This window comes from Streptomyces sp. NPDC048383, assembly GCF_040651775.1.
Taxonomy (GTDB): domain Bacteria; phylum Actinomycetota; class Actinomycetes; order Streptomycetales; family Streptomycetaceae; genus Streptomyces.
Genome location: NZ_JBEZKS010000037.1, coordinates 1 through 56668, shown reverse-complemented (window position 1 = coordinate 56668; position 56668 = coordinate 1). Strand labels below are relative to the sequence as shown.

The window sequence follows — 56668 nt, the reverse complement described above, 5'->3', positions numbered from 1 at the left end:
CTCAGGTGACGGGTCGGCGCTTTCGGTGGGTTTCATGCCCGTCCCTCTCACAGCCGGCGATGCCGATGTCACGCGATGGCCCCGATGTCATGCCATCACGGCCGCGATCGCTTCCGGGCAGCCGTGCACGACAGGCGCACCCCACAACAGTAGGACGCGAGGGGCACCCAGGGGCAGCGGTCGGCAGCGGTTGCCCGAATGCGACCCAGCCATCCTCATCAGTACGGTATCCGCCGAACGGGTGAGTTTGGACCAGGCCCCCCGTCGCCATACCGATGATCCGACAGCGCACCCCGCCACGACCAGGCCTGTACCGGCCGTTTACCACCGGGTGCCGCGCCGGGCGTGCGCCCGCCCGCACGGCCGCACGCCATGCATCCGTTCGCCCCCGACGCGCCCTTCTCGGCGGCTCCCGTGGGGGTTACTACTCCGCCGCGGCCCCGTCGTCCAGGGGGAGCGCGGCTTCGCGTGCCGCGTCGGGCCCCTGTTCGAGCAGCACCTCGAACCCGGCGTCGTCCAGGATGGCCAGTTTCAGCTGCACGGCCTTGTCGTACTTCGAGCCGGGGTTGTCGCCGACCACCACGAACGAGGTCTTCTTGGACACCGATCCGGTGACCTTCGCGCCCCGGCTCTGCAGGGCCTCCTTGGCGCCGTCGCGGGTGTGGCCCACGAGGGTGCCGGTGACGACGACGGTCAGCCCTTCGAGCGGACGCGGACCCTGCTCCTCGGCGGAGCCCTCCTCCTCCATCCGGACGCCGGCCTCCCGCCACTTGCGGAGGATCTCCTGGTGCCAGTCGACGGCGAACCACTCCTTGAGGGAGGCCGCGATGATCGCGCCGACGCCCTCCGTGGCGGTCAGCTCCTCCTCGGAGGCCTGCTCGATGCGCTCGATGGAACGGAACTCGCGGGCGAGGGCCTCCGCCGCGACCGGGCCGACGTGACGGATCGACAGGCCGTTGATGATGCGGGCGAGCGGACGGTCCTTGGCGGCGGCGATGTTCTCCAACATCGCCAGGGCGTTCTTCTTCGGCTCGCCCTTCTGGTTGGCGAAGACCGTGACGATCTTCTCCTCGCCGGTCTTCGGGTCCCTCTTGGGCAGTCCGCTGTCCGCGTCGAGGACGTACGCCTTGATGGGCAGCAGCTGCTCGATGGTCAGGCCGAACAGGTCGCCCTCGTCCAGCAGCGGGGGCGTGGCCGGCTCCAGCGGGCCGGTCAGCGCGGCCGCCGCGACCATGCCGAAGTTCTCGATGTCCAGGCTCTGCCGGCCGCCGAGGTAGAAGAGCCGCTCGCGCAACTGGGCCGGGCAGGTCTGCCCGTTGGGGCAGCGGACGTCGATGTCCCCTTCCTTCATCGGCCGCAGCGGCGTCCCGCACTCGGGGCACTCGGCCGGCATGACGAACTCCCGCTCGCCGCCGTCGCGCAGGTCCACCACCGGGCCGAGGATCTCGGGGATGACGTCGCCCGCCTTGCGCAGTACGACGGTGTCGCCGATGAGGACGCCCTTGGCCTTGACGACCTCCTGGTTGTGCAGGGTCGCGAACTCGACCTCGGAGCCCGCCACCGTGACCGGCTCGACCTGCGCGTACGGGGTCACCCGCCCGGTGCGCCCGACCCCGACCTTGATGTCGATCAGCTTGGTGTTGACCTCTTCGGGGGCGTACTTCCAGGCGATGGCCCAGCGCGGGGCGCGGGCGGTGGAGCCGAGCCGGCCCTGGAGGGCGATCTCGTCGAGCTTGACGACGACCCCGTCGATCTCGTGCTCCACCGAGTGCCGGTTCTCGCCGAAGCGGGTGATGAACTCCCGCACCTCGGCGAGCGTGGAGACCACCGCGTTGTGCTGGGCGGTGGGCAGGCCCCATTCGCGCAGCAGCTCGTACGCCTGCGACTGCCGCTCGATGTCGAAGCCCTCGCGGGCGCCGATGCCGTGCACGACCATGTGCAGCGGCCGGCCGGCGGTGACCTTGGGGTCCTTCTGCCGCAGCGATCCGGCCGCCGCGTTGCGCGGGTTGGCGAAGGGCTTGCCCTCCGCCGCCACGAGCCGCGCGTTGAGCTCCTCGAACTTCTCCATCGGGAAGAAGACCTCGCCGCGGATCTCGACGAGGGCCGGGATCCGCTCGCCCTTCAGCCGGTCCGGGATCTCGGCGATGGTGCGGACGTTGGGCGTGATGTCCTCACCGGTGCGGCCGTCGCCGCGGGTGGCGGCGCGGGTGAGGCGGCCGTTCTCGTAGGTGAGGTTGACGGCGAGGCCGTCCACCTTCAGTTCGCACAGGTAGTGGTAGTCGGAGGTGTTGGCGTCCCGGGCCACGCGCTCGGCCCAGGCGGCCAGTTCCTCGTCGTCGAAGGCGTTGTCGAGGGAGAGCATCCGCTCCCGGTGCTCGACGGAGGCGAAGTCCGTCGCGTACGCCCCGGCCACCTTCTGGGTGGGCGAGTCGGGCGTGCGCAGCTGCGGGTACTGCTCCTCCAGCGCCTCCAACGAGCGCAGCAGCGTGTCGAACTCGGCGTCGCTGACGACCGGCTGGTCGTTCACGTAGTACCGGAAGCGGTGCTCCTCGACCTGCTCGGCCAGCAGCGCGTGCTGTTCGCGCACCGCCGTCGGTACTGCCGTGTCCTGCTGTTCGGCTGCCATGCCGTGTCCTCCCGTGGCCCGTCCCGAGCGTCACTCAGGGTTATCGGCGAGCGACCTCGCCGCCCTGACGCAATGGGCCTGCACCGCGCGGGCGTAGGCGGGCGAGGCGCCCGCCAGGCCGCACGAGGGAGTGACCACGACGGACTCGGCGAGAGTCCCCGGGGCCAGCCCCAGCCTGCGCCAAAGCTTCCTGACCCCCATGACGCTACCGCCCGGGTCGGACAACGCGGCGTCGGTGCCCGGCACCACTCCGGCGAAGAGTCTCAGGCCGCCCTCGACGGCCTCCCCGAGGACGTCGTCCTCGCGCTCGGTGAGCAACGAGAAATCGAACGAGACGCCCGCCGCTCCGGCCCGTCGCAACAGCGCGAAGGGGACCTCGGGGGCGCAGGAGTGGACGACGACCTCGCCGTCGTGGACGGCGAAGAGCTCGCGCAGGGTGCCTTCGACGACCTGCCGGTCGACGGCCCGGTAGGTGCGGTAGCCGCTGGCCGAGCGGACCCGGCCGAGGAGGACGGAGGTGAGCGAGGGCTCGTCGTACTGGAGGACGATCTCGGCGCCGGGGATGCGCTTGTGGACGTCGGCCAGGTGCGCGCGCAGGCCCTCGGCGAGGGAGGCTGCCAGGTCCCGGCAGGCACCGGCGTCCTGGAGCACGGCCTCGCCGCCGTGCAGTTCGAGGGAGGCGGCCAGCGTCCACGGTCCGACGGCCTGGACCTTGAGCTTCCCGGTGTAGCCCTGGGTGAACTCCTCCAGGGCGTCGAGGTCCTCGCCGAGCCAGGAGCGGGCGCGGCGGGTGTCGCGGCCCGGGCGGTCGCTGATGCGCCAGCCGCTCGGCTCGACGTGGGCGTACAGGTCGACGAGCAGCCCGAGGGACCGGCCGATCATGTCCGCGCCGGGCCCGCGGGCGGGCAGCTCGGCGAGGTACGGGAACTCCTCGAAGGAACCGGTGACGGTCTTGGCGGCCTCGCGGGCGTCCCCGCCGGGCAGCGAGCCGACTCCGGTGGCGCCGGTCATCGGCCGGGCCTGACGGACAGGTCGTTCACCTCGGCGTCGCGGGGCAGGTCGACGGCCATGACGATGGTGGTGGCCACCGACTCGGGGTCGATCCAGGCGGCGGGGTCGTAGTCCTTGCCCTCCTGCGAGTGCACCTTGGCCTGCATGGGGCTCGCGGTGCGTCCGGGGTAGACAGAGGTGACGCGGATGCCGTGCTCCTTCTCCTCGGCGCGCAGCGAGTCGGCGAGGGCCTTGAGGCCGTGCTTGGAGGCGGCGTACGCGCTCCAGTCGGCGTGGGCGGCGAGTCCGGCGCCGGAGTTCACGAACACGATGGTGCTCTTGGAGGCGCGCAGGGTGGGCAGCAGCAGCCGGGTGACCTCGGCGGGCGCGATCAGGTTGACGTTGAGCTGCTGGTGCCAGGTCTTGGGGCGCAGCTCGCCGACGGGGCCGAGGTCGACGATGCCCGCGATGTGCAGGAGGGAGTCGATGCGCTCCGGGATCGGCTGCTTGGAGAAGGCCCACGACAGCCGGTCGGGGTCGGCCAGGTCTCCCACGAGGGTCCGCGCGCCGGGATGGGCGTCGGCGAGCTGCCGGGCCCGGCCGGCGTCACGGGCGAGGAGGACCAGGTCGTCGCCGCGGGCGTGGAGGCGGGCCGCGACGGCGGCGCCGATGCCGGAGCCGGCACCGGTGATGAGATGAGTAGGCATACGGGCCATGCTCGCACCCCCGAGGGGGCCCCGCGGCCCCCGGCCGGAAGCAGGTGGCGGGGCGGCCGGTGATCGCCCCGGCCCGGCGCCGTCCACGGCCCGGCAGGCGGGCCGGGCGGGCACCGGGGCGGGCGGGTCGGCCGGGTCAGAGGCCGGCCTGGGCCCGCAGCGCGGCGGCGGTCGTGCGGGCGTCGTAGCCGGCGGGGACGCCCTCGACCAGGAACGTCTCGCCCGCGATGTGGGCGGTGCGCAGCGGCAGGATCTCCTGGTAGGCGGGCGAGGCGTACCAGGCGCGGGCCCGCTCGATGTCCGGGAAGCCGATCATGACGATGGTGCCGGGGAAGGGGCCTTCGAGGACCTCGACCTCGGCGCCGTGGACGAGGAAGTGGCCGCCGAAGGGCTCCAGGGTCGACTGGATCTCCTCGATGTAGCGCAGGATGTCCTCGTTCGGCGCCGCGGGACGTATGTGGGCGATGGCGTACGCGGTCATGGCGGTCTCCCCTGTCACGCGCCCCGGGTCCCCGGGGCCTCGGCTCCCATCGTGCCCGAGGGGGTACCCCCCGGGTCGATTCCCTCACAGGTCATGTCAGGTCGCGACGGGGGCCGGGGAGGCGGAGGCCGCGGCTTCGGCTTCGGCGGCCGGGCCGTGCGGGTGGAAGGTGCGGCGGTAGGCGATCGGGGAGACCCCGAGGGCGGCGCGCATGTGCTGGCGCAGGGAGTTGGCGGAGCCGAAACCGGCGCGGTGCGCCACGAGATCGACCGGCAGGTCGCTGGACTCCAGCAACTGGCGGGCGATCTCCAGGCGTTGGGCGGTGAGCCACTGCACGGGGGTCATGCCGACCTCGTCGCGGAAGCGCCGGGTGAAGGTGCGCAGGCTCATCCGGGCGTGGGCGGCGAGTTCGGCGAGGGCGATGGGCTCGGCGAGCCGCTCCAGGGCCCACGCGCGGGTGGCCGTGGTGGTGGCGACGGTGGGTTCGGGGACGGGCCGGTCGATGTACTGGGCCTGCCCGCCGTCCCGCCACGGCGGTACGACGCACATCCGGGCGGCCCGGTTGGTGATGGCGGCGCCGTGGTCGCGGCGGACCAGGTGCAGGCACAGGTCGACGCCCGCGGAGACGCCGGCGGAGGTCAGGATGTCGCCGTCGTCGACGAAGAGGACCTCCTCGTCGACCAGGACCCGGGGGAAGGCCCGGCGGAATTCGGGGGCGAGGTTCCAGTGGGTCGTCGCGGGCCGGCCGTCGAGGAGCCCGGCGGCGGCGAGCACGTAGGAGCCGCTGCAGATGGAGACCAGGCGGGTGCCGGGGCGGATGCCGGCGATGGCCGCGGCCACCTCGGGCGGCAGCGGCCCGCCGAGGGCCAGTTCGGGCATCGCGTGGGTGGGCGGGATGATCACGGTGTCGGCGGCGGCGAGGGCCTCGGGCCCGGCGGCGGGTTGGATGGCGAAGCCGGAGTCGCTGGTCACCGGGCCGCCGTCGGCGGTACACACGACGACCTCGTACAGGTCGGCGCCGTGCTCGTCCACGGCGCTGCCGAAGACCCGGGACGGAATGCCCAGCTCGAACGGCGGGAAGCCGGGCAGGGCCAGGACGGCGACCAGGTGCCGGCCGTCCGCCCCGCTCCGGCCGGTCGGTGCCGGGAGTGGCGCGGATTGCACGGGTTCGGTCGGTTTCGTCAGTTCCGTACGCGCCTCGCTCATGGCCAGATCCTGTCACATAGTGGCCGGACGGCCAATACCGTCGGGGCGCGCGGTGTCCGAATCTGGAACACGTCGCCGGGGAACGGAACGGCCCGGCGACGGACACCAATCGGACGGAACGAGGCGGACAGCATGCGCGCGATGGTCGTGAACGAGTGGGGCGGACCCGAGAACCTGGTCGAGCGGGAGGTCGAGCGCCCGGAGCCCGGCCTGGGCGAGGTCCTGGTACGGGTCCACGCGGCCGGCGTGAACCCGGTCGACTGGAAGACCCGCGCCAGCGGCGCCCTGATCGCCTGGGGCGAGACCCCGATCCTGGGCTGGGACGTCTCCGGCACCGTCGAGGCGGTCGGCCCCGGCGTGACCCTGTACCGGGCGGGCGACGAGGTCTTCGGGATGCCGCTCTTCCCGCGGCAGGGGGGCGGCTACGCCGAGTACGTGGTGGCCCCGGCCCGGCACCTGGCCCGCAAGCCCGCCGCCCTGGACCACGTACAGGCGGCCGCGCTGCCGCTGGCGGCGCTCACCGCGTGGCAGGCGCTGGTGGACACCGCCGGCGTCACGGCCGGTCAGCGGGTCCTGGTGCACGCGGCGGCGGGCGGCGTGGGCCACCTGGCGGTGCAGATCGCCAAGGCGCGCGGCGCGTACGTCATCGGCACCGCGAGCGCGGCCAAGCACGAGCTGCTGCGCGGGCTGGGCGCCGACGAGCTGGTCGACTACCGGGAGCAGGACTTCACGGAGGTCGTCTCCGACGTGGACGTGGTGATCGACGCGCTCGGCGACGGGACCGCGGAGCGTTCCCTCAAGGTGCTGAAGCCGGGCGGCCACCTGATCTCGCTGCCCGGCCCCGACTCCGTCCCGGCCGACGCGGGCTCCGCGCGGGCCGTGTGGCTGCTGGTCGAGCCCGACCTGGCGGGCCTGCGGGGCATCGCCGACCTGGCCGACCAGGGGCTGCTGAAGCCCTTGGTGGACACGGTGCTGCCGCTGGAGCAGGCCGCCAGGGCCCACGAGATCGGCGAACTGGGCCGCACCACCGGCAAGATCGTCCTGACGGTGGCCTGACCCGCAGGACCCGCGGCGGCCCGTAGGACCGCGCGGACCCGACGACCGTACGACCCGGACCGCGCCCGCCTCAGACGGCGGCCGCGGTCCGGGTCGTCGTCGCGATGGTGGCGGAGCCGACGACACGGGTGCCGTCGTAGAGCACGATCGCCTGGCCCGGGGCGACGCCGCGGACCGGCTCGGTGAAGGCGACGCGCAGCTCGCCGTCCACGAGCTCGGCGAAGACCTCGGTCTCACCGCCGTGGGCGCGCAGCTGCGCGGTGTAGGTGCCGGGGGCGGCGGCCGTGGAGCCGCACCAGCGGGGCCGGATCGCGGTGAGCGCGCCGACGTCGAGCGCCTCGACGGGTCCGACGGTGACGGTGTTGTTCACCGGCGAGATGTCGAGGACGTAGCGCGGCTTGCCGTCGGCGGCGGGGTGGCCGATGCGCAGGCCCTTGCGCTGGCCGATGGTGAAGCCGAAGGCGCCCTCGTGGGTGCCGACCTTCTCCCCGCTCTCGTCGACGATGTCACCCTCGGCCTTGCCGAGGCGGTTCGCGAGGAAGCCCTGGGTGTCGCCGTCGGCGATGAAGCAGATGTCGTGGCTGTCGGGCTTCTTCGCGACGGCCAGACCGCGCTCCTCGGCCTCCGCCCGGATCTCCTCCTTGGTGGTGAGGGTGTCACCGAGCGGGAAGAGGGCGTGGGCGAGCTGCTTCTCGTCGAGCACGCCGAGGACGTACGACTGGTCCTTGGCCATGTCGGAGGCGCGGTGCAGCTCGCGGGAGCCGTCCTCGTTCAGCACGACGGTGGCGTAGTGGCCGGTGCAGACGGCGTCGAAGCCGAGGGCGAGGGCCTTGTCCAGCAGCGCCGCGAACTTGATCTTCTCGTTGCAGCGCAGGCAGGGGTTCGGGGTGCGGCCGGCCTCGTACTCGGAGATGAAGTCCTCGACGACGTCCTCGCGGAAGCGCTCGGCGAGGTCCCACACGTAGAACGGGATGCCGATGACGTCGGCGGCGCGGCGGGCGTCCCGGGAGTCCTCGATGGTGCAACAGCCGCGGGCCCCGGTCCGGAAGGACTGCGGGTTCGCGGAGAGCGCCAGGTGGACGCCGGTGACGTCGTGCCCGGCTTCGACCGCGCGGGCGGCGGCGACGGCGGAGTCCACGCCGCCGGACATGGCGGCCAGGACGCGAAGGGGACGGGCGGTGCGCGGCAGGTTCTGAGTCATAGCACCGTCCAGGGTACGGGGAACCGAGCGGGGTCACGGCGCGTTATCGGCTGTGGGGGGTGGATCACATGACGGAGCAGGCGGACAAGGCCGGGAAACCGGCGCGCAGGACCCGCAGGGCGGTGCTCTTCGGCGGGCTCGGCGTCCTCGCGGCGACGGCGGTCGTCGGGCGCGAGGAGATCGGCCGGGCCTGGTGGCTGATGCCGGGGGTTTCCAAGCCCCGCAAGGAGGGCGAGCTCGACCACGTGGGCGCGAGCTGGACGGCGGCGTCGCCCGCGAACTGGCGGCTGGCCGACCGGCCGGACGACTACCGGGTGGACCGGATCGTCGTGCACGTCACACAGGGAGGCTTCGCCTCCTCGGTGGACGCGTTCAAGAACCCGTGGCACAAGGCGTCGGCGCACTACATCGTGCGCCAGGACGGCCACATCGAGCAGATGGTGCGCGAGCTGGACGTGGCCTACCACGCGGGCAACCGCTCGATGAACGAGCGCAGCGTCGGCATCGAGCACGTGGGCTTCGTGCACCGGCCGCAGGACTTCACGGACGCGATGTACGCGGCCTCGGCGAAGCTGGCGGCGGACATCTGCCGGCGCTACGACATACCCGTCGACCGGGAGCACCTGGTGGGCCACTCCGAGGTTCCGGGTGCCGACCACACGGACCCGGGCCGCCACTGGGACTGGGACCGCTACCTCCGCATGACCGCCGAAGCCCTGGCCGCCACGCCCAAGGGCTGACCTCCGACCGGGTCGCGTATGAGGCGGACCGGGCTGAGGCCGCGCCGAGGGGCGGGGGGTCAGCTGAGGCCGGCCGTGCGGGCTCGGGTGACGGCGGGGCCGATGGCGGCGGCGACCGCGGCGACGTCCTCCTTCGTGGAGGTGTGGCCGAAGGAGAACCGCAGCGTGCCGCGGGCCAGCTGCGGGTCGGTGCCGGTGGCCAGCAGGACGTGGCTCGGCTGGGCGACGCCGGCGGTGCAGGCGGAGCCGGTGGAGCACTCGATGCCCTGCGCGTCCAGGAGCAGCAACAGGGAGTCCCCCTCGCAGCCCGGGAAGCTGAAGTGGGCGTTGGCCGGGAGCCGGTCGTCGGGGTCGCCGCCGAGGACGGCGTCGGGGACGGCCCGCAGCACGGCGGCGATCAGCTCGTCGCGCAGGGCGCCGACCTCCGCCGCGAACCGCTCCCGCCGCTCGGCGGCGAGTACGGCGGCCACCGCGAAGGCGGCGACGGCCGGTACGTCGAGGGTGCCGGAGCGGACGTGCCGTTCCTGCCCGCCGCCGTGCAGCACGGGGACGGGGCTCTGGTCGCGGCCGAGCAACAACGCGCCGATGCCGTACGGGCCGCCGATCTTGTGCCCGCTGACGGTCATGGCGGCGAGGCCGCTGTCGCCGAAGCGGACGTCGAGCTGCCCGAAGGCCTGGACGGCGTCCGAGTGCAGGGGGATCCCGTACTCGCGGGCGATCCCCGCCAGTTCGCGGACCGGCATGACGGTGCCGATCTCGTTGTTGGCCCACATGACGGTGGCCAGGGCCACGTCGTGCGGGTCGCGTTCGACGGCCTCCCGGAACGCCTCGGGACGCACCCGGCCGTGCCGGTCGACGGGCAGGTACTCGACGCGCGCGCCCTCGTGCTCGGCGAGCCAGTGCACGGCGTCGAGGACGGCGTGGTGCTCGACGGGGCTGGCGAGGACCCGGGTCCGGGCGGGTTCGGCGTCGCGGCGGGCCCAGTACAGGCCCTTGACCGCGAGGTTGTCGGCCTCGGTGCCGCCCGAGGTGAACACCACCTCGCTCGGCCGGGCTCCGAGGGCTTCGGCGAGGGCCTCGCGGGCCTCCTCGACGGTGCGGCGGGCGCGGCGGCCGGCGGCGTGGAGGGAGGACGCGTTACCCGTGGCGGCGAACTGCGCGGTCATCGCCGCAGCGGCCTCCGGCAGCATCGGGGTGGTGGCGGCGTGGTCGAGGTAGGCCATGATCCCCCGATTCTACGAGTCCCCCGGGCGCCGGCTCCCCGGCGGGCGGCGGGTCACCGTACGGCCCCCGCCGGCCGGCGCCGTCGGGAGCCCTACCGCGGGGCCCGCGCGAGCTGGCGGGACTGGGCCACGAGCCGGTCCGCCGAGTCCCAGACCTCGGCGTCCTCCTCCAGGAAGCCGCCCGCCATGTTGCGGGTGGTGATGGAGACCCGCAGCGGACCGGGGGCGGGGCGGCAGCGGATGTGGGTGGTCAGTTCGACGGTCGGGGCCCAGCCGACCAGCCCGAGGTCGAAGGCGGTCGGCGGCAGCGCGTCCACCGCGAGGAGCAGCGAGAACGGGTCGGGGTCGCGGCCGTCGGCCAGCTCGAACCAGGCCCGCATCTCGCCCTTGCCGGAGGGCGCGCCGACGGCCCAGCCGGCGGTCGCCGGGTCCAGCCGCAGCCGGAGGCGGTCGACGATGGCGGAGCTGCCGGGGATGGGGGCGGGGCCGGCCTCGGCGCCGAGGCAGTCCTCGTACGCGGGGAAGGCGGGCGGTACGGCGGCGGTGTGCACGGCGTCGGGCAGCGCGGCGAGGTCGCCGTAGGAGGCGAGGACGCGGATGCGCTCGACCTCGGCGCCGTTCTCGTCGAACTGGAACAGCGAGGCCTGGCCGGTGGACAGGGTGCGGCCGACGCGGACGACCTGGGTGCGGATGACGGCGGGGCCGGGCACCGAGGAGGTCAGGTAGTGCGCGGAGACGGTGAAGGGGTCCGGGTGCGGCAGGGCGGCCGACAGGGCACGGCCGACCAGGGCCAGCAGGTAGCCGCCGTTGACGGCGGTGATGATCGTCCAGCCGGCGGAGAGTTCCGCGTCGTACGCGCCGGGCTCTCCCGCGCGGGGGGAGATGCCGGTGTCGCGGTCGAATTCGCTGTCGCCGATGGAGGCCTGGGCCGCTGCGTATGCCATGGAACGACGGTACACCGGAGGGCTACTAAGCGGTAGCTTTTGTTTCCGCGCCCGGGTCCGGGCCGCCCCGCCGCTGTTTCCGCGCCCGTTCCGGCCGCCCCGCCGCCCCCGCCTACGGCTCCTCGGCCACCGACGAACGCCGGTTCCAGGCCAGCGGCGCGCGCCAGTGGTAGCGCATGGCGAGCAGACGCAGCACGAAGGTGGTGACGATCGCGAGGCCGGTCGTCACGGCGTTCAGCATGTCGAACGCGATGAAGAGGGCCACCATGGCCGCACCCACCACGGCCGGCACGGCGTACATCTCCCGGTCGCGCAGCAGCGACGGCACCTCGTTGGCCAGTACGTCGCGCAGCACGCCGCCGCCGACCGCCGTGGCCAGGCCGAGCGCGGCGGAGGCGGTCAGCCCGAGGCCGTACTCGTACGCCTTGGTCGTGCCCGTCACGCAGAACAGGCCGAGGCCGGCGGCGTCGAACACGTTGATGGCCCGGTTGATGCGCTGGACCTCGGGGTGCAGGAAGTAGACGAGCGCGGCCGCGATCAGCGGCGTGACGAAGAAGCTCAGCTCCCCGAAGGCGGCCGGCGGGACGGCGCCGATGCACAGGTCGCGCAGCAGGCCGCCGCCGAGGGCGGTGACCAGGGCGAGCACGGCGATGCCGAAGACGTCGAAGTTCTTGCGTACGGCGAGCAGCGCGCCCGCGGTGGCGAAGACGAAGATGCCCGCGAGGTCCAGGGCGTGCTGGACGCCGGGCGGGAAGAGATCGTGGAGCACCCCGTCATTGTCGCCCGGAAACGGAGCGGGGCCCCCGGGACGTCTCCCGGGGGCCCCGCTCCATCGGTGGTGCCGGTCTCGTCCGCTACTCCGCGACCGATATCACCGCGTCCGCCGCGCCGGGCAGGGCCTTGTCGCCCGGAGCCTGGTCCGGGGCGTTCTCGGGGTGGTGGCAGGCGACCTGGTGGCCGGTGGCCAGGGACAGCATCGGCGGCTCCTGTGTCGTGCAGATCTGCGTGGCCTTCCAGCACCGGGTGTGGAAGCGGCAGCCGCTCGGCGGGGAGATCGGCGAGGGCACGTCGCCCTTGAGCAGGATGCGTCCGCTCTTGGCGCCGCGCCGCCGCGGGTCCGGCACCGGCACGGCCGACAGCAGCGCCTTGGTGTACGGGTGCATCGGGTTCTCGTAGAGCGACTTGCGGTCGGTCAGCTCCACGATCTTGCCGAGGTACATCACCGCGATGCGGTCCGAGACGTGCCGGATCACCGACAGGTCGTGCGCGATGATCACGTACGTGAGGCCGAGCTCCTCCTGGAGGTCGTCCAGCAGGTTGACCACCTGGGCCTGGATCGACACGTCCAGCGCGGACACCGGCTCGTCGGCGACGACCAGCTTCGGGTTCAGGGCCAGGGCCCGGGCGATGCCGATGCGCTGGCGCTGGCCGCCCGAGAACTCGTGCGGGTAGCGGTTGACGTGCTCGGGGTTGAGGCCCACGAGCGACAGCAGCCGCTGCACCTCGGCCTTGAGCCCGCCCTCCGGGGAGACCCCCTGGAGCTTGAAGGGGGCGCCGACGATGGTGCCGACGGTGTGCCGCGGGTTCAGCGAACCGTACGGGTCCTGGAAGATCATCTGCACGTCGCGGCGCAGCGGACGCATCCCGGCGACCCCGAGGTGCGTGATGTCGCGCCCCTCGAACTCGACGGTGCCGCCGGTCGGCTCCAGCAGGCGCGTGATCAGTCGGCCCATCGTGGACTTGCCGCAGCCGGACTCGCCGACGACGCCGAGGGTCTCACCGCGGCGGACGTCGAAGTCGATACCGTCCACGGCCTTGACCGCCCCGGCCTGCCGGCGCAGCAGTCCCTTGTTGATCGGGAAGTGCTTGACCAGCCCGGTGACCCGCAGCAGCGGCTCCGCCTCGGACCCCTTGGCGCCGGGCCCGGCGGGGTCCGTCGCGGTGCCCTGCGCGGCGTCCTTCTTCATGTCGTCGGTCACAGCTTCGGCGCAATCTCTTCGGTCCAGATCCGGGTCCGCTCGTCCTGCGACATGTGGCAGGCGGACCAGTGCCGGCTGTCGTCCTGGACCAGCTCGGGCCGCTGGGTGCGGGTGATGCCGCCCTTGGGGACGTCGGCGTAGGGGCAGCGCGGGTTGAAGGCGCAGCCGCTCGGGATGTTGATGAGGCTGGGGGGCGAACCCTTGACCGGGATGAGGCGCTCGGTCTGGTCGCGGTCGATGCGCGGCATCGAGCCGAGCAGGCCCCAGGTGTAGGGGTGCCGGGGCTCGTAGAAGACCTTCTCGGCGGTACCGCGCTCGACGCACCGGCCGCCGTACATCACGAGGATCTCGTCGGCCATCTCGGCGACCACGCCCAGGTCGTGCGTGATCATGATGACCGCGGAGCCGAACTCCTTCTGCAGGTCTCGGATCAGGTCCAGGATCTGCGCCTGGACGGTGACGTCCAGGGCGGTGGTCGGCTCGTCCGCGATGAGCAGCTCGGGGTTGTTGACGAGCGCCATGGCGATCATCGCGCGCTGGCGCATGCCGCCGGAGAACTCGTGCGGGTACCCGTCCACGCGCCGGTGGGGCTCGGGGATGCCGACCCGGTCGAGCATCTCGACCGCCCGCTTGCGGGCGGTCTTCTTGTCGACGTCGTGGTGGGTGCGGTACGCCTCGACGATCTGCGCGCCGACCGTGTAGTACGGGTGCATCGCCGAGAGCGGGTCCTGGAAGACCATCGCCATCTTGCGGCCGCGGAGCTTGCGCACGTGGTCGTCGGCGGCGGAGACGAGGTCCTCGCCGTCGAGCCGGACCTCGCCGGAGATGTGCGGGCGGCTGCGGGCGTTCCCGGTGCGGTGCAGGCCCATGATGGCCAGCGAGGTCACCGACTTGCCGGAGCCGGACTCGCCCACGATGCCGAGGGTCTTGCCGCGTTCCAGGTCGAAGGAGAGCCCGTCGACGGACTTGACGAGGCCGTCGTCGGTCGGGAAGTGCACGCGCAGGTCGCGTACGGAGAGGTACGCGTCGTCCCGCGGGCCGCCCTGTTCGGGGACGAAGGCGGGCCCGCCGGAGGCGGTGGGGGTGGAGGCGGGGGTCTCGGTCACGTCAGCCTCACGCGCGGGTCGATGACGGCGTACAGCAGGTCCACGATCAGGTTTGCCATCACCACGAAGAGCGCGGCGAGCAGGGTCACTCCCATGATCACGGGGAGGTCGCCGGCGCCGATGGCGGCCACGGCGGCCGTGCCCAGGCCCTGGAAGTTGAAGGTCGTCTCGGTGAGCACCGCGCCGCCGAGGAGTCCGCCGAGGTCGAGGCCGAACATGGTGACGATCGGGGTGAGCGTGGAGCGCAGGGCGTGCTTGCGGATGACCACGCCCTCCTTGAGGCCCTTGGCGCGGGCGGTGCGGATGTAGTCCTCGCCGAGCACTTCGAGCATGGTCGCCCGGGTGATGCGGGCATAGGTCGCGGCGAAGAGGAAGGCCAGGGTGATCCAGGGCAGGATCAGGCTGTTGAGCCAGGCCAGTGGATCCTCGGTGAGTGGTCGGTAGTTGGAGACGTCCAACCAGCCGAGGCCGTAGACGAAGATCGCGGGGGCCACCATGCCGGTGAAGAAGATCGGCAGGGAGACGCCGGCGAGGGCGCCGACCATGACGGTCCGGTCGATGGCGGTACGACGCTTGAGCGCGGAGACGACGCCCGTGGCCACACCGGCGATGACCCAGATCACGGCCGCCCCGAGGGCGAGCGAGAGGGTGACCGGCATGCGGTCGATCATCGTCTCCCAGACGGGGGCCTCGGTCTTGAAGGAGTAACCGAAGCAGGGCGCCGCGCAGTGCGTGACATCCGTGCCGCCGTCGTAGTCGCGGCCGACGAAGATGCCCTTGAGGAAGAGCAGGTACTGCTCGGAGATGGGCTTGTCGAAGCCCATCTTCACGCGGATGCCCGCCAGGGCGGTCTCGTTGGTCTCGCGGCCGGCGTACATGAGCGCGGGATCGCTGCCGGTCAGCTTCGGGACCGCGAAGAAGATGCCGAAGGTGACCACGGAGACCACCAGCAGCGTGGCGGCGACGTTGAACAGCCGCCGTATGAGGTAGACGAGCACTGCAGTCGGCCGCCCGGGGCGGGTGGCCGCCGTCCCTCGTGGGGACGGCGGCCACCGCCTGCGGCCTTCACCTGCCCTTCGGACTAGCGCATGTGCGGTGAAGGCACTTACTTGCGTGCTGAGTTGCTTTGAACCTGGCCTGCGACTACTTGGCGGCGATGCCCACCGTGGCAAGGTCGATCTTGCCCATGGAGTCGTTGAAGTAGACGTTCGTCAGGCGCGGGTTGTGGTAGACGAAGGCCTTGTCGAAGTTGATCGGCAGGTAGAGCGCCTTCTCCATGACCTTCTTGTTGATCTCCGTGTAGAACGGAGCGGCGGCCTCGGGCGTGGCCGCGGAGGCGGCCTTGTCGAAGAGACCGTTGACCTCGGGGTCGTTCAGCTCGGTGTAGTTGTTGTTGCCGTTCGGCAGGATGAACGAGCCGTCGACCAGCGGCTGGAGGAAGCCGGCGCCGGAGTTGTAGTCGGCACCCCAACCCATCACGATGATGCCGTAGTTCTTCTTCTTCACGTTCTCGGGCGAACCGATCGTGGAGGAGGAGAGCTTGCCGTCGTACTGGTCGATCGTCGCCTTGATCCCGACCTTGGCGAGGGCCGCCTGCAGGGACTCCGCGCTCTTCACCTCGGGCGCGCGGTTGTTGCGCACGGCGATGGTGGTCTCGAAGCCGCCGGGCTTGCCACAGGCCGCGAGGGCCTCCTTGGCCTTGGCCTCCTGGGGCTCGCCCTTCGTCAGGCCGAACGGGTCGAACGTTTTCTCCGAGCCGGGGATGCCGGGCGGCAGCATGTTGGCGCCGAGGTCACCGCTGGTCGGGCCGCCGCGGGCGGTCTGCAGCGACTTCGGGTCGGCGGCGTAGATGACGGCCTTGCGGCACTCGATGTTGTCGAACGGCGCGACGGTCTGCGGGAAGGCGAAGTAGCGGATGTAGCCCGTGAACGGGTTGTCCGCGTTCTTCTTGAGGTTGGGGTCCTTCAGGACCTTGTTCTTGCCGGCCTGCTGCATGCCCGTGCCGTCGACCGCGAGGTCGATGTCACCGGAGAGCAGGCGCTGGTCCATGTCGTCCGGGTTGGTCGTCACCGTGAAGGAGACCTTGTCCGGCAGACCCTTGCGGATCGTGTCGGTCTTCGGGTCCCAGTGCTCGTTGCGAACGAAGGTGGCGCCCTTGCCCGCGGTGAAGCTCTCCACCTTGTAAGGGCCGGTCGACAGCGGCTTGTTGGTGTACGTGGCGCCCGTGTCCTTGGCAGCCGGGACCGGCGAGGAGGACGGCATGGCCAGCAGGTAGCTGAAGTCGGAGTTGGCGCTCGCCAGGTTGAAGACGACCGTCTTGTCGTCCGGCGTCTCGACGGACTTCAGACCCATCTTGTTGGGGTCGGTGTCCTTGTACGGGCCGGGGTACTTCTGGCCCTGGTCGAGGATGTCGATCAGGTACGTCGGACCACCGGACAGCACGTCCTGCGCGAAGACGCGCTCGATGCCGTACTTGATGTCCTTCGAGGTGACCGGCGTGCCGTCCTCGAACTTGACGCCGTCCTTGAGCTTGACGGTGTAGGTCTTGCCGTCGTTGCTGAGCACCGGCAGGGCCTCGGCGAGGTCCGGGACCAGCTTGGTGCCCGCCTCGCCCGGCTTGCTGTCGTACGCGAGCAGCTGGCGCACGTACAGGCGCTGCATGTTCCACACGAAGCCGTAGTAGGCACGCGCCGGGTCGAGGTAGTCGACGTCCTGCGGCGACCAGAGCTTGAGCTCCCCGCCCTTGGCGTCCGAGGGGTTCACGAGCGCGGTGGTGGCCGCGTTGAACGCGGCGCCGCCGTCACCGCCCTTGCCCTCGGCCTTGCCGTCGTCGCCACCGCACGCGGCGGTCAGGGACAGGGCGGCGATCACGGCGGTGATCGCGAGTGCCTGCTTTCTGCGGATCACTATGGTCCAACCTCCAAAGGTGGGTGAATCGAGAAGCGGTTCAGCTGCCCTTGGGGTCGAGTGCGTCACGCAGCCCGTCCCCGAAGAGGTTGAACGCCAGGACGGTGATGAAGATCGTGATACCCGGGACCACCATGTACATGGGGTCGTCCTGGTAGATGGGGATGGCGTCGGACAGCATCTTTCCCCAAGAGGCGGTGGGCGGCTTGACGCCGGCGCCGAGGAAGCTGAGGGCCGCTTCCGTCAGGATGTTCGTCGGGATGATCAGCGTCGCGTAGACGAGGATCGGCGCGACCAGGTTCGGCAGCAGCTCCTTGATCAGGATGTAGCCGCGACCGGCGCCCAGGCTGCGGGCCGCCTCGACGTACTCGCGCTCCCTCAGGGAGATCGTCTGGCCGCGGACGATGCGGCCGATGTACGGCCAGCCGAAGAAGCCGATGACGACGATCAGTACGCCCATCCGGACGCCCGAACCCTCGAAGCCCAGCAGGGAGTTGGGGACGACCGAGACCAGGGCGATGGTGAACAGCAGCTGCGGGAAGGCCAGCAGCAGGTCCATCAGGCGGCTGATGACGCCGTCGACCCAGCCGCCGAGGAAGCCCGCCAGCGCGCCGAGCAGGCTGCCGATGACGACCGACACGAAGGCCGCCAGGAAGGCGACGACCAACGAGATGCGGGCGCCGTAGACGATCCGGCTGAACACGTCGCGCCCGTTGGTCGGTTCGACGCCCAGCAGGAACTCGGAGCTCATGCCGCCGAAGGAGCCGATCGGCGTGCCCAGGTCCGGGTCGATCATGTCCTCGTGGAACTCGTTGGGCGGATGGCCCAACAGGCTCACGATCTGCGGGGCGAACACCGCGATCAGGATCAACAGGATCACGACCACGCCGCCGGTCAGCGCGACCTTGTCACGCTTGAGCCGCATCCAGGCGATGCGGCCGGGCGAACGGCCTTCGATGGCTTTGGCAGGGACGTCGGCTACGGACACGGGTGCGGGTGTTTCCGCGCTCGTGTCATGCAGTGGTGCCGTCATCGTGGTGGGGACCCCTCTCGGCCGACGGGTAGCCGGCCCATGCCCGCCGCTGTGGCGGCGTTGGTGCGGAGTGGCGCTCGGAGTGCGTGGTACACGCAGAACGCGTGCGGAGTGCAGGGTGCTGAGCAGCTGAAGTGCGGAAAGTGCCGTGCGGAACAACAAGCGAAGTCCACGTGCCGAACCGGGTCCTGGAGGACTGACCGGCTCTTGGGTGGGGAGTCTTCATCGGGCGCTCGACCAGCCGCCAGACCCGCAGATGAATGGATGCGCAACCGTGATCTGATGCGTCGGTTCCCGTTATCCGGACTCCACTGTCTCCTCAGCGGAGCAAGACCGGCCGTTCGGTACCTAACCGGACATCGCGCCCAACTCACTGGAGGAGTGCGCCTATTGGGCGCCCAACAGGGTTGAAATCCGGACAACGCGAAGGCCGCCGGGAACCGTGGTTCCCGGCGGCCCGAAGTCCGTCGAAGGGGTCCGTCCCAGAGGGCGGGCGGCTGCCCGTTCTCCCTGTAGGTGACCTGGTGAAAGCCCTGCGGGTGCGTCCCGGCGGCCTCCGGCGTCCGCTAGTGGACCGCCGCCTGACCCTCCCGGTCGTAGAACGGCCGGGTCTGCGCGCGCAGCCACATCGCCACCGGGTCGTGCTCGTCGGCCAGCGCGACCGTGCAGACCGGCACCCCCTCGGGCACCGCCCCGACGGACTGCCGCATCATCTCGCGGACGGATTCCAGCGCGGGCGCGGAGGCGTCGTAGAGGTCGAGCCCCACCGCGAGGTACGCCGACCCCAGCGAAGGTTGCACCCAGGCGCGGCGCAGCGAGCGCACGGCGGGCGTGCGGTGCGCGTGGCGGGTCAGCAGCCCGTAGAACTGCGGCAGCTCCAGGGAGGGCTCGGAGAGCCGCAACGGGCCGGCCGGCATCCGGTCCAGGCCGGTGGCGATCCGACGCAGGTCGGCCCACGGCACGCCGAGGCCGCCGCCCTGGGCGTGCGGGTTGACCCACAGGCCCCAGCGGTCCGGGTAGAGGGCGCGGGCGACGTCCCGGCCGGTGACCACCTCGTAGCCGCGGTTCCAGCCGCTGGCGGCCAGTTCCTGCGGCGAGGTCACGCAGGGCGCGTAGCCGAGCCCGTCGACCTCCATGCCGCCGTACTGGGCGTCCGGCGAACCCGGCTGTCCCTGCCACAGCAGCATCCACAGCCGGCCCTCCGCGAGGCCGTGCAGCAATGACTCGTAGTTCTCATAGCGCCCGGGAGTCACCTGGCGCAGCATGTGCTCGACCTGCCCGGCCGCGGCCGTGCCTGACGCACTCACCCGGTACCCCTCTTCGTCCGCCCGTCGTCCACCCGTACCGCCCAGCTTAAGCGGCGCTACGGAAGGTAGAAGGGGCGTACGCGCTCACGAATCCACTCCGTGACCGGGTCCTCGGCGGCGTCGAGCAGGATCAACTGCACGGTCCAGGGCACCGGTACGCGTGCCAGGGCCCGTCCGAGGGCCTCCAGCGGGGCGCCGCGGAACTCGGGGTCCCATCCCACCAGCCGGACACCGACGTACAGCTCGGGGGCCCCGCCCTCCACGCTGGCCAGGCAGCGGTGGGCGGCGGCGACCACGCCGGTGCCGCGGAACTCCTCGGCGGCGACGGCCAGGAAGTCGACCGGGTCCTCCTGCCAGTCGGGCTCGAAGAGCCGTACCCGGCCCCCGGTGGCCGGACCGTCGAGCGGCCCCCGGCCCGCCCGGCACAGTTCGGCGACGGCGGCCGGCGGCAGCGGCACCCCGACGGCCCCCTCCGGGTTCACGGCGATGCCGAGCTGCGGGGGCAGGCCGCGGGCGAACTCCACGGCGGGGGCGATCACGAAGTCCATGCCGGGTCCCGCGCAGTACCGGAACTGGGCCTCCGAGCTGTAGACGGGGACGTACGCCTCCCCGCCGATCAGCATCGTGGGAAGGCTGAGGCTGCCCTGGTCCGGGCCGCCGCCCTCGGGCAGCGGCACCCAGAGCGGACTGCGCCCGAGCACCTCGACGATCCGCTCCCCGGCGTCCGTCCGCCCGAGCGCCGCCCCGAGCACCTGCTCCAACTCGTTCGCCGGCCAGCCGCTGCCCTGCATGTACCCCTGCCCTCCGTGTGGCGCCGATGTGCTGCCGAGGCTATCGGCTGCGGGCGGGCCGGTCGGAGTCAGCCGTGGAAGGCGATGGAGGTCACGGCGGCGGCCGAGCGGCGGTCGAGCAGCGTCGCCGAGGCGCAGCCCGCGGGCGGCCGGCCGGCCTCGGCCTCGCGGAGCAGCCGGCGGACGGCGCCCCGGTGGCAGGCGAAGGCGTACGCGGACACCCGGCGCCCCCGCGCCGCCTGGCCGGACAGCGCCTCCTCGGCGGTGGTGTCGAGCAGCAGCAGGTGCAGCGAACGGTCGCGGCGGCGGGCGACGGTCGCGAGCAGAGCGCGCACCCAGCTCTGGGTGCCGCAGTCGTGGACCACTACGGATTCACCGGAGCTGAGCTTGCGCCACAGGCCCCAGTAGTGGGCGACGCGGACGAGGGGCCGGTACGCGGCGTAGGGCAGCGCGGCCGGCATCCGGCGTTCCCAGCGTTCGCGGGCGTCCTGGGAGTCGATGCCGCCGCCGTCGGTGGCGCGCTTGATCAGGGTGCTCTTGCCGCCGCCGGGCAGGCCGGACACCACGACGATGTCCCCCGTCGCGAAGCCGAGCCGGTGCGGGCCGCACGCGGCGGATCCCCGCAGGTCACGGACCGGGCCGAGGCCCTGCGCGAGGGCGCGCGGCGCCGCTCCCGCGGCCCGCTGGGCCGGGACCGCGTCGATCCCGGTTCCTCCGTCGACGGGTCCCGTTGTGGTGACCACTCCGAACCTCCGCACAGCGTCTCCCCCCGAAACGGGGCCGCACGAGCCCCATGCCCACTGAGTGTAAAGAGACGGTAATCCGGCGCCCCCGGTTCCGCTCTCGGCTTTCCCACGGGCCCCGCCGCCCGGTCCCGGACGTCCCGTGCAATGATGTGCGCCATCTGGACACCAACTGCATACCGGCCGCTTGAATCCGCGCGGGAGAGTCCCGGCAGGGCCGCAAGGCCGTGTCCGGGCGCCGAAGGAGCAAGTACCTCCCTTGAATCTCTCAGGCCCCGTACCGCGTGGATGAGGCAGATCTGAAAAGCGAGCCGCGCCACGACCGTCCCGACGGTCGTCGGAGCGTGCTCCACCCAAGGTGCAAACCGTGGAGTTGACCCGTACGCGCGGGAACTCCCGGCGAACCTCTCAGGTTCCGATGACAGATGGGGAGGATCGTCCTCGTCATGTCATGCCCTGGGACCCGGGAGCCACACCCATGAGCACTGCCCCCCGCCTGACCGCGCTCGACGCGCTGCACCGCTCGCTCGGTGCGACCATGACCGATTTCGCGGGCTGGGACATGCCGCTGCGGTACGCCAGTGAGCGCGACGAGCACAACGCCGTGCGCACCCGCGCCGGCCTGTTCGACCTGTCGCACATGGGCGAGATCACCCTGACCGGCCCCGAGGCCGTCAAGGCGCTGGACTACGCGCTGGTCGGCAACATCTCGACCGTCGGTGTCGGCCGCGCCCGCTACACGCACATCTGTCAGGAGGACGGCGGCATCGTCGACGACCTGATCGTGTACCGCCTCGGCGAGACCGAGTACATGGTCGTCGCCAACGCCTCCAACGCCCAGGTCGTGCTGGACGCGATCACCGAGCGCGCCGCCGGCTTCGACACCGAGGTCCGCGACGACCGTGACGCGTACGCGCTGATCGCCGTCCAGGGTCCGGAGTCCCCCGGCATCCTGAAGTCCCTCACGGACGCCGACCTGGACGGGCTGAAGTACTACGCGGGCCTGCCGGGCACCGTCGCGGGCGTGCCCGCGCTGATCGCGCGTACGGGCTACACGGGCGAGGACGGCTTCGAGCTGTTCGTCTCCCCCGAGCACGCGGTGGCGCTGTGGCAGGCGCTGACCGAGGCGGGCGCGGGCGTCGGCCTGGTCCCGGCCGGCCTGTCCTGCCGCGACACCCTGCGCCTGGAAGCGGGCATGCCGCTGTACGGGCACGAGCTGACCACCTCCCTCACCCCGTTCGACGCGGGTCTGGGCCGGGTCGTGAAGTTCGAGAAGGAGGGCGACTTCGTCGGCCGCGCCGCGCTGGAGGCCGCCGCCGAGAAGGCCGCCACGAAGGCGCCGCGCAAGCTGGTCGGCCTGATCGCCGAGGGCCGCCGCGTCCCGCGCGCCGGCTTCCCCGTCGTCGCCGACGGGCAGGTCATCGGCGAGGTCACCTCGGGCGCCCCGTCCCCGACGCTGGGCAAGCCGATCGCGATGGCGTACGTCGACGCGGAGCACGCCGCACCCGGCACGTCCGGCGTTGGCGTCGACATTCGCGGTACGCATGAGCCGTACGAGGTCGTGGCCCTGCCGTTCTACAAGCGGCAGAAGTAGTTCCGCACACGGCAACGCGGCACGGACGGCCGTACGGGCACCCGTACGGGGTCGTCCCGTGGCGTCCCAGCATCCAAGACCGCTGTTCGTATCCACTCCCCCGCATCCAGGAGAATCAGGTCATGAGCAACCCCCAGCAGCTGCGTTACACCAAGGAGCACGAGTGGCTGTCGGACGCCGTGGACGGCGTCGCGACGGTCGGCATCACGGAGTTCGCGGCCAACGCGCTCGGTGACGTCGTCTACGCCCAGCTCCCCGAGGTCGGCGACACCGTCACCGAGGGCGAGACCTGTGGCGAGCTGGAGTCGACCAAGTCGGTCAGCGACCTGTACTCCCCCGTCTCCGGCGAGGTCGTCGAGGCCAACCAGGACGTCGTGGACGACCCGGCCCTCGTGAACACGGCCCCGTTCGAGGGTGGCTGGCTGTTCAAGGTGCGCCTCTCGGACGAGCCCAAGGACGTGCTCTCGGCCGAGGAGTACGCCGCGCTCACCCACTCCGACAACTGACACCAGGGGATTTCGATGTCCGTACTGAACACGCCCCTCCACGAGCTCGACCCCGACGTCGCCGCCGCCGTCGACGCCGAGCTCGTGCGCCAGCAGTCCACCCTGGAAATGATCGCGTCGGAGAACTTCGCTCCCGTCGCCGTCATGGAGGCCCAGGGCTCGGTCCTGACCAACAAGTACGCCGAGGGCTACCCCGGCCGCCGCTACTACGGCGGTTGCGAGCACGTCGACGTCGTCGAGCAGATCGCGATCGACCGGATCAAGGCGCTCTTCGGCGCCGAGGCCGCGAACGTGCAGCCGCACTCCGGTGCGCAGGCGAACGCCGCCGCGATGTTCGCGCTGCTGAAGCCGGGCGACACGATCATGGGTCTGAACCTGGCCCACGGCGGTCACCTGACCCACGGCATGAAGATCAACTTCTCCGGCAAGCTCTACAACGTGGTCCCGTACCACGTCGACGAGACCGGCGAGGTCGACATGGCCGAGGTCGAGCGCCTCGCCAAGGAGTCCAAGCCGCAGCTGATCGTCGCCGGCTGGTCCGCCTACCCGCGCCGGCTGGACTTCGCCGCCTTCCGCCGCATCGCGGACGAGGTCGGCGCGTACCTGATGGTCGACATGGCGCACTTCGCCGGTCTGGTCGCCGCGGGCCTGCACCCGAACCCGGTGCCGCACGCCCACGTCGTCACCACCACCACGCACAAGACCCTCGGCGGTCCGCGCGGCGGCGTCATCCTGTCGACGCAGGAGCTGGCCAAGAAGATCAACTCCGCGGTCTTCCCGGGCCAGCAGGGCGGCCCGCTGGAGCACGTGATCGCGGCCAAGGCCGTCTCCTTCAAGATCGCGGCCTCGGAGGACTTCAAGGAGCGCCAGGTGCGCACCCTGGAGGGCGCGCGCATCCTGGCCGCCCGTCTGGTCCAGGACGACGTCAAGGCCGTGGGCGTGGACGTCCTCACCGGCGGCACCGACGTGCACCTGGTCCTGGTGGACCTGCGCAACTCGGAGCTCGACGGCCGGCAGGCCGAGGACCGCCTCCACGAGGTCGGCATCACGGTCAACCGGAACGCCATCCCGAACGACCCGCGGCCGCCGATGGTGACCTCGGGCCTGCGGATCGGTACGCCGGCGCTCGCCACCCGCGGTTTCGACGCCGAGGCCTTCACCGAGGTCGCCGAGATCATCGCGCAGGCACTGAAGCCGGAGTACGACGCGGCGGACCTGAAGGCGCGCGTCTCGGCGCTCGCCGCGAAGTTCCCGCTGTACCCGTCGCTGTAGCCGAAGGAGGGGGCCCGGCCGTGTTGTCCACAGGCCGGGCCCTTTTCATGACCAATGTCCTTGGCGGATGCCGCCCATCGCCTCTTAAACGTTCAAAAAGTGGCAAATAGGCTCGCGATAAAGACAGCACGCCACGGCATTCCCGTCAGGACGGACACCCTCCCCATGGACATGAGCGCAGCGAACCGGAAGGGACTCAGTCTCTTCGCGCTGATCATGATCGGCATCGGCTCGATCTTCGGATCGGGCTGGCTCTTCGGTGCCGGCACGGCAGCGCAGGTCGCGGGCCCCGCGGCGCTCGTCGCCTGGGTGATCGGGGCCGTGTTCATCGGCATGATCGCCATGTCCTACACCGAGGTGGGCGCCGCCTACCCGATCCCCGGCGGCATGGCCCGGTACGGGGCCATCTCGCACGGCCCGGTCCTCGGCTTCATCACCGGCTGGGCGGTGTGGATCGCGGTCGCCTCCCTGATCCCCATCGAGTCGATCGCGGCGACCCAGTACATGTCCTCCTGGAGCTTCGGCTGGGCACGGGACCTGGTGGACGCCGGGTCCCACCAACTGACCGGCTTCGGCATGGCCGTCGCGCTGGTGCTCACCGTCGTGCTGTGGCTGTCCTGCTACTGGTCGGTCCAGCTGCTGGCGAAGATCAACGCGGCGCTGACCCTGGTCAAGTTCGCCATCCCGGTGCTCGCCGTCGCCGCGCTGATCGCCTCCGGCTTCCACACCGAGAACTTCTCCGCGCACGGCGGCTTCGCGCCCAACGGCTGGACCGCCGTCCTGACGGCGGTGACCACCTCGGGCGTCGTCTTCGCCTTCAACGGCTTCCAGGCGGTCGTGAACCTCGGCGGGGCCGCCAAGAACCCGGGCCGGGCCATTCCGGTCGCCCTGGTCGGCGCGCTGTCCTTGGGCCTGGTCATCTACCTCGCCCTCCAGGTGGCCTTCCTGGGCGCCGTACCGCCGGAGCACCTGGCGCAGGCCGGCGGCTGGTCCGGGGTGAACTTCAACTCGCCGTTCGCCGACCTCGCCAAGCTGCTGATGATCCACTGGGTGGTGGTGATGCTCCAGTTCGGCGCCTTCGTCTCCCCCGCCGGTTCCAACATCGCCAACGTGGCCTCGGCCGCCTACATGGTCCAGAACCTCTCCGAGACCGGCTTCTTCCCCAGGCGACTCAAGGAGACGCACCCCGTGTACGGGACCGCCCGCCCGGCGATGTGGCTGAACCTGGGGTTCTCCGTCCTGCTGCTGGTGACCGTCGGCCACAGCTGGAAGACCCTGGCGCCGGTCATCTCGGCCGCGATGGTGATCTCGTACCTGATCGGTCCCGTCGCGGTCGGCGTCTTCCGCCGCACCAAGCCCGGTCTGCCCCGCCCCTTCCGGCTGCCCGCCGCGAAGGTCCTGTGCCCGCTCACCTTCGTCTTCGCCGCCTGCGCCCTGTACTGGTCGAAGTGGCCCAACACCGGCATCGTCACCGCGCTGACCCTGCTGGCCGCCCCGATCGCCGCCCTCGTGCTCTCCCGCAAGGGCGAGCGGAACCTCTCCCGCCAGTTCGCCCCGGCCTGGTGGATCGTCTTCTTCCTCGGAGCCCTGTCCCTGCTGTCCTGGCTGGGCTCCACCGACTTCGGCGGCCGGGGCACCCTCCCGGGCGGGCTGGACATCGCCCTCGTCGCCGCCATGGCGCTCGTCACGTACTTCTGGGCCGTGGACGCGGGCGTCAAGGCCCACCGGGCGGGCCTGCCGGGCCCGGACCCGGTACTGGACGGCTCCGTCGCCCCGGCGGCGGAACCGGAACGCGAGCCGGCCCACGCCTGAGCGCCACGTCCGGCAGCAGAGGCGTTCACCTGCACGCGTTACGCTCGACCACCGGACAAAATCCGCAGATCCGCCCTTTGATCACCCCACCGCTCGATCAGCACACCGCTCCACCTCCTGCCCCCTCCCACCCCACGAGCAGACAAGGGAGTCCGCCAGTGGCCATCTCCGTCTTCGACCTCTTCTCCATCGGCATCGGCCCGTCCTCCTCCCACACGGTCGGCCCGATGCGCGCGGCGCGCATGTTCGTCATGCGGCTGAAGAAGGACGGCGTCCTCGCCCAGACCGCCTCCGTCCGCGCGGAGCTCTTCGGGTCCCTCGGCGCCACCGGCCACGGCCACGGCACGCCCAAGGCGGTGCTGCTGGGCCTGGAGGGGCACTCCCCCCGCACGGTGAACGTCGAGAGCGCCGACGCCGAGGTCGAGCGCATCCGGCAGAGCGGCCGGCTGCGGCTGTTGGGGGCGGAGATAGGCGATGGCCACGAGATCGCCTTCGACGAGCCCAACCAGCTGATCCTGCACCGCCGCCGCTCGCTGCCGTACCACGCGAACGGCATGACGCTCTTCGCCTACGACGAGGCCGGCAACCCGCTCCTGGAGAAGACGTACTACTCGGTCGGCGGCGGCTTCGTCGTCGACGAGGACGCGGTCGGCGAGGACCGGATCAAGCTCGACGACACCGAGCTGAAGTACCCCTTCCGCTCCGGCGACGAGATGCTGCGCCTCGCCAACGAGACCGGCCTGTCGATCTCCTCCCTGATGATGGAGAACGAGAAGGCCTGGCGCACCGAGGAGGAGATCCGCGAGGGCCTCCTGGAGATCTGGCGGGTCATGCAGGCCTGCGTCGCGCGCGGCATGTCCCGCGAGGGCATCCTGCCGGGCGGCCTGCGGGTCAAGCGCCGGGCCGCCTCCACGGCGCGCCAGCTGCGCACCGAGGGCGACCCGATGATGCACCGCAGCGAGTGGACCACCATCTACGCGATGGCGGTCAACGAGGAGAACGCGGCGGGCGGGCGCGTGGTGACCGCCCCGACCAACGGCGCGGCCGGGGTGCTGCCCGCGGTCCTGCACTACTACATGAACTTCGTGCCGGGCGCGGACGAGGACGGCGTGGTCCGCTTCCTCCTCGCGGCGGGCGCGATCGGCATGCTGTTCAAGGAGAACGCCTCGATCTCCGGCGCCGAGGTCGGCTGCCAGGGCGAGGTCGGCTCGGCCTGCTCGATGGCGGCCGGCGCCCTCGCCGAGGTCCTGGGCGGCACCCCGGAGCAGGTGGAGAACGCCGCCGAGATCGGCATGGAGCACAACCTGGGGCTGACCTGCGACCCGGTCGGCGGCCTGGTCCAGATCCCCTGCATCGAGCGCAACGGCATGGCGGCCGTGAAGGCCGTCACCGCCGCGAAGATGGCCATGCGCGGCGACGGCAGCCACAAGGTCTCCCTCGACAAGGTCATCAAGACCATGAAGGAGACCGGCGCGGACATGAAGGTCAAGTACAAGGAAACCGCCCGCGGCGGCCTCGCGGTCAACGTCATCGAGTGCTGACCGGCGCCGACCGGACCTGACCGGCCGGCGGCGATGGTGACGGGCGGAACCACCGCCCGGCGACCGCGCCGCCCGCCGCCGCGAACCGAGAGCCCGCCCTCCCCGCCGGAGGGCGGGCTCTTCCGCGTACGGAACCAGGGGCGGGGCAGGGGCGTCGCAGGGGGCGGCTACGATCTCGCGTACCGGCGAGGGGGGAAGCGTGGAAACATCGCACTGGGCTCCAAGCCCGCATGCCTCGCGGTCATTCGATGGGCACGAACCGACCGCCCCGACCACGGTCGGGCTGGTCGGACCGGTCACCGCCGCGAGCCCCCGTACGTCAACCCGGACGCGGCCCTGCTGCTGGTCGGCACGCTCGGCGCCGGGGCGTCCGCCCTGGTCGGCATGCGGCTGCCCGCGGGCGGCGAAGACGGGTCCAGGGGCCCGTCCGGCTCGGGACCTTCGGCGCCCGGCCGGGCCGAGGGGGTCGGCCGGCGTGCCGGAACGGCCCCGGAAGACCCCGTTCGAGAGGAAGGCTCATCCGTTGCACACCTCCGTCACCGAGCACCGCGTCCTGCCGCTCCGACTGGAGGCGGCGCCCGCGTCCGTCCCCCTGCAGGGGGTCTTCGTCTACCGCACGGACCGGCCGTACGAGCTGGCCGTGGACTTCCGCGGCGCGGGGGTCCACCTGGCGCGCTGGGTGTTCTCCCGGGAGCTGTTGCTCGACGGGGAGGCCACCGCGACGGGCGAGGGGGACATACAGGTGTGGCCCCGCCGGCAGGGTTCGGAGCCGCGGGTCCTCCTCGCCTTCAGCAACGGCCTGCAGAACTGCGTGGTCTCCGCCCGCGCCAAGGACGTCCGCGAGCTGTGCCGCCGGATGACCGCCCTGGTCCCGCGCGGGCAGGAGCGCCGCCACTACGACCTCGACGCCGAGGTGAGCGCCCTGCTGGCGCACTGACCGGCCGCCGGGCGCGCCGCGCCGGCCGCGGGCCTCCGCAGCGGGCGGAAACGGGGCGGCGCCGGCGTGCAACCGTGGGCGCCCCTCGGGTGTCCTACCCGATGACAACCCTGTCCCCGTCTCTGAAGAATCGGGGGAACGTCATGCGTCACCTGCTTCGTCCTCGTCGTCGGCGGATCGTGGCCCTGGCCACGGGCGCGCTGCTCACCGCCGGACTCGCGCTCGCCGGTCCGGCCACCGCCGCCTCCGCCGCCGCTTCCACCACCAACACCCAGACTCCGCTCGTCGTGAACGCCCGCTGGGGCGGGCACTGCACCTTCGACCGGATCGTGATCGACCTCCAGGGCTACGTCCCGACGGTCAACGTCAGCCCCGTTCCCAAGCTGGTCTACGACGGCTCGGGCAAGCCCGTGCCGCTGGCCGGGAAGTACTTCCTGGAGATCCGCCTGAACCCGGCCGCGGGGCACGACGACGCGGGCCAGAACGTGTACCAGGGCCCCCGGCTCCAGAAGATCTACCTGTCCAAGCTCAAGGGTCTCGCCATGACGGGCGACTACGAGGGGTACGTGACCTTCGGCGCCGCCTTCGACACCAAGCCGACCTACGGCGTCACCGTCCTGCACAACCCGGAACGGGTCGTGGTGGACGTCTCGCACCCCAACACGTGCTGACCTGACGGGTCCGACGCGCGGTCGGGGGCCCGGGGTGTCGCACACCCCGGGCCCCCTTCGCCGTCACCGGTCGAGGCCGGCCGGGTAGGACGCCCCCGCCCCGGCCGCCATCGGGCCGCACCCGCCCGGGTCACCCCCGCCGGCGGGGCCGGGTTGTTACCGGTCCGCGCGGCCGACTACTGTCAGCGGGCCTTGGTGTTCGGGAAACCGGTGGAAAACCGGTGCGGCCCTCGCCACTGTGATCGGGAAGTCCGGCTCCATTCCTGCGGGAAGCCACTGGGTTCCGCGCGGGAGACCGCACGGCCCCGGGAAGGCGGAGTCAGGGCATCAGTACCCGTGAGCCAGGAGACCGGCCGAGGCGCGTCGTCCATCCACGAGGTGCTGGAGAGGTCTCTCTACTCATGCATATAGCCGAGGGGTTCCTGCCCCCTTTGCACGCGGTCGCCTGGGGCGCCGCATCCGCTCCCTTCGTCGTCCACGGCGTCCGCGCCCTCACCCGCGAGGTGAAGGCCAATCCCGAGAGCACCCTGCTGCTCGGGGCGTCCGGAGCGTTCACCTTCGTCCTTTCCGCCCTGAAGATCCCTTCGGTGACGGGCAGTTGCTCGCACCCCACCGGCACCGGACTGGGAGCCATCCTGTTCCGGCCACCGATCATGGCGGTCCTCGGCACGATCACCTTGCTGTTCCAGGCCCTGTTGCTGGCGCACGGCGGGCTCACCACGCTCGGCGCCAACGTCTTCTCGATGGCCATCGCCGGCCCCTGGGCGGGCTACGGGGTCTACCGGCTGCTGAAGAAGTTCGACGTGCCGCTGATGGTGACCGTCTTCTTCGGCGCCTTCTTCGCCGACCTCGTCACCTACTGCGTGACCTCCGTCCAGCTGGCCATGGCGTTCCCGGACCCGGCCAGCGGGTTCGTCGGGGCGCTGGAGAAGTTCGCGGGCATCTTCGCCCTCACCCAGATCCCGCTCGCGATCAGCGAGGGCCTGCTGACGGTGCTCGTGGTGCGGTTGCTGATGCAGTCGAGCAGGTCCGACCTGGTGCGCCTGGGCGTCGCCCGGCTGACCGGTACCACGACGAAGCAGGAGGCGGCGGCCCGATGACCAGGAACGCGAAGATCAACACCCTGCTGCTGCTCCTGGTGGCGGCGCTGGCCGTGCTCCCGCTCGCGCTGGGACTCGGGGACGGCAAGGAGGAGCCGTTCGCCGGCGCCGACGCGCAGGCGGAGGCGGCCATCACCGAGCTGAAGCCGGACTACGAACCCTGGTTCTCCCCCCTGTACGAACCCCCGTCGGGCGAGATCGAGTCGGCCCTGTTCGCCCTCCAGGCGGCGCTGGGCGCGGGCGTGCTCGCGTACTACTTCGGCGTGCGCAAGGGGCGCCGCCAGGGCGCGGCGCTCGCGGCCGGGGCGGACGGCGGGAGCGGGACGGGCGCCGGGACCGGCGCCGACCCGGGTACGGCCGGCGCGGCCGGCGCGGAGCGCTAGCGCGGTGCTGCCGATCGACGTGGCGGCGCACGGCAGTCGCTGGCGCCGCCGCCATCCCCTGGAGAAGGCCCTGCTGGGGCTGGGGCTGACGGTCACCGCCGTGTGCCTGCCGCCCTGGCCCGGCGGGCCGCTGGTCGCCGCGGCGACCCTGGCGGTGCTGCTCGGCCCCGCCGGGGTGGCCGGCCGACAGCTGTGGCGGGCCTTCCGGGTCCCGCTCGGCTTCTGCTGCACGGGCGCGCTGCCGCTGCTGGTGTCCCTGGGCGGCCCGTCGGGATTCGTCTCGCTCGCCCCCGACGGGCCCCGGCACGCCGCCGAGCTGCTCCTGCGCACCTCGGCGGCCTCGCTCGGGGTGCTGCTGTTCGCCTTCACCACCCCGGTCTCCGACGTGCTGCCCCGGCTGGTGCGCGCCGGGGTGCCGGCCCCGGTCGTGGACGTGGCCCTGGTCATGTACCGGATCGGGTTCCTGCTGCTCGACTCGATGGCCCAGGTCCGCCGGGCCCAGGCGGCCCGCCTCGGGCACACGAACCGGGCCGCGGTGTGGCGTTCGCTGGCCGGGCTCGCGGCGACCTCGTTCGTACGGGCCTTCGACCGCGCCGGCCGGCTCCAGGAGGGGCTGGCCGGGCGCGGCTACGACGGCGCGCTGCGGGTGCTCGTCCCCGAGGCGACCCTGTCCCGGCGGTTCCTGGCGGCGTCCGCCGCCCTGCCGGCCTCCCTGGTCGGCCTGACCCTCGTACTGAAGGAGCTGTGTCCGTGACCCCGTTGGTGGAGCTGGTCGGCGCGGGCTACGCCTACGAGGACGGTCCCGCCGTCCTCGCCGGCGTGGACTTCGCCATCGCGCCGGGCCGTGCGCTGGTCCTGCTGGGCCGCAACGGCAGCGGCAAGACCACGCTGATGCGGCTGCTCAGCGGCGGCCTGCGGCCCGGCTCGGGCGAACTGCGGCTGGACGGGGCGGTGGTGGCTTACGACCGGACCGGTCTGACCCGGCTGCGGACGTCGGTGCAGTTGGTGGTCCAGGACCCGGACGACCAGTTGTTCGCGGCCTCCGTCGAACAGGACGTGTCCTTCGGTCCGATGAACCTGGGGCTGGCCGCCCCGGAGGTCCGCGAGCGGGTCGACTCGGCGCTGGCCGCCCTGGACATCACCGCGCTGCGGGACCGTCCCACGCACCTGCTCTCGTACGGGCAGCGCAAGCGCGCGGCCATCGCGGGCGCGGTCGCGATGGCGCCGCGCGTGCTGATCCTGGACGAGCCGACGGCCGGCCTGGACCCGGACGGCCAGGAACGGCTGCTGGACGTCCTGGCGGGGCTGCGGCGGGCGGGCACGACGGTGGTGATGGCCACCCATGACGTGGACCTCGCGGTCCGTTGGGCCGACGACGCGGCCGTCCTGACCCCGGCGGGCATCCGCACCGGGCCGGCGACGGCCCTGCTGTCGGACCCGGAGCTGCTGGCCTCGGCGGGCCTGCGCCAGGCCTGGTCGCCGGCCGTGACGGCCTTCCTGCGCTCCCGGGGCCTGCTGGACGAGGACTCCCCGGGCCCGCGCGTCCCCGAGGCCCTGGCCGCCTGGCGCTGAGCCGCGCCGGGCCTCCCTAGGATGGCGGCATGTCGCTCCCGCACGCCATCCTCACCGCCCTGCTCGAAAGGCCCTCGTCGGGGCTGGAGCTGACCCGGCGGTTCGACCGGTCGATCGGGTACTTCTGGTCCGCGACGCACCAGCAGATCTACCGGGAGCTGGGTCGGCTGGAGGAGGCGGGGCTGATCCGGGCGCTGCCCGGCGAGGTGCCGCTGCGGGGCCGCAAGAAGGAGTACGAGGTACTGCCGGCCGGTGGCGCGGAGCTGGCCCGGTGGGTCGGCGAGAGCCAGGACCCCAAGCCGATGCGGGATCCGCTGTTGCTGCGCATCCGGGCGGCGGGCGTCGTGGGACCGCAGGGGTTGCTGCCCGAGCTGCGGCGGCATCTGGAGCTGCACCAGGGGCAGTTGGAGACGTACGAGGCCATCGAGGCGAAGGACTTCCCGCCGGGCCGCGACGCCGTCGAGGACCGGCTGCGCCGGCTCGTGCTGCACGGGGGAATCGCCCTGGAGACGTTCTGGCTGCGCTGGCTGGAGGAGGCGCTGGCCGAGGTCGACGGCATGACGGGGCCGGACGCCCCGCCGCAGGGCCGGGACACGGCCTGACGCGCCCCCGCCGGGGCGGGCGGGGGCGGTGGGCGGGCGTGGGCCGGCTCGGCTCGCGGGCCGGCTCGCCGCGCGCGGGCCTACTTGTTGAGGGAGGCCCAGAACTCGTCGAAGCTGAGCAGCTTGTCGCCGTTCGCGTCCTTGGAGGCGACGACGGCGTCCGCGACGGCGCCGGTGACGAACGCGTCGCCCATGGCCTTCATGGCCGCGCTGTACTCGTCGGCCGTGACGAAGCCGTCGCCGTCCGCGTCGAACCTGCCGAACGTCGCCCGTGCGCTCTCGATGTCCGCCACTGGGTCCACCCCTTCTTGGTGCTTGTTGACCGGCTCAGGGTAGCGGCCGCCGGGCGGGCCGCGTCCCGCGGGTCCCGTTCGGTCGGCAGAAACAAATTCAATTACTCTTCCGTAACGCGGAAGCGATAATTCCGGCCAAGAAATCCGGCCGCCACTTGTCACGCTCCGGGATCACGGCATAACGTTCAGACATTGCCGCCACACCGGGAGCGCAGGGCTCCCAGGGACAAGCGGCAACAAGGGCGATCACACAGGTGACGATCACAGCTGACGCATCATTCGAAGTTCTGCCCTTCACCCGCACCTGCCGCCATATCTGGGAAGACGGCGACCATGTGCTCATCGGAGTGAGTCCTGGCAACAGCTACTTCAGTGCCGAGCGCGTGTCCAGTCTCGCCCGATGGGCCACGACCCGCTTCGCGCAGGTCGACTTCGTCTACGCGGACCTCCACGTCGACCGGATGTTCGCCGCCTTCGGCTACACCCCGGAGCATGCGGAGAAGCGCGCGGCGAAAGAGATCAAGGCGGTCCGGAGGAGGATTCTCAAAGGCGTGGAGGAATCAGGTCCCCAACAGGCCGAGATCCGCGTGAGGGCGCTTTCGGAGTTCGAGTCGAACCCCGTGTACCAACTTCTGCACCGGCGCGTGCTCCATTTCTTGGAGACGGATGACGCATTCCGCAAGGGTTGTGAGGAAATGGCTCTCCATTTCGTCGGATCCAAGTTGCCGGAAGGTGAATCCATCACCGACGCGCAGTTGCAGGTCTGTTTCGATTACATGGCGGCGGAGCTGCCCTTCTTCGTGGATACCCCGAGCATTCTCGACGTGCCGTCCTCCGTGGCGGCCTACCACGTCAAGATGCCGATGACGGACCTCCTCTTCGCCCGGGGCGGGGGCCTGCGCGCCACCCGCAACCAGGCGTACGCCGTCGTGCGCCCCGAGGCCGTCGACGCCACCGACACCGGGCAGGCGAACACCGCGGCCCCGACCACCACCGCACCGCGGGGCACGGCACCTCAGAGCACCGTGGACCACGCGACCACCGAGAGGACCGTCGATGAGCGTCGAGCAGCTTGAGAGCGCGGACGGCCGGGAGCGGGAGCCGCTCCTCGACTTCCCGCTCTCGCGGCGCGGTGACGTACTGCCCGAGGAGTGCTCCTGGCTCCGCGAGAAGGCGCCGGTCGCCAAGGTCCGCACCCTGACCGGGGACCCCGCCTGGCTGGTGAGCAGCTACGCGTTGGCCAAGCAGGTCCTGGAGGACGAGCGCTTCAGCCTCAAGGACACCGCGAACGCCGGGGTGCCCCGCCAGTACGCCCTGACGATCCCGCCCGAGGTCGTCAACAACATGGGCAACATCAACAGCGCCGGCCTGCGCAACGCGGTCATGAAGGCGCTCAACCCGCGGCAGCATGGGCTCCGGGATCACCTGCGCGCCCAAGCCGGCGAGCTCCTCGACCGGCTCGTCGCCGAGGGCGCTCCGGCCGATCTCCGGGCGGGGTTCGCCGACCCCTTCTCGGCGGCGCTGCACTGCCGGGTGCTGGGGGTTCCGTACGAGGACCGGCGCCGGTTGATGTCGGGGCTGGACGTCGCGTTCATGACCGCCCGCCAGCCGTTCGCCGACTCCGCGCTCAACTGGTACAAGGACGTCGACTACTTCGCCGGACAGTTGCGGGCGCAGCTCGCGCTGCCGTCCGAGGAGCGTACGGGGCTCCTCGGCCGGTTCGCGGACCTGAAGGAGGCCGACCCCGAGTCGGCGCACCTGACGGACGAGATGTTCGCGACGGTCGCCGTGTCCCTGTTCGGCGCGGGCGCGGTGTCCACGTCGGCGTTCCTGGTCCTCGCGATCCTGGCGCTGCTCCAGAGGCCGGAGCTGATCGGGTACCTGCGCGCCCATCCGGAGCGGATGGGCGGGGCGGTCGACGAGCTGCTGCGCTGGAACCTGTCCGTCGGGGACGGGCTGCCGCGCATCGCGCTGGCGGACGTCCGGGTCGGCGACGTCCTGGTGAAGGAGGGCGAGTTGGTCCTGGTCCTGCTGGAGGGCGCCAACTTCGACCCGGAGGCGTTCGAGAACCCGGACGAGCTGGACCTGGAGCGGGAGGGCGCGAACGCGCACCTCGCCTTCGGCGCCGGCCGGCACTTCTGCCCGGCTTCGGCGCTGGGCCGGGCGCACGCCGAGATCGCGCTGGAGGTGCTGGTCGAGCGGCTGCCGCAGCTGCGGCTCGCGGTGCCGGCGGAGAACCTCGTCTGGCGGACGGGGTTCATCAAGCGGCTGCCCGAGCGGCTGCCCGTGGCCTGGTGACCACGGGCCCATGAACAGGGGGGCGTCCGGCGGGGCGCCCCCCGTTGACCCGGTGTCCCGGGAGCTGTGCGAGCTCCCGGGGCACTGTCATGTCCGTACGTCGGGGGCGGGCCGGCCGCTCCTTCGACCTAGCGGAAGATCCCGGTGTGCCCCAGCGAGTAGCGCCCGGGCTGCGGGTACACGGCGAGTCCGTGCGGGCCGTCACCGACCGGGATGCGGGCGAGTTCCTTGCCGGACGCGGTGTCGATCGCGTAGACCTCGGAGTCGTAGCGGCCCGAGAGCCACAGCACCTTGCCGTCGGCGGAGACACCGCCCATGTCGGGGCTGCCGCCGTCGGGCAGTTCCCACTTCTTGGTGAGTCGGTTCTGCTTGAAGTCGAAGACGGAGATGGTGCCCTCGCCCCGGTTGGGGACGTACATCTCCTTGGAGTCACGGCTGATGTACAGGCCGTGGCAGCCCTTTCCGGTGGGCAGCAGCTTCGGGGTGTCGAACTTGTCGCCGCTGAGCACCCACATGCCGTGCGCCATCATGTCGGCGACGTAGAACGTCTTCCCGTCCGGGGACACCTTGACGTCCTGCGGCATCGCTCCCTCGAAGGGGAGTTTCTGCTGGCCGATGACCTCCATCTTCTCGGTGTCGACCTTGAGCAGTTCGCCGGAGAACTCGCAGCTCACGATGAAGTACCGGCCGTCGGCGGAGAAGTCCGCGTGATTGACGCCGAAACAGGTCACCGGGACGGTTTTCACGCGGTCCATGGTGTGCGGATCGCGGAACACCAACTCGCGGTCCATGGAGGCCATCACGATGGCGTACTTGCCGTTCGGCGTGAAGTACAGATTGTACGGGTCGTGCACTTCGACGTCCTTGCCCGACTCGCCCGTGGCCGGGTTGATCGGGGTGAGCGTGTGGCCGCGGTTGTTGTTGACCCACAGCGTCTTCATGTCCCAGGACGGGACCACGTGCTGGGGCTGGACGCCGACCGGGATGGTGTCGATGACCTTGTAGGTGGCCGGGTCGATGACGGACACCGTGTTGGAGTTGGTGTTCGGCACGTAGACGCGGGACGGGAAGTCCTTGACCACCGGGGAGAGGTTGTTGGGCCGGTCGGCCGCGTACACGTCGTCGGGGTCGAGGACCGGCGGCATCCCCGGCAGCCCGGGGGGTGCGACCGGTACGACCTTGGCCGGGCGGACGGGCCCGTTGGAGCCGCGAGCGGCGGGCTCACCCTTTCCGCCGGATCCTCCGCAGCCGGCCAGGGCGGCGAGGACCAGTCCGGCGAGGAGCGCGGTGGCCTTGCGTGGAAGGCGGTTCGTCGTCATGGGGTCAGCAGCTCCGTGGTGGTCACCGCGCGCAGCTTGCGGCGCGCGAGTTCTTCGAGGAGGGGCGGCATCGCGTCGACCGTGTCCGCGTAGCCGAAGTGCAGGCTCACCACCGATCCGCCGAGGATCGTCCCGGTGACGTTGCGGATGACGGCCGCGGCGCCGGGCGAGGTGAAGTCGAGGGAGTCCACGTCGTACGACAGGACGTGCGGGTAGCCGGCCCGCTGGGCCAGGGTGCGTACGAGCGCGGTGGCGTACTGGGTCTGCGAGGGGCGGAACCAGGTCCCGATGGAGCCGGTGAGGCGCTTGAGGCGCTGGGCGCAGCCGGTGATCTCCGCGTAGGCCTCCGCCTCGGACATCTCGTTGATCGCGAGGTGGCGCTGGGTGTGGTTGCCGAGCTCGTGGCCGCCGTCCAGGACCCGGCGGGCCATGTCGGGGTGCTCGTCGAGCCAGCTGCCGATCGCCAGGACGGTGACCCGGGCCCCGCCCCGCTCGGCCTCGGCGAGGACGGAGCGGGCGATGGCGGGGTCCCCGTTGCCGTGGAAGGTGAGGGCGATCCGGGGGCGGTCGCGCGGGCCGTGGCCGATCTCGACGGGCTGCCCGGCGAACCGGCGGGGGGCGGGCGCGGGGGCGGCCGGTGCGGGCTTGACCGGGGCCGCACCGGAGGCCTTCGGCGGGGCGGCGGGGGCGGGCCCCCGGTCGGCGGTCCGCTCCGTCCCGCAACCGGCGGCGAGACCGGCCAGCGTGGCGACGCCCGCGCGCAGGGCCGCCCGGCGGCCTGATGATGACAACACCTGCCCATTTAAGGGGTGGATGACAGGAAAGGTAATGATTGACCCAATTCGGGACCTTCGCGGGCCGAGCCGTCCGACCCATCCGTTCACTATGTGATCAACGATTCACTCAGAGCAGTCGATACTTATTCGTAGATTACGAGGTGAGTGGCCCATCTCACCTAGGATTTAGATGGAAACTCTTAGGATATGCACACTTATGCCCGACTTGGGACTTTTGGCGTTCGGCCCCTCTTCTGCCATAGTCGCCATCACGGCTTCCCCTTTGACCCGAGCGAAGTCGCCCGCCGAGGATCACACCCCCTTCGATCCTCGGCGCCCCCATGAAACCCCCGCACCGCCCCACACCGGCGCCAGGGGGTTTCTGGCGTTCCGGGCCCCCGGCGGGGATAACCGGTTGCCCCGGGCGGGGGCGCCGGATCCTGCGCGAGCACCTCGCCCCGCACGGCGGCTCCGTCGTCGAACTCGACGCGAACGCGCTCACCCCGGCGGTCCTGTGTGACGCGTTGGTCGACCGCGGCGCGACGGCGCTCCTCCTCCTGGTCGGCCACCCCGAGCCGGCGCTGTCCCTCGTCCGGGCCGTACGGGGCGACGGGCGGCTCGCGCGGCTGCTGATCGGCGCGCCCGCCGGACAGCCGGGGTTCGCCGCATGGTTCGAGGAGCTGGGCGCCGACGGCGCGGGCATCCCGTTCCTGCGCTACCTGCCCGAGCGCCTCGACCCGCTCGGCGAACGCGTCGGCAAGGAGCTGGGCGAGCAACTGGGCGAGGCGCCCTCGTTCGTCGCCTTCGAGGGCTGGGACACCGTCACCGTCCTCGCCGAGGTGCTGCGCTCCCACGGCACCGACCGGGCGGCCGTCGCCGGGGCGTGGCCGCACGTCGCGGTCGAGGGCAGCCGCGGGTTGATCCGGTTCTCCCGAGTGCCGGGCATCGGCGTACGACAGTGGGCCTGGTCGCCGATCCGGGTCACCGACCGGGACCCGGCGCGGCCGGACCGCTTCCGCACCCTGCACACCGGTTGAGGCGGCGGGCGCCGACCGCGGTTTCAGCGGTCGGCGACGCGCATCTCGAACCAGGTGATCTTGCCGCGCGGCAGCAGGTCCGCGCCCCAGCGGTCGGACAGCTTGTCGACGAGGAACAGCCCGCGCCCCGTGGTGTCCAACTCGTGCACCGGCATCAGACAGGGCAGTCCGCGCGAGGGGTCGCGCACCTCGACGCGGATCCAGCCGCGCCGGCGGACCATCTTCAACCCGAAGGACCGGGCTCCCGTGTGGCGCACGGCGTTGCCGACGAGTTCCGAGACCAGCAGGACGGTGTGCTCGGCGATCTGCGGCGAGAGGCCCCAGAAGCGGATCACCACGCTCTGGGTGAGCCGGCGGGCCGTGCTCGCCGATTCCGGCATGGAGGGCAGGGTCACCTCTCCCTCGGCCGGATTCCCGTACAACTCCAGCGCCTTGAGACCCTGTTCGTCCTCAAGCGCCGTCACGAGCCGTACGGCCGAAGCGCTGGTACTGCGCTGCCGCGGCTGCTCCACACCCTCCAGGCCCGCCATGCACCCATCATGGACGGCCGGTGCGCCCGTCCGGGCCGTTCCGTGGGAAAACACCCCCCGGAATCCAGGATTCCGCAGGGATCCATCGGCATATGCGCAGGGCAACCGGAGCCCTGCGGGACCCACTTGACCTGCGGTGACAGCCCGTGCGAAAGCGATCACACCGTGTTGATCACCGTTTCCCCTTAAGGCTCCCTTAAGGCCTGGCTAATCCACCCCCAGGGAGGAGGTCGCCGCGCGGGCCGATGCGGCCCGTGTCACCCGGCCGCGTCGACCCGCCCGCACTCAGAGGAACTTGGCCTTGCCCGGGCCCTCCTCGACGAAGCTGCGCATCCCGCGCTCGCGGTCCTCGGTGGCGAACAGCCCCGCGAACCAGTTGCGTTCGATGGTCAGGCCGGTGTCGATGTCGGCCTCCAAGCCCGCGTCCACGCACTCCTTCGCCGCGCGCAGCGCGAGCGCCGGGCCCTGCGCCAGCTTGGCGGCCCACCCGTGCGCCTGCTCGTACACCTCGGCGGCGGGCACGATCCGGTCCACCAGGCCGAGGGCGAGGGCCTCTTCGGCCTTCACCATCCGACCGGTGAAGATCAGGTCCTTGGCCTTGGACGGGCCGATCAGCCGGGACAGCCGCTGGGTGCCGCCCGCGCCCGGGATCAGGCCGAGCAGGATCTCCGGCTGGCCGAGCTTGGCGTTGTCGGCGGCGATCCGGTAGTCGGCGCACAGCGCGAGTTCGCAGCCGCCGCCGAGCGCGTAGCCGGTCACGGCCGCGACGACGGGCTTGGGGATCCGGGCGACGGCGGTGAAGGCGTCCTGGAGGCCGCGGGACCGGGCGACCATGGCCACGTGGTCCATGACCTGCATCTCCTTGATGTCCGCGCCGGCCGCGAACACCTTCTCCCCGCCGTAGAGGACGACCGCGCGCACGTCGGCGCGGTCACCGGCCTCCACCGCGAGCTCGCGGAGCCGGTCCTGGGTGGCGATGTCCAGGGCGTTCATGGGCGGCCGGTCCAGCAGGATGGTGCCGACGCCTTCGGAGACTTCGAGAGAGATGGTCATACGGCCCAGGTTAGAGGCCGGGGGTCCGGGGGTCGCCCCCCGGAAGGTCACAGCACGCGAAGTGGCCCGGTGCCGTGGGTCACAGCACCGGGCCACTTCGCGTCGGCCTCGCCCGCGCGGTTCGACCACGCGCGCCGGCGACCTACTTGATCCACTCCGCCCAGGCCATGTTCCAGCCGTTCAGACCGTTGTCCGGGGCGATCTGCTTGTCCTTGGAGTTCTTCACGACGACCACGTCGCCGATCAGCGACTCGTTGAAGAACCAGGCGGCCGGGGTGCCGTCGTCACCGGCGCCGCGCACGTCGCGCAGGCCGACGCAGCCGTGGCTGACGTTCTCCGAGCCGAAGGTGGCGGAGGAGGCCCAGTAGTTGCCGTGGACGAAGGTGCCCGACTGCGACAGCCGCATCGCGTGCGGGACGTCGGAGATGTCGTACTCGCCGCCGAAGCCGACGGTGGCGCCGTTCATCCGGGTCACCTTGTACTTCTCGCTGATGACCATCTGCCCGTTGTAGGTGGTCGTCGCCGGGGCGCCCGCGGTGATCGGGATGTTCTTGAGCACCTGGCCGTCGCGGACGACCTCCATCTGCTTGGCCTCCGCGTCGACCGTCGTGACCTGCGAGCGGCCGACGGTGAAGGTGACCGTACGGGTCTGCTTGCCGTAGACCCCCGGACGGCCCTCGACCCCGTCGAGGGCGAGCTTCACGGTGACCTTGGTGCCGGCGGCCCAGTACTTCTCCGGGCGGAAGTCGAGGCGGTCGTTTCCGAACCAGTGGCCCTCGACCGGGACGGACGGTTCGGCGGTGACCGTGATGGCCTTCTCGACGGCCTCGGGGTTGGTGATCCCACGGGTGAAGTTGATCGACACCGGCATGCCCACGCCGACGGTCGAACCGTCCTCGGGCGTGTAGTGGCCGACGAACGTGTTGACGGGGGTCAGGGTGGAGAAGCTGGTGTCCTTGGCGGACTCGCGCCCCGCCTCGTCCTTCGCGACCGCGTGCACCTTGTACTCGGTGGCCGAGGCCAGGTGGCGGTTGGGCTCCCAGCTCGCGCCGTCGGCAGCGAGCTTGCCCTCGACCGCGTTGCCCTTGGTGTCGGCGACGGTCACCGTGGTGAGCTTGCCGCCCGTGCTGGTGATCTTCAGGACGCCGCTCGTGGCGACCTCCTTGGCCCCGTCGTCCGGCTTGACGCCGACCACGGCCTTGGACGCCTCGGTGCCGGCCGTACCGGCGCCCCCGGACCCGCCGTTCTTCCCGTCGCTGCCCCCGCTGTTGCCCCCGCCGCCGCACGCGCTGGTCAACAGCAGCGCCGCTCCCAGCAGGAGGGCCGGCAGGCCGGTGCGGACGCGGCCGCGTATCGGCTGCAGGTTCACTCGTGTACTCCCCATGTCCCCCGCGCGCGGACAGTCGCGCGCATGTCGACAGGTAATCACAGGGGAACAACACGAAAAGGCACGGTCTTGTCACCGTTCCGTCCCAAGCGTCCGGGGTGTCGCGAGCCCCTTGACGTCAGTCCTCGGTACCGGGTTTGACGCCCCATACGTACACGGCGTCGCCCTCCTGGAGCAGGTCCCACAGCCGCTTCGCGTCCGCCACCGTGAGGTTCACGCAGCCCGCCGAGCCGCCGTGCTCGAAGAGCGGGCCGGGGCGGCCGTGCAGGGCCTGGCCCTTGTCGAAGAACTGGGCGTACGGCATGGGGGCGTCGTCGTACAGGGTCGATCTGTGGTCCTTGCTGCGCCAGTAGACCTCGTGCATGCCGGGCCGGGTCTCCTGGTCGTCGCGGCCGGTACGGATGGGCACGGGCGCGAACACGACGCGGCGCCCGCTCTGCACCCACAGCAGCTGGCGCGCGAGGTCGACGCAGGTCACCCGGTACCCGCGGACGGGGCACGCCCCGGCGGCGTTCGGGTTCGCGCGGGCGGCGACGGCGACGGCCGTGCGGTACGTGGCCAGGCCCGCGTAGCCGTCGGCGGGGGTGACGGCGTGTTCGCGCTGGAAGGCGCGGACGGCGAGGCAGTCGGCCGGGGACTGCGTCCCGTCGACCGGCAGGCGCAGCTGGGTCTCCAGCTCCCGCTGGTAGGGGCCGGTGCCCGCCGTGCAGGCCCGCTCCGGCTCGGGCTCCGGCGCGGCCGCGGCGGCGGGGGCCGCGACGAGGGCGAGGGCCGCCCACAGGAGGGCGGTTCCGGCAGCCGTGACCGCCGCCTGACGTGTAGCCATCCGGGCCTCCTCCGGCCCGCCGGCCGGGCCACCACGTCCCACCCAACCGGCGCCGGCGACGGTACGCGCGCGCGGGTGCGCCGCCGGAGTGAGGAGATCACTCCGGCGGCGCACCGGGGCGGGGTGCCGCCGGTCGTGCTACTCGGGCCGGCCGCCCTTGCCGGGCTTGCCCTTGCCGTGGTCGTCGCGCTCGTTCTGGAGCGGGACCACGAGCCGCGCGCCCGGGGTCGTCGCGTCCAGCTTCAGCGGACCGGTGACCCGGTCGCGGGGCAGCACGTAGCCCTCGGGGACGTCCGTCTCGACCAGGTAGTACCAGCCCTCGGAGAGCCGGTCGAAGTCGCAGACGCCGTTGCGGTCGGTGGCGCAGCCCGGCCCGGACTTCTGGTCGGGGTTGATGCCGCGGGTCTGCAGGCCCACGGTGTTGTTGGTCTCCTTCCAGACCTCGAACACCGCTCCGCGCAGCGGCCGCTTCGTCTTGGCGTCCTTCTTCAGGACCCGGATCGAGCCGCGGGCCTGTTCCTTCTTGCTGTTCGTCACGTTGAGGACGATGCCCTCGGCGACGTCGCCCTCGTCCAGGTCGAAGGCCGTGACCGGGTCGGGGGAGAGTTCGTAGCCGGGCGGGACGGCGGTCTCGCGCCAGTAGTACGTCTCGCCGACGGGCAGTTCGACCGTGCAGGTGCCCTCCGCGTCGGTGACGCAGACGTCGTCGAGGCGCTCGTCCGGGTTCTGGCCGCCGGTCTGCAGGCCGGGCCGGTCGTTGGTCTCGCGCCACAGCTCGAACCTGGCGCCCGGCAGGGCGGCGCCGGTGTCCTTGTCGGACTTCCGCAGGACCACCCTCGCGTCGTCCGGCGTGGCGTCGCGCTCGTTGTCGACCTGGTACCGGACGCCGGCCGAGGCGTTCTCCCGGGTCAGCGTCAGCGGGAAGACGTTTTCGGCGGGCAGCACGTACCCGGCCGGGGCGGCGGTCTCGCGCCAGTAGTAGGTGCCGAGTTCGGCGTCCTCACGGGAGCAGACGCCGTTGGCCGGAGTGACGCAGTCGTGGATCCTGGTGTCGGCGCCGGGACCGGCGGTCTGCAGGCCCGGCGTGCCGTTGGTCTCGCGCCACAGCTGGAAGGCGGCCCCGGCCAGCCGTTCGCCCTCCTCGTCCCGCTTGAGGACGGAGACGGAGCCGGTCACCGGGACCGCGGTGCGGGCGTTGACGGCGCGGGCGCGGGGCGTGCGCCCGTTCGTGGCGTCGTCCGCCGTCAGGACCAGCGGGAAGACCGGGTTCGCGGGCAGGTCGTAGCCGGCCGGCGCGGCCGTCTCCCGCCAGTAGTACGTCCCCGGCATCAGGTTCGCCCGGGAGCATTCGCCGTTCGCGGGGGTCGTGCAGTCGGACACCCGGGTGTCCGGGGTGTTCCCGGTCGGTTGGAGGCCGGGGCGGTCGTTGGTCTCGCGCCACAGCTCGAACCTGGCGCCCGCCAGCGTGGCGCCCGCCTCGTCCACCTTGGTGACGGCGACCGCGCCGGTCGCCGGGGGCGTGCCGCAGTCGGGCAGGTTGCCGGTGAAGGGGTAGGCGTGGAACTCCTGGCCGCCGCCCCCGACGGTCTCGCTGCCGTGGGTGACGGAGCCCGTGGTGAAGAAGCGGCCGTTGATGCCGGGCAGGGTGACGGTGGTCTCGGAGGCCTGGTTGCCCATCAGGAAGCTGCCCTGGAACTGGCCGCTGCCGGTCAGGTTCACCGTCGTGGCGTCCGGGAAGTTCCACAGCAGCCGCTCGCGGTAGGGGTTCAGGTTCGGGGACCCGGAATCGACGAGGGTCCCGCTGAAGGTGTTGATGGTGCGGGTGCCGGTGCCGAGGACGTTGACCAGGATGGTCGCGCCGGCGGGGATGCCGGTGAAGCGGATGCCCTGGGCGCCGCCCGTGCCGCTGACCAGGTCGGCGTCCACGTTGAAGACCTGGAGCGGCGAACGGTTGTCACCGGTGAACAGGGTCTCGAAGCCGCTGTTGACGGCGGTGCCGGTGGCGGGGCGCGGGCTGCCGTCGACCCGGGCGTAGCACTGGGCCGCGGCGGTGAGGCGGTCGCGCAGGCCCGCGTACGGGGCGACGGCGGCGGGGTCGCGGGTGGTGGTGCCGGTGACGGTGCCCGGCCCGGTGAGGGCGCCCGCGTACCGCACGACGCCGCGGTCGGCGATCAGGGTCTCCCCGGCGGCGACGGCTACGTCGGCGCCGGTGGTCAGGAAGTCGGCCCCGTCGGGCGGCGGGACGAGCGAGCCGGCGCCGACGATGCCGACGTTGTAGCGGCTGTCCCCACCGGCCCGCTTGTCCTGGTCGAAGCCGCCGAGGACGACGAGCCGGCCCTCGGCCTCCGAGGCCGACCCGCGGACGCGGAACTGGCCTCCGGCGAAGATGTTGACGGCGTTGTCGCGGCCCTTGATGCTGCCGTCGCTGCCGATCTGCGGGAACGGGCTCGGGCAGTCACCCGGTACGCAGGGACCGAGCCCGCCGGGCAGGGGGGCGCGCAGTGTGCCGGCCGCCGGGGGGAGTGCGCCGGGACCCGCGGCGAGTGCCGTGGGAGCGGCGGTGGCCAGTACGGCCCCGATCGCCACCCCGAGGGTCCAGTTCCTTGCTGACATGACGCTCCGTCCGTATCCGCGCTGTGGGCCCTGACAGGCTGCGGGCGGGCTTCGGCGCGGCGGACGGACGACACCGGCGACTACGGCATTCCGGTCCGACAATCACTCGGATGCTGCGGCCGGACGGGCGACCGGCCCGCGACCGACCCGGGCGGCGACCGGACGGGCGGGGCTCGGTGCGGGCCGGGGTCCGGCGGACGGTCGGGCGGTCGGACGGGCGGTCGGTCGGAGGGGCGGTCAACCGGTCGGTCAGGTGAGGGAGGACCCGGCGACCCAGTCCGCCCAGGACATGTTCCAGCCACCCAGGCCGTTGCTCGGAGACACCGTCTTGTCCCGCGAGTTCACGACCTCCACCACGTCCCCGACCAGGGTGCGGTCGAAGAACCAGCCGGCCGGGGTGTCGGAGCCGCCGCCCTTGTCGTCGCGCAGGCCCACGCAGCCGTGGCTGACGTTGGTGGAGCCGAAGGTGTCGGGGCTGGCCCAGTAGTTCCCGTGCAGGAACGTGCCCGAGTTGGTGAGCCGCATGGCGTGCGGGACGTCCGGGATGTCGTACTCCCCCTTGCCGTCCTCGCTGGTGAAGCCGACGGTGGCGCCGTTCATGCGGGTGACGTCGAACATCTCCATCACCACCATCTTGCCGTTGTAGGTGGTGTTCTCGGGGGCCCCGGCGGTGATCGGGATCGTGGACAGCAGCTGCCCCTCCCGGCGGACCTGCATGGTGTGCGCCTCGGCGTCCACCAGGGTGGTCTGGGAGCGGCCGACCGTGAAGCGGACGGTCTTCTCCTGGATGCCGTACGAGCCGGGGGCGCCCTCGACGTCGCGCAGGTCCATGGTGATGGTGACCTCGGTGCCGGGCTTCCAGTACTCCTTGGGCCGGAAGTCGAGGCGTTCGTCGCCGAACCAGTGCCCGGCGACCTCGACGGGCGGGTTCGAGGTGACGGTGATGGCCCGTTCCACGTCCGTGCGTTCCTTGATGGCCCGGCTGAACTTGAACGAGACGATCATGCCGGTGCCGACCGTGGAGCGGTTCTCGGGCTTGAAGTAGCCGATGAACCGCTCCTCGGGGACGTAGGTGGTGAAGGTGGTGTGCCGGGCCTGGCGGCGGTTGTGGCCGTCGAGGGCGACCGCGTCCACGGTGTACTTGGCGGCGAGCGAGAGCCGTCCGGCCTTCGGGTCGGGGCTCCAGCTGAGGCCGTCGGCGGCGATGCTGCCCGGCACCTTCTCCTGCTGGGCGTCCTCGACCTTGGTGACCACGACCCGTTCCAGGCGGCCCTCGGGGACGGTCACCCGCAGCGGACCCTCGGCCGGGACCCCCTTCGCGTTGTCGTCGGGGGTGATCCGGATGGCCTCGGCCGGCGGTTTGGGCCTGCCGGGCAGTTGCACCTCCACCGGGGGCCTGCCGTCCTCGGTGCACCCCGTCAGCCCGCCCAACAGGGCCGCACATGCCGCCAAGGCGGCCCACCCCGCCCCTGCCCGCCTCGTCAGAAGAATCACGAAGGGTCCAACGATCGGCCCCCTCCGGGGGAAACGTGAGGGCGGGGCACGTTCCGGGCAGAACAGTCCGGGCAGAACAGTGTGAAGGCACCAGACGGGGGCGGGCCCAGGCCGGGACGCCGGGGCCACGATCCCCTGCCCCCTTCGGTACCCAGGAGCCGTGGAGGCGGGCATTGTCTAGCGCAGCCGAACAAGAGGCGGTGGATGCCGTCGAGGGCACCGCGAACGCGGTGAACACCCGGGAGCGGGTCCACACGAGGGTGTTGCGGGCTTCCGCGCGCCCGGGGCCACCGGTGTGGCCGGGCTCCTCGCACCCCCTGGGGGCCCGTTACCGCACCGGCCCCGACGGGGTCGGGGGCACGAACTTCGCCCTGTGGGCGCAGGGGGCGGAGGCGGTGGACGTCTGTCTGTTCGACGAGGCCGGCGTCGAGACCCGCTGCGCCCTGACCGAACTCACGCACGAGATCTGGCACGGGTTCCTGCCGGGCGTGCGCCCGGGGCAGCGGTACGGGTTCCGGGTGCACGGCCGCTGGGACCCGTGGACGGGCGCCCGGCACAACCCGGCCAAGCTGCTCCTGGACCCGTACGCGCGGGCCGTGGACGGGGACTTCACGCTCCCGCCGGAGGTGTACGGGCACGTCCGGGACTGGCCGCAGCAGTACATCGCGGACACCGTGCGCGACGACCGGGACTCGGCGCCGTTCGTCCCGAAGGGCGTGGTCGTCCACGACGACGACGACTGGGCGGACGACGTCCGGCCGAAGACCCCCTGGGCCGATTCGGTGATCTACGAACTGCACGTGCGCGGCTTCACGATGCGCCATCCGGGTGTTCCCGAGGAACTGCGCGGCACCTACGCGGGCCTCGCGCATCCGGCGGCGGTCGAGCACCTCTCGAAGCTCGGGGTGACGGCGGTCGAACTGTTGCCCGTGCACCAGTTCGCCCACGAGGACCACCTGCTGCGCCGGGGCCTGCGCAACTACTGGGGCTACAACTCGGTCGGCTACTTCGCCCCGCACGCCGGCTACTCGTCCAGCGGGACGACCGGGCAGCAGGTCGGCGAGTTCAAGCGGATGGTGCGCGCCCTGCACGCGGCCGGGATCGAGGTCATCCTCGACGTGGTCTACAACCACACGGCGGAGGCCGGCGAGCTGGGCCCGACGCTGTCCCTGCGCGGGATCGACAACCGGGGCTACTACCGGCTCCAGTCCGACCAGCGCCGGTACTCCGACTACACGGGCTGCGGCAACACCCTGCACGCGGGGCGTCCGCACGTGTTGCGGCTGATCACCGACTCGCTGCGCTACTGGGTCACGGAGATGGGGGTGGACGGCTTCCGCTTCGACCTGGCGGCGGCCCTGGCCCGGTCCATGCACGACGTGGACATGCTGTCGCCGTTCCTGGCGGTGATCGCCCAGGACCCGGTGCTGCGGCGGGTCAAGCTGATCGCGGAGCCGTGGGACGTGGGCTCGGGCGGCTACCAGGTGGGGGCGTTCCCGCCGCTGTGGACCGAGTGGAACGACCGCTACCGGGACGCCGTCCGGGACTTCTGGCGGGGTGCGCTGCCCGACGTACGGGACCTCGGGTACCGGCTGTCGGGCTCCAGCGACCTGTACGCGTGGGGCGGCCGGCGGCCGTACGCCTCGGTGAACTTCGTGACGGCCCACGACGGGTTCACCCTGCGGGACCTGGTGACCTACGAGCGCAAGCACAACGAGGCGAACGGGGAGGACGGCCGCGACGGCACCAACGACAACCGGTCGTGGAACTGCGGGGCGGAGGGCGAGAGCGACGACGAGCGGATCGGCGCGCTGCGCCGCCGTCAGCTGCGCAACCTGCTCACCACGCTGCTGCTGTCGACCGGGGTGCCGATGCTGGTCGCGGGCGACGAGTTCGGCCGGACCCAGGGCGGCAACAACAACGCGTACTGCCAGGACAACGAGACGGGCTGGGTGGACTGGTCGCTGTTGGAGGACCCCGCCTGGAACGAGCTGTTCGCGCTGACCCGGCGGCTGATCTCGCTGCGCCAGGCCCATCCGGTGCTGCGGCGCCGGGCCTTCTTCTCCGGTCGGGCGCAGGGCGCCGACGGGCTGCGGGACCTGGCCTGGTTCACCCCGGGCGGCGCGGAGATGACGGAGCGGGACTGGTACGCGCCGGCCGCCGCGGTGGGGTTGTACCTGTCGGGGCGCGACATTCCGGGTCGCGACGAGCGGGGTCGTCAGGTGACGGACGACAGTTTCCTGGCCCTGCTGCACGCCGGGGACCGGCCGGTGGAGTGGCTGTTGCCGGGAGCGCCCTGGGCGGAGGAGTACGAGCTGGTGCTGGACACCGGGCGGGAGTCGCAGGACGCGCCGCCCGCGACCCGGCACCGGGGCGGGCAGATCCTGACGGTGCCGGGTCGGTCGGTGATGCTGCTGCGCGTGCTGACGTGAGGGGGCGGGGCCGGGACGGGATCCCGGCCCCGGGGGTCAGCGCGTCTCGACCTGGATCAGCATCCGCTTGAGGAGGACGGCGAGCGCGGCGCGGTCGGCGTCGTCGAGGGGCTCGATCATCCGCGCCTCGGCGATGCCGCGCCAGCGCATGGCGTCGGTCCAGCGGCGGTGTCCCTCCCCGGTCAGCTCGACGTCGACCCGACGGCGGTCCGCGGCGGCGCGCAGCCGGCGGACCAGGCCCGACCGCTCCAGGGTGTCCAGCCGTCCGGTCATGCCGGCGGGCGAGAGGAGCAGTTCGGCGGCGAGTTCGGAGGAGGGGGCCCGCCAGGGGGCGCCGCGGGAGGCGAGCCGGTGCATCGTCTCGAACTCGAAGGCCTGGAGCCCGGTCTCGGCGAGGGCCCGTTCCTTGCCGTGCGCGACGTGCTTGGCGAGGAGTTGGATGCGGGTGATGACGGCCTCGGTGGGCACGTCGAAGGGGACCTTGCCGCTCCAGCGCGCGATGTGGCGGTCGACCGAGTCCTCCGCGCGGACCACCGGCTCCGGCCGGTCGGAGCCGGGGCGGGGGGCGGGTTCCGTGGTCCCGTGCGGTGCCGGGGTCGCGCCCGTCTCTGTGCCCATGTCCGCATTATGACCCGGTCCGTGACCGCTCCGTCCCCACCCCCGGCCGGAAACATTTCGCTGGCGAACCCTTCGCCGGCGAAATAATCTGCGCGGTATGACCCCGACCCTACTGCGGCTGCTCGCCGGCCGCACCTGCGCCGCCTTCGCGACGGCGCTGATCCCCACCACCCTCACCCTCGCGGTGATGCGCACCGGTTCGGCCGGCGACCTCGGGCTGGTGCTCGCCGCCGAGATGCTGCCGATGCTCCTGCTGCTGCCCGTCGCGGGGGTGGTCGCCGACCGGTTCGCCGCCCGCCGGGTGGTGCTCGCCGCCGATCTGGTGCGGGCCGCCGCCCAACTGGCGACCGGGGCGCTCCTGCTGTCCGGTCCCGTACGGGTCCCCGAGCTGGCCGCACTGGCGGCGGTGACCGGCGCCGCCGTCGCCTTCGGCACCCCCTCGGCGCGCACCCTGGTGGCGGCCGTCGTCGCCGGGCCCGGCCGGCTGCGGGCCAACTCCCGGCTGATGGTGGCCCAGGGCTTGGCCGCCATCGCCGGGCCGGCCGCCGCGGGCGCGCTGATGCTGGCCGCCGGGGCCGGCTGGTCCTCACTGGTGACCGGCGCCCTGTTCGTGGCCTCCGCCCTCACGCTGGGCGGGCTGCGGACCCCGGCCCGGGAAGGCGGCGGCGCCCGGGGCGGGTTCACGGCCGAGCTGCGCGCCGGTTGGGCGCAGACCCGTCGGCACCCGTGGTTCCTGGCCAACGTCATGGCGCACGGGGTCTGGCACCTGACGGCCGGCGTCCTGCTGACCCTCGGCCCGCTGATCGCCGTGGAGTCCCTGGGCGGCGAGAGCTCCTGGGTGCTCGTCGCCCAGGCCGGCACCGCGGGACTGCTCGCGGGGGCCTGGGCGGCAGGCCGACTGCCCGTGCGCCGGCCCCTGGTGTGGGTCGCCGTCGCCTCCGCCGCCATCGCGCCGGCCCTGGCCGCGTTCGCGTTCCGGCTGCCCGTGGCGGCGTGCGCGGCCGCGTACTTCGTCGGCATGGGCGGGGTCGGACTGCTCAGCCCGCTGTGGGAGACGGAGATCCAGCGACGGGTGCCGGCCGAGGCGCTGGGGCGGGTCGGCTCCTTCGACTCGTTGATCTCCTTCGCGGCCCGGCCGCTCGGGCTCGCGGTGGCGGCGCCGCTCGCCGCCGCCACCGGAACGACGGCGCCGCTGCTGGCCGCGGCGGTGCTCGTGGCCGCCGCGAACCTGTCCGTACTACTGCTTCCGGACGTGAGGGCGGATCCGGCACGGAAGCCCTCACTCGCCCTGCGATGATGTGGCCTTCATACGAACACGCGTGCCTCGCGCACGTGTGTCATCGAAGGGGTCAGGGGTACGCATGGCGAGAGTCGGGACCGCGCTGCGGGAGCTGCGCGGGGCGCAGAAGTCGGCGAAGGGGGTGTCGCTCTACTCCCGGTTCGTGAACCGGCCCGCCGGGCGGTACCTGGCCGCCGGGTCGTACGCGCTGGGCCTCACTCCCAACCAGGTGACGCTGATCAGCGCCGTCTTCAGCTTCGCGGCCGTGGCGGCCGTCGCGCTGGTCGCGCCCTCCTGGGGGTTGGGCGTCGCGGTGTGGGCCGCCCTCGCGGTCGGCTTCGCCTTCGACTCCGCCGACGGGCAGCTGGCCCGCCTGCGCGGGGGCGGCAGCGCGGCCGGCGAATGGCTCGACCACGTCGTGGACTGCGCGAAGCTGACCGCGCTGCACACCTGCGTGCTGATCGCCTTCCACCGCTTCCCCGAGGCGTACGGGACCGACTCGCAGGGCTGGCTGCTGGTGCCGCTGGTCTTCCAGTTCGCGGCGGTCGTCACCTTCTTCGGCGGGCTGCTGACCGAGAAGCTCAAGCCCAAGCCGGCGCCGGGCAGCCCCGCCGCCGCACCGTCGACCCTGCGCGCGGTGGCGTTGCTGCCCGTGGACTACGGGGTGTTCTGCCTGGTGTTCCTGCTGCTCGGCGGCGGGGAGCTGTTCCGCTGGGCGTACGCGGGGCTCGGCGCGGTCGCCGTGCTGTTCCTGCTGGCGTTCCTGACGAAGTGGTTCCGGGAGCTCAGCGCCGTTCGGCGATGAGCGCCTCCGGCCCCGCGAGGGGCTGGGCGAGCGCGTCCAGGGCCCGGCGCAGCTGGGTGCTGGACGTGTGGACGGTGTAGGGGAAGTAGATGACGTCGACACCGTGGGCGGCGAAGTCCTTCTCCAGCCGGTCGCCCTTGGGCGTGCCCCGCCAGTCGTCCCCCTTGAAGATCACGTCGAAGCGGACCTGCTTCCACGTCTCCACCTTGTCGGGGACGGTCTCGACGAAGGCCGCGTCGACGTACTTGACGCTGCGGACGATCTCCAGCCGTTCGACCAGCGGAATCATCGGCCGGCGACCCTTGGCCCGCTCGGCCATCTCGTCGGAGACCACGCCGGCCACCAGGTAGTCGCACTGACTCCGGGCGTGCCGAAGGATGTTCAGATGCCCGATGTGGAACAGGTCGTAGGCACCGGGCGCGTACCCGACCCGGTACGGTCTGCGCGCGGACGGACCGGACTCGGACATATCGTGCTCCATCATCAATTACCCCCCAGCGGCCACACCCCCGGGTGTGGCGGATTAGCAGACAATAGCGTGCACGTTCCGCACCCTGTCGGTGAACGAATAGGGTGACGTGCGCATCATCCAGGGGAGAAGGGGACGTTCAGTGTCCAATTCCGGTCACCGGCGCCTGCTGCTGGTTTCCACCAACTACGCCCCCGAGCATGCGGGTATAGGCCCGTACGCCACCCAGATCGCGGAGCACTGGGCCAGTATCGGCCACGAGACCCACGTCCTGGCGGGCATGCCGCACTATCCGGCGTGGTCGGTCGAGCCGGCGTACAAGGGGGCGCTCCGGCGCACGGAGGAGCGCGCGGGTGTCACCGTGCACCGGCGTGCGCACACCGTTCCCCAGCGGCAGACCGCCGTGAAGCGCGCGCTTTTCGAAGGATCGATTCTGCTCCACGGCGCCGTGGCCCCGCCCCGGATGCCGAAGCCGGACGCGGTCCTCGCGCAGATGCCGAGCCTGGCCGGTGGCGTGCTCGCCGCGCGGCTGGCGGCGCGCTGGAAGGTTCCGTACGTCCCCGTCGTCCAGGACCTGATGGGGGCCGCGGCGGCGCAGAGCGGAATCAGCGGTGGCGACAAGGCCGCGGCGATCGCGGGGCGCGCCGAGGCGTACGCCCTGAAGCGGGCCACCCTCGTCGGTGTGATCCACGAGACCTTCGTGGACCGGGTCGTCGGCATGGGCGTGGACCCGAAGCGGATCCGTCTCGTGCCCAACTGGTCGCACGTGCCGCTGCCCACCAAGCCGCGCGGGGAGACCCGTCGGCACCTGGGCTGGGCCCCTGGTCAGACGGTGGTCCTGCACTCCGGGAACATGGGCCTCAAGCAGGGGCTGGAGGTCCTCGTCGGCGCCGCCCGACGCGATCCGTCCGTCCGCTTCGTCCTGATGGGTGACGGCAGTCAGCGGGCGGCGCTGGCCGCCCTCGCGGCGGACGTGCCGAATCTCGACATCATCCCCCCTGCCGCTGACGGCGAGTTCCCCGATATCCTCGCGGCGGCGGACGTGCTCGCGGTCACGCAGCACGCGGCCGTGCTGGACATGAGCGTTCCGTCCAAACTCACCTCCTACTTCCAGGCCGGCCGACCCGTCGTCGCGTCCGTCGCGGCGGAGGGCGGAACCGCCCAGGAGGTGGCACGTTCGGGCGCCGGGGTGCTCGTACCGCCCGAGGACCCCGACGCGCTGCTGAAGGCCGTACGGGCTCTGGCGGAGGACCCCGGGGGCGCGGACGCGCTGGGCGCTGCCGGGCCCGTCCACGTGGCGGCCCACCTGAGCCGGGAAGCGGGCCTCGACCGCATCGACGCACTGATAGACGAAGCACTTGGGGGCACCCAGCCGTGATCGAGACGAACCGCCCAGCAGCGGCCCCGGCCGAGGACGAACCCGATCTCCTCAGGGACCAGTTCAAGCAGCTCCTGCGCTACCGCAAGCTCATCGGCGCGGGCGTGGGCATCGGCCTGCTGGGCGGCGTCTACCTCGGCATATCCACGGCGGACACCTACGTGGCGACCGCCGACGTGGTGCTGCGGGCGCCCACCGACGACCCGTTCAACCCGAGCCTGGCGCCCGACAAGGCGATCAACATCGGCTCCGAGCGGCAGGTCGCGCTCTCCAGTTCCATCGCCGAGGCGGCGAAGAAGAGCCTCAAGATCGCCGACCAGGACTTCGCGTCCCTGCGCAGCGGCCTCCAGGTGACCAACCCGCCGCAGACCATGGTGCTCCGCTTCACCTACACCGCGTCCTCCCCCAAGGAGGCCGCCCGGCGCGCCAACGCGATGACCCAGGCGTACCTGCTCAAGCGGCAGGAAGCCCTCGACGCCACCCGCGACAAGATGGTCAAGGGCTACAAGGAGCAGCGCGACCCGGTCGCCAAACAGCTCGACGAGCTCTCCAAGGAGATCGCCCGGATGCCCGCGGGCACCACGCGCGACGCCGCGACCTCCTCCAAGACCGACCTGCAGAGCGAGGTCGGCGGCTACAACGGCAAGATCACCAAGCTGGAAGCCCTGGACATGACCCCGGGTCGGGTCACCAGTGCCGCGACGGTGCCCACCTCCCCCGACGGTCCCGGCATCCTCATGTCGCTGGCGTTGGGCGCGGCCGTGGGCCTGGCGCTCGGCCTGCTCGCCGCCTGGGTCCGGCTCGTCTTCGACCCGGCGCCGCGTTCCGAGGGTGACGTCTCGCGGGCCCTGCGGGCGCCCGTACTGGGCTCCCTCCCCCGGGACAAGTCCGGCGGCGGGCCGCTCCTCGCGGCCGGCGAGGCCGACCCCCGGCTCGCCGAGGAGTACCGCTCGGTGGCCTTCCGGCTCGCCTACGACTCCCGTTTCGCCGACCGGCGCCGGCTCCTCGTCGTCGCTCCGCGCGGCAGCAGCGAGACCGCCGCGGCGGTGGCCGTGAACCTGGCCGCCTCCTTCGCCGAGACCGGCAAGGACGTCCTGCTCATCGAGGCCGACCTGCGCACCCCGGTGCTGGCCAGCCAGTTGCCCACCGACGCCGGCGGGCGGCCCCGCTGGAGCCAGATGCCGGGCGGCCCCGCCGCGGGCGGGCACGGCGACTCCGACTGGCCCGACGGACGTCAGCTCGTCGTGGACGCCGGGGAATCGGGCGCCTTCGACCTGATCCCGGGCGAGCGGGTGCGCAACGTGCCCCGCGCGCTGACCTCCCCGCGCGCCACCCGATTGATCTCCGAGGCCGACTCCCCCAACTCCACCGTCGTGGTGCTCGCCCCGCCCGTGCTCTCGTACGCCGACGCCCTCGCGCTCGTCGACCGCGTCGACGGCGTGCTGGTGGTCTGCGACCCGCGCGCCGTGCACCGCACCGACCTGTCCCGGATCCGCGAGCTCATCAGCGGCGCCGGCGGAACGGTGCTGGGCGCCGTCCTGCACACCCCGCTGCCGACCGAGAAGCGCGGACGCGGCAAGGGCAAGGCCGCGCCCGCCCCGGCCGTCGCGCCGCCCGCGCCGGCGAAGTCCGCGCCGCAGCCCCTCACCCGTGAGCCTGCCGAACCCGAGCAGCACATCCCGGGTGACGGCACCGACACCGTCGCCCTGCGCACGGTGCGCACGGGCCGGCGGTGAGCCGGCGGGGCCTCGCCGCGGTCTCCTCGGTCCTGGACCAGGCAGCGTCCAGCGCCACGAACATCCTGGTGCTGGTGCTGGCCGCCCGACTGTCCTCGGCGTCCGGCTTCGCGGACTTCTCGATGGTGTACGTGGCCTTCAGCGTGCTCCTCGGGCTGAACATGGCCTACGTCGGACAGACCGTCGTCCTGGAGAAGGGCGAGCGCCTCGGCGCCGTCTGCCGTTCCTCCCTCCTGTTCACGGCCGCCGCCTCGGTGGCGGCCGGCCTGCTGCTCGCCGCCGTGGGCCTGGCCCTGCCCGGCGAGGTCGGGACGGCCTTCCTCGCGCTGGGCGCCGTACTGCCCCTGGTCCTCGTCCAGGACGGGCTGCGCTACTGCTTCTCCGCGCTGCGGGTGCCCCAGCGGGCGCTGGCCGCCGACACGCTGCGGCTGGTCTGCGTCGTCGCCGCGCTGGCCGTGCAGCCGTCGGGCGCCTCCGCCGGACGGCTGGTGTTCGTGTGGGGGCTCTCCGCGCTCCCCGCGCTGGCGCTCGGCCTGTGGCTGCTGCGGCCCTTCATCCGTGGCGTGCGCGCCGAACTGCGCCCCTACCTGCGGCGCGGGCATTTGGGGCAGCGGTTCGTGGTGGAGTTCGCCGTGGGCAACGGCTCCAGCCAGCTGGCCGTCCTCGGGCTCGGCGTCTTCGCGACCCCGCTGGCCGTGGGCGCGTTGCGCGGCGCCACCACCCTCTTCGGGCCGCTGAACGTGCTGTTCAACTCGGCGAGCGCCTTCGGCCCGCCCGTCGTCGGCCGCGCCCGCGGCAAACGGGGCGTCGTCCGCCTGACGGCCCTGATGGGCGCCGCCCTCGCGGTGCTCGGCGCCGGCTGGGCGGCCCTCCTGTACGCGCTGCCCGACCGACTGGGCCGTCACCTGCTCGGCGACACCTGGGCCGCCGCGTCCGCGCTGCTGCCGGCGACGGGAGCGCAGTACGCCGTCATGGGGCTCGGCACCTGCGCGCTGCTGACCCTGCGCGTCCTCAACCCGAAGGCCACCCTGTCCCTGCAAGTGGTCTTCTCCCTGCTGTCGGTGGCCCTGCTGCTCGGCGGGTACGCCCTGTGGGGCGTCGCGGGGGCCGCCTGGGGCCTGGCCCTGGGCTCCGCCGCGAAGGCGGCGGCCGGCTGGCTGCGCGTCGTCCGTCTGGAGGTTCCGGCCGCCGACCCGGCGCCCGCCGCCCCGGACACCGCGGGACGGACCACCGCCTGAGCGGTGGCGCAGGGACACGGCCGCGGGCCCGGGACGATGACCGTCCCG

51 protein-coding genes, 1 pseudogene and 2 riboswitches (1 of these 54 cut by a window edge) are annotated in these 56668 nt (G+C 72.1%); of the genes and pseudogenes, 23 read left to right on the top strand and 29 right to left on the bottom strand.

Annotated elements, in window-relative coordinates:
* From AB0D46_RS24075 to AB0D46_RS24050, 6 genes are all read right to left on the bottom strand, one after another.
* Positions 1 to 36, bottom strand: the beginning of a protein-coding gene (locus tag AB0D46_RS24075; protein ID WP_362880293.1) for a bifunctional diguanylate cyclase/phosphodiesterase. Its footprint begins 2166 nt before the window's first position; only the first 36 of its 2202 coding nucleotides appear in the window; it begins with the start codon at positions 34 to 36; the stop codon falls past the left edge of the window.
* 388 nt (positions 37 to 424) lie between these two features.
* Complete coding sequence (gene ligA / locus AB0D46_RS24070) at positions 425 to 2626, bottom strand: NAD-dependent DNA ligase LigA (RefSeq protein ID WP_362880291.1); 2202 nt, start codon at positions 2624 to 2626, stop codon at positions 425 to 427.
* Positions 2627 to 2656: 30 nt separating this feature from the next.
* Positions 2657 to 3637: a methionine synthase gene (locus AB0D46_RS24065; RefSeq protein ID WP_362880289.1), complete on the bottom strand. Its 981-nt coding sequence runs from the start codon at positions 3635 to 3637 to the stop codon at positions 2657 to 2659.
* Positions 3634 to 4323 (bottom strand): SDR family oxidoreductase, encoded by a 690-nt coding sequence (locus tag AB0D46_RS24060; RefSeq protein WP_362880287.1) that lies wholly within the window; start codon positions 4321 to 4323, stop codon positions 3634 to 3636. Before AB0D46_RS24060 ends, AB0D46_RS24065 begins: the two co-directional genes overlap by 4 nt.
* A gap of 145 nt (positions 4324 to 4468) precedes the next feature.
* Positions 4469 to 4813: a DUF1330 domain-containing protein gene (locus AB0D46_RS24055; protein WP_362880286.1), complete on the bottom strand. Its 345-nt coding sequence runs from the start codon at positions 4811 to 4813 to the stop codon at positions 4469 to 4471.
* A gap of 96 nt (positions 4814 to 4909) precedes the next feature.
* Entirely contained in the window at positions 4910 to 6019 is a 1110-nt protein-coding gene (locus AB0D46_RS24050; protein WP_362880284.1) for a helix-turn-helix domain-containing protein, read from the bottom strand.
* 132 nt (positions 6020 to 6151) lie between these two features.
* Here AB0D46_RS24050 and AB0D46_RS24045 point away from each other — a divergent pair, with 132 nt between their 5' ends.
* A complete protein-coding gene (locus tag AB0D46_RS24045; RefSeq protein WP_362880283.1) occupies positions 6152 to 7075 on the top strand; it encodes an NADP-dependent oxidoreductase in 924 nt (307 codons plus the stop codon).
* Between the two features lie 70 nt (positions 7076 to 7145).
* On the opposite strand, the gene mnmA is transcribed toward AB0D46_RS24045, so the two are convergent.
* Positions 7146 to 8276, bottom strand: a complete 1131-nt coding sequence (gene mnmA / locus AB0D46_RS24040) for a tRNA 2-thiouridine(34) synthase MnmA (protein ID WP_362880281.1) — start codon at positions 8274 to 8276, stop codon at positions 7146 to 7148.
* 68 nt (positions 8277 to 8344) lie between these two features.
* Here mnmA and AB0D46_RS24035 point away from each other — a divergent pair, with 68 nt between their 5' ends.
* Positions 8345 to 9016: an N-acetylmuramoyl-L-alanine amidase gene (locus tag AB0D46_RS24035; protein WP_362880279.1), complete on the top strand. Its 672-nt coding sequence runs from the start codon at positions 8345 to 8347 to the stop codon at positions 9014 to 9016.
* A gap of 59 nt (positions 9017 to 9075) precedes the next feature.
* Here AB0D46_RS24035 and AB0D46_RS24030 read toward each other — a convergent pair whose 3' ends face one another.
* From AB0D46_RS24030 to AB0D46_RS23980, 11 genes are all read right to left on the bottom strand, one after another.
* Positions 9076 to 10239, bottom strand: coding sequence for a cysteine desulfurase family protein (locus AB0D46_RS24030; RefSeq protein ID WP_362880277.1), 1164 nt, complete (start codon positions 10237 to 10239; stop codon positions 9076 to 9078).
* A gap of 92 nt (positions 10240 to 10331) precedes the next feature.
* Positions 10332 to 11183 carry a thioesterase family protein gene (locus tag AB0D46_RS24025; protein WP_281208048.1) on the bottom strand — a complete coding sequence of 284 codons (852 nt, stop codon included), beginning with the start codon at positions 11181 to 11183 and terminating at the stop codon, positions 10332 to 10334.
* 112 nt (positions 11184 to 11295) lie between these two features.
* The gene (locus AB0D46_RS24020) at positions 11296 to 11952 is read right to left on the bottom strand and encodes a trimeric intracellular cation channel family protein (protein ID WP_362880275.1); all 657 of its coding nucleotides are present in this window, start codon (positions 11950 to 11952) and stop codon (positions 11296 to 11298) included.
* A gap of 85 nt (positions 11953 to 12037) precedes the next feature.
* On the bottom strand, positions 12038 to 13150 hold the full coding sequence (locus tag AB0D46_RS24015; protein ID WP_362880324.1) for a dipeptide ABC transporter ATP-binding protein: 1113 nt from the start codon (positions 13148 to 13150) through the stop codon (positions 12038 to 12040).
* 8 nt (positions 13151 to 13158) lie between these two features.
* Complete coding sequence (locus AB0D46_RS24010; protein ID WP_362880323.1) at positions 13159 to 14166, bottom strand: ABC transporter ATP-binding protein; 1008 nt, start codon at positions 14164 to 14166, stop codon at positions 13159 to 13161.
* Positions 14167 to 14264: 98 nt separating this feature from the next.
* Entirely contained in the window at positions 14265 to 15266 is a 1002-nt protein-coding gene (locus tag AB0D46_RS24005) for an ABC transporter permease (protein WP_362880273.1), read from the bottom strand.
* Positions 15267 to 15411: 145 nt separating this feature from the next.
* A complete protein-coding gene (locus tag AB0D46_RS24000) occupies positions 15412 to 17178 on the bottom strand; it encodes an ABC transporter substrate-binding protein (RefSeq protein WP_362880322.1) in 1767 nt (588 codons plus the stop codon).
* A gap of 37 nt (positions 17179 to 17215) precedes the next feature.
* Entirely contained in the window at positions 17216 to 18208 is a 993-nt protein-coding gene (locus tag AB0D46_RS23995) for an ABC transporter permease (RefSeq protein WP_362880271.1), read from the bottom strand.
* Positions 18209 to 18774: 566 nt separating this feature from the next.
* Positions 18775 to 19515 carry an enhanced serine sensitivity protein SseB C-terminal domain-containing protein gene (locus AB0D46_RS23990; RefSeq protein WP_362880269.1) on the bottom strand — a complete coding sequence of 247 codons (741 nt, stop codon included), beginning with the start codon at positions 19513 to 19515 and terminating at the stop codon, positions 18775 to 18777.
* Positions 19516 to 19571: 56 nt separating this feature from the next.
* Positions 19572 to 20306, bottom strand: coding sequence for an enhanced serine sensitivity protein SseB (locus AB0D46_RS23985; RefSeq protein ID WP_362880267.1), 735 nt, complete (start codon positions 20304 to 20306; stop codon positions 19572 to 19574).
* A gap of 68 nt (positions 20307 to 20374) precedes the next feature.
* Positions 20375 to 21049, bottom strand: coding sequence for an AAA family ATPase (locus AB0D46_RS23980; protein WP_362880265.1), 675 nt, complete (start codon positions 21047 to 21049; stop codon positions 20375 to 20377).
* A 188-nt stretch (positions 21050 to 21237) separates the two neighbouring features.
* A riboswitch (glycine riboswitch) is annotated at positions 21238 to 21342 on the top strand.
* A gap of 185 nt (positions 21343 to 21527) precedes the next feature.
* On the opposite strand from AB0D46_RS23980, the gene gcvT reads away from it, so the two are divergent.
* The 12 genes from gcvT (at position 21528) to AB0D46_RS23920 (ending at position 33039) form a co-directional block, all read left to right on the top strand.
* On the top strand, positions 21528 to 22643 hold the full coding sequence (gcvT, locus tag AB0D46_RS23975) for a glycine cleavage system aminomethyltransferase GcvT (protein ID WP_362880264.1): 1116 nt from the start codon (positions 21528 to 21530) through the stop codon (positions 22641 to 22643).
* 122 nt (positions 22644 to 22765) lie between these two features.
* Positions 22766 to 23149, top strand: coding sequence for a glycine cleavage system protein GcvH (gcvH, locus tag AB0D46_RS23970; RefSeq protein WP_362880262.1), 384 nt, complete (start codon positions 22766 to 22768; stop codon positions 23147 to 23149).
* A gap of 15 nt (positions 23150 to 23164) precedes the next feature.
* A complete protein-coding gene (gene glyA / locus AB0D46_RS23965; protein ID WP_362880261.1) occupies positions 23165 to 24421 on the top strand; it encodes a serine hydroxymethyltransferase in 1257 nt (418 codons plus the stop codon).
* Positions 24422 to 24586: 165 nt separating this feature from the next.
* Positions 24587 to 26233: an APC family permease gene (locus tag AB0D46_RS23960; protein ID WP_362880259.1), complete on the top strand. Its 1647-nt coding sequence runs from the start codon at positions 24587 to 24589 to the stop codon at positions 26231 to 26233.
* Between the two features lie 158 nt (positions 26234 to 26391).
* Positions 26392 to 27774 carry an L-serine ammonia-lyase gene (locus AB0D46_RS23955; protein ID WP_362880258.1) on the top strand — a complete coding sequence of 461 codons (1383 nt, stop codon included), beginning with the start codon at positions 26392 to 26394 and terminating at the stop codon, positions 27772 to 27774.
* Positions 27775 to 28297: 523 nt separating this feature from the next.
* Entirely contained in the window at positions 28298 to 28711 is a 414-nt protein-coding gene (locus tag AB0D46_RS23950) for an SsgA family sporulation/cell division regulator (protein WP_362880256.1), read from the top strand.
* 143 nt (positions 28712 to 28854) lie between these two features.
* Positions 28855 to 29382, top strand: coding sequence for a hypothetical protein (locus tag AB0D46_RS23945; RefSeq protein WP_362880255.1), 528 nt, complete (start codon positions 28855 to 28857; stop codon positions 29380 to 29382).
* 176 nt (positions 29383 to 29558) lie between these two features.
* A riboswitch (cobalamin riboswitch) is annotated at positions 29559 to 29755 on the top strand.
* A gap of 28 nt (positions 29756 to 29783) precedes the next feature.
* Positions 29784 to 30482, top strand: a complete 699-nt coding sequence (locus tag AB0D46_RS23940) for an energy-coupling factor ABC transporter permease (protein ID WP_362880253.1) — start codon at positions 29784 to 29786, stop codon at positions 30480 to 30482.
* Positions 30479 to 30865: an energy-coupling factor ABC transporter substrate-binding protein gene (locus AB0D46_RS23935; RefSeq protein WP_362880251.1), complete on the top strand. Its 387-nt coding sequence runs from the start codon at positions 30479 to 30481 to the stop codon at positions 30863 to 30865. Before AB0D46_RS23940 ends, AB0D46_RS23935 begins: the two co-directional genes overlap by 4 nt.
* 4 nt (positions 30866 to 30869) lie before the next feature.
* On the top strand, positions 30870 to 31619 hold the full coding sequence (gene cbiQ / locus AB0D46_RS23930; protein WP_362880249.1) for a cobalt ECF transporter T component CbiQ: 750 nt from the start codon (positions 30870 to 30872) through the stop codon (positions 31617 to 31619).
* The gene (locus AB0D46_RS23925) at positions 31610 to 32437 is read left to right on the top strand and encodes an ATP-binding cassette domain-containing protein (protein WP_362880248.1); all 828 of its coding nucleotides are present in this window, start codon (positions 31610 to 31612) and stop codon (positions 32435 to 32437) included. Before cbiQ ends, AB0D46_RS23925 begins: the two co-directional genes overlap by 10 nt.
* 29 nt (positions 32438 to 32466) lie before the next feature.
* Positions 32467 to 33039, top strand: a complete 573-nt coding sequence (locus tag AB0D46_RS23920) for a PadR family transcriptional regulator (RefSeq protein ID WP_362880246.1) — start codon at positions 32467 to 32469, stop codon at positions 33037 to 33039.
* Between the two features lie 80 nt (positions 33040 to 33119).
* Here the strand turns inward: AB0D46_RS23920 and AB0D46_RS23915 are convergent, their stop codons facing one another.
* Positions 33120 to 33332: an EF-hand domain-containing protein gene (locus AB0D46_RS23915; RefSeq protein ID WP_362880244.1), complete on the bottom strand. Its 213-nt coding sequence runs from the start codon at positions 33330 to 33332 to the stop codon at positions 33120 to 33122.
* Positions 33333 to 33586: 254 nt separating this feature from the next.
* Here AB0D46_RS23915 and AB0D46_RS23910 point away from each other — a divergent pair, with 254 nt between their 5' ends.
* Together AB0D46_RS23910 and AB0D46_RS23905 are read left to right on the top strand one after the other, a co-directional pair.
* Positions 33587 to 34408, top strand: coding sequence for a tRNA-dependent cyclodipeptide synthase (locus tag AB0D46_RS23910; RefSeq protein ID WP_362880242.1), 822 nt, complete (start codon positions 33587 to 33589; stop codon positions 34406 to 34408).
* Positions 34389 to 35630 (top strand): cytochrome P450, encoded by a 1242-nt coding sequence (locus tag AB0D46_RS23905; protein ID WP_362880240.1) that lies wholly within the window; start codon positions 34389 to 34391, stop codon positions 35628 to 35630. Before AB0D46_RS23910 ends, AB0D46_RS23905 begins: the two co-directional genes overlap by 20 nt.
* Positions 35631 to 35758: 128 nt before the next feature.
* Here the strand turns inward: AB0D46_RS23905 and AB0D46_RS23900 are convergent, their stop codons facing one another.
* Together AB0D46_RS23900 and AB0D46_RS23895 are read right to left on the bottom strand one after the other, a co-directional pair.
* Positions 35759 to 36949 (bottom strand): YncE family protein, encoded by a 1191-nt coding sequence (locus AB0D46_RS23900; protein WP_362880238.1) that lies wholly within the window; start codon positions 36947 to 36949, stop codon positions 35759 to 35761.
* The gene (locus AB0D46_RS23895; RefSeq protein WP_362880320.1) at positions 36946 to 37740 is read right to left on the bottom strand and encodes a polysaccharide deacetylase family protein; all 795 of its coding nucleotides are present in this window, start codon (positions 37738 to 37740) and stop codon (positions 36946 to 36948) included. Before AB0D46_RS23895 ends, AB0D46_RS23900 begins: the two co-directional genes overlap by 4 nt.
* A gap of 419 nt (positions 37741 to 38159) precedes the next feature.
* Here AB0D46_RS23895 and AB0D46_RS23890 point away from each other — a divergent pair.
* Positions 38160 to 38762, top strand: a pseudogene (locus AB0D46_RS23890) (amino acid ABC transporter substrate-binding protein); the annotation flags it as partial.
* A 23-nt stretch (positions 38763 to 38785) separates the two neighbouring features.
* Here the strand turns inward: AB0D46_RS23890 and AB0D46_RS23885 are convergent.
* From AB0D46_RS23885 to AB0D46_RS23860, 6 genes are all read right to left on the bottom strand, one after another.
* Positions 38786 to 39397, bottom strand: coding sequence for an ATP-binding protein (locus tag AB0D46_RS23885; RefSeq protein WP_362880237.1), 612 nt, complete (start codon positions 39395 to 39397; stop codon positions 38786 to 38788).
* A gap of 180 nt (positions 39398 to 39577) precedes the next feature.
* Positions 39578 to 40345, bottom strand: coding sequence for an enoyl-CoA hydratase-related protein (locus AB0D46_RS23880; RefSeq protein WP_362880235.1), 768 nt, complete (start codon positions 40343 to 40345; stop codon positions 39578 to 39580).
* Positions 40346 to 40487: 142 nt separating this feature from the next.
* On the bottom strand, positions 40488 to 41729 hold the full coding sequence (locus AB0D46_RS23875; protein ID WP_362880233.1) for an Ig-like domain-containing protein: 1242 nt from the start codon (positions 41727 to 41729) through the stop codon (positions 40488 to 40490).
* A gap of 121 nt (positions 41730 to 41850) precedes the next feature.
* Positions 41851 to 42558: a L,D-transpeptidase gene (locus AB0D46_RS23870; protein ID WP_362880232.1), complete on the bottom strand. Its 708-nt coding sequence runs from the start codon at positions 42556 to 42558 to the stop codon at positions 41851 to 41853.
* A 138-nt stretch (positions 42559 to 42696) separates the two neighbouring features.
* Positions 42697 to 45171, bottom strand: coding sequence for a SpaA isopeptide-forming pilin-related protein (locus AB0D46_RS23865; RefSeq protein WP_362880230.1), 2475 nt, complete (start codon positions 45169 to 45171; stop codon positions 42697 to 42699).
* Between the two features lie 249 nt (positions 45172 to 45420).
* Positions 45421 to 46623 (bottom strand): Ig-like domain-containing protein, encoded by a 1203-nt coding sequence (locus AB0D46_RS23860; protein WP_362880229.1) that lies wholly within the window; start codon positions 46621 to 46623, stop codon positions 45421 to 45423.
* A gap of 272 nt (positions 46624 to 46895) precedes the next feature.
* Between AB0D46_RS23860 and glgX the strand changes: the two genes are divergently transcribed.
* Positions 46896 to 49097, top strand: coding sequence for a glycogen debranching protein GlgX (glgX, locus tag AB0D46_RS23855; RefSeq protein WP_362880318.1), 2202 nt, complete (start codon positions 46896 to 46898; stop codon positions 49095 to 49097).
* 36 nt (positions 49098 to 49133) lie between these two features.
* On the opposite strand, the gene AB0D46_RS23850 is transcribed toward glgX, so the two are convergent.
* Positions 49134 to 49715 carry a MarR family winged helix-turn-helix transcriptional regulator gene (locus AB0D46_RS23850; RefSeq protein ID WP_362880227.1) on the bottom strand — a complete coding sequence of 194 codons (582 nt, stop codon included), beginning with the start codon at positions 49713 to 49715 and terminating at the stop codon, positions 49134 to 49136.
* A gap of 97 nt (positions 49716 to 49812) precedes the next feature.
* Here AB0D46_RS23850 and AB0D46_RS23845 point away from each other — a divergent pair, with 97 nt between their 5' ends.
* Together AB0D46_RS23845 and AB0D46_RS23840 are read left to right on the top strand one after the other, a co-directional pair.
* The gene (locus AB0D46_RS23845) at positions 49813 to 51012 is read left to right on the top strand and encodes an MFS transporter (protein WP_362880226.1); all 1200 of its coding nucleotides are present in this window, start codon (positions 49813 to 49815) and stop codon (positions 51010 to 51012) included.
* Between the two features lie 64 nt (positions 51013 to 51076).
* Positions 51077 to 51799, top strand: a complete 723-nt coding sequence (locus AB0D46_RS23840; protein WP_362880224.1) for a CDP-alcohol phosphatidyltransferase family protein — start codon at positions 51077 to 51079, stop codon at positions 51797 to 51799.
* Here the strand turns inward: AB0D46_RS23840 and AB0D46_RS23835 are convergent.
* The gene (locus tag AB0D46_RS23835; protein ID WP_362880222.1) at positions 51780 to 52268 is read right to left on the bottom strand and encodes an adenylyltransferase/cytidyltransferase family protein; all 489 of its coding nucleotides are present in this window, start codon (positions 52266 to 52268) and stop codon (positions 51780 to 51782) included. The genes AB0D46_RS23840 and AB0D46_RS23835 overlap by 20 nt on opposite strands.
* A gap of 172 nt (positions 52269 to 52440) precedes the next feature.
* Here AB0D46_RS23835 and AB0D46_RS23830 point away from each other — a divergent pair, with 172 nt between their 5' ends.
* From AB0D46_RS23830 to AB0D46_RS23820, 3 genes are read left to right on the top strand one after another with little or no spacing between them, the layout of a single operon-like run.
* Positions 52441 to 53646: a glycosyltransferase family 4 protein gene (locus AB0D46_RS23830; protein ID WP_362880317.1), complete on the top strand. Its 1206-nt coding sequence runs from the start codon at positions 52441 to 52443 to the stop codon at positions 53644 to 53646.
* Positions 53643 to 55382 carry a lipopolysaccharide biosynthesis protein gene (locus AB0D46_RS23825; protein ID WP_362880221.1) on the top strand — a complete coding sequence of 580 codons (1740 nt, stop codon included), beginning with the start codon at positions 53643 to 53645 and terminating at the stop codon, positions 55380 to 55382. The genes AB0D46_RS23830 and AB0D46_RS23825 overlap by 4 nt, the downstream gene beginning before the upstream one ends.
* On the top strand, positions 55379 to 56620 hold the full coding sequence (locus AB0D46_RS23820; RefSeq protein WP_362880219.1) for a hypothetical protein: 1242 nt from the start codon (positions 55379 to 55381) through the stop codon (positions 56618 to 56620). Before AB0D46_RS23825 ends, AB0D46_RS23820 begins: the two co-directional genes overlap by 4 nt.
* Positions 56621 to 56668: the final 48 nt, after the last annotated feature.

Excerpts from the sequence above, each read along its gene's own strand:
- ligA (WP_362880291.1), bottom strand. The coding sequence starts at position 2,626 with ATGGCAGCCGAACAGCAGGACACGGCAGTACCGACGGCGGTGCGCGAA.
- AB0D46_RS24065 (WP_362880289.1), bottom strand. The coding sequence starts at position 3,637 with ATGACCGGCGCCACCGGAGTCGGCTCGCTGCCCGGCGGGGACGCCCGC.
- AB0D46_RS24060 (WP_362880287.1), bottom strand. The coding sequence starts at position 4,323 with ATGCCTACTCATCTCATCACCGGTGCCGGCTCCGGCATCGGCGCCGCC.
- AB0D46_RS24055 (WP_362880286.1), bottom strand. The coding sequence starts at position 4,813 with ATGACCGCGTACGCCATCGCCCACATACGTCCCGCGGCGCCGAACGAG.
- AB0D46_RS24050 (WP_362880284.1), bottom strand. The coding sequence starts at position 6,019 with ATGAGCGAGGCGCGTACGGAACTGACGAAACCGACCGAACCCGTGCAA.
- AB0D46_RS24045 (WP_362880283.1), top strand. The coding sequence starts at position 6,152 with ATGCGCGCGATGGTCGTGAACGAGTGGGGCGGACCCGAGAACCTGGTC.
- mnmA (WP_362880281.1), bottom strand. The coding sequence starts at position 8,276 with ATGACTCAGAACCTGCCGCGCACCGCCCGTCCCCTTCGCGTCCTGGCC.
- AB0D46_RS24035 (WP_362880279.1), top strand. The coding sequence starts at position 8,345 with ATGACGGAGCAGGCGGACAAGGCCGGGAAACCGGCGCGCAGGACCCGC.
- AB0D46_RS24030 (WP_362880277.1), bottom strand. The coding sequence starts at position 10,239 with ATGGCCTACCTCGACCACGCCGCCACCACCCCGATGCTGCCGGAGGCC.
- AB0D46_RS24025 (WP_281208048.1), bottom strand. The coding sequence starts at position 11,183 with ATGGCATACGCAGCGGCCCAGGCCTCCATCGGCGACAGCGAATTCGAC.
- AB0D46_RS24015 (WP_362880324.1), bottom strand. The coding sequence starts at position 13,150 with ATGAAGAAGGACGCCGCGCAGGGCACCGCGACGGACCCCGCCGGGCCC.
- AB0D46_RS23995 (WP_362880271.1), bottom strand. The coding sequence starts at position 18,208 with ATGACGGCACCACTGCATGACACGAGCGCGGAAACACCCGCACCCGTG.
- AB0D46_RS23985 (WP_362880267.1), bottom strand. The coding sequence starts at position 20,306 with ATGCAGGGCAGCGGCTGGCCGGCGAACGAGTTGGAGCAGGTGCTCGGG.
- gcvT (WP_362880264.1), top strand. The coding sequence starts at position 21,528 with ATGAGCACTGCCCCCCGCCTGACCGCGCTCGACGCGCTGCACCGCTCG.
- gcvH (WP_362880262.1), top strand. The coding sequence starts at position 22,766 with ATGAGCAACCCCCAGCAGCTGCGTTACACCAAGGAGCACGAGTGGCTG.
- glyA (WP_362880261.1), top strand. The coding sequence starts at position 23,165 with ATGTCCGTACTGAACACGCCCCTCCACGAGCTCGACCCCGACGTCGCC.
- AB0D46_RS23960 (WP_362880259.1), top strand. The coding sequence starts at position 24,587 with ATGGACATGAGCGCAGCGAACCGGAAGGGACTCAGTCTCTTCGCGCTG.
- AB0D46_RS23945 (WP_362880255.1), top strand. The coding sequence starts at position 28,855 with ATGCGTCACCTGCTTCGTCCTCGTCGTCGGCGGATCGTGGCCCTGGCC.
- AB0D46_RS23940 (WP_362880253.1), top strand. The coding sequence starts at position 29,784 with ATGCATATAGCCGAGGGGTTCCTGCCCCCTTTGCACGCGGTCGCCTGG.
- AB0D46_RS23935 (WP_362880251.1), top strand. The coding sequence starts at position 30,479 with ATGACCAGGAACGCGAAGATCAACACCCTGCTGCTGCTCCTGGTGGCG.
- AB0D46_RS23920 (WP_362880246.1), top strand. The coding sequence starts at position 32,467 with ATGTCGCTCCCGCACGCCATCCTCACCGCCCTGCTCGAAAGGCCCTCG.
- AB0D46_RS23905 (WP_362880240.1), top strand. The coding sequence starts at position 34,389 with ATGAGCGTCGAGCAGCTTGAGAGCGCGGACGGCCGGGAGCGGGAGCCG.
- AB0D46_RS23900 (WP_362880238.1), bottom strand. The coding sequence starts at position 36,949 with ATGACGACGAACCGCCTTCCACGCAAGGCCACCGCGCTCCTCGCCGGA.
- AB0D46_RS23880 (WP_362880235.1), bottom strand. The coding sequence starts at position 40,345 with ATGACCATCTCTCTCGAAGTCTCCGAAGGCGTCGGCACCATCCTGCTG.
- AB0D46_RS23875 (WP_362880233.1), bottom strand. The coding sequence starts at position 41,729 with ATGGGGAGTACACGAGTGAACCTGCAGCCGATACGCGGCCGCGTCCGC.
- AB0D46_RS23870 (WP_362880232.1), bottom strand. The coding sequence starts at position 42,558 with ATGGCTACACGTCAGGCGGCGGTCACGGCTGCCGGAACCGCCCTCCTG.
- AB0D46_RS23865 (WP_362880230.1), bottom strand. The coding sequence starts at position 45,171 with ATGTCAGCAAGGAACTGGACCCTCGGGGTGGCGATCGGGGCCGTACTG.
- AB0D46_RS23850 (WP_362880227.1), bottom strand. The coding sequence starts at position 49,715 with ATGGGCACAGAGACGGGCGCGACCCCGGCACCGCACGGGACCACGGAA.
- AB0D46_RS23845 (WP_362880226.1), top strand. The coding sequence starts at position 49,813 with ATGACCCCGACCCTACTGCGGCTGCTCGCCGGCCGCACCTGCGCCGCC.
- AB0D46_RS23840 (WP_362880224.1), top strand. The coding sequence starts at position 51,077 with ATGGCGAGAGTCGGGACCGCGCTGCGGGAGCTGCGCGGGGCGCAGAAG.
- AB0D46_RS23835 (WP_362880222.1), bottom strand. The coding sequence starts at position 52,268 with ATGTCCGAGTCCGGTCCGTCCGCGCGCAGACCGTACCGGGTCGGGTAC.